Consider the following 57,671-nt stretch of genomic DNA (forward strand, 5'->3'; position numbering starts at 1 on the left):
TGCGGATCGCCATGCCGCTCACATTCGGCCCGACGCATTTTACGCCCATGCTCGCGGAGATGTCGCGACGGCACCCGCAACTCCACATCCACGCTTCCTACAGCGATCGCTTTGTCGATCTCGTCGCGGAAGGCTTCGATTGCGCGATCCGGGTTGGCACCCTCCGGGATTCTAATCTGGTCGCCAGGCGCGTCGGGCCGATCCAAGGAACGCTGGTCGCAAGCCCGGACTATATCAAGGTCCATGGTTCACCTGAGACGCCGGATGATCTCCTTTCCCATCAAGCCCTGATGCAGGGTACCGAAGCCTGGCGGTTCATGGACGGCGACGAGATCGTCGTCGTGCAGCCCAGAGGACATTTCAAGGCCGATAACGGCACGGCGCTCGCCGTCGCCGCGGTGGCAGGACTGGGCATCGCCCGCCTTCCCGACTGCATTATCTACGAGCATGTGGCCTCCGGTGCGCTTGTTCCGGTCATGCCTCGCTACCCGCTGCCACCATCAGGCGCCTACGTCGTGCGCCCACCGGGCCAGCATCCCGAACGGAAGATTCGAGTCCTCACCGAATTGCTGATCGAGTTGCTCGAACACGATCCGCGCTTTGGGGGAGCGCGTCGCTAGCAGGTGAGCCGCGGAGGCCTCGCATCGGTCCTCTGCGTTCCGCTTTTCGCGACACAGCTGGACGCGTTTCGCGGCTAGTCGCGAGAGCGGCGGCTCGCTAGGTCGACCGTCCGTAGAGGCCGCAGCCAGGAGCGACGCGCATGAGTTGGAACCCAGCCATCGAACCGGGCTGCCCCGACGAGGTCGGCATCGACGCGATCGAGACCCTGATCGTTCCGCGCGCCCGGGACCTCGGTGGCTTCGAGGTCCGGCGCGCCTTGCCGGCGCCGAAGCGGCAGATGGTCGGGCCGTTCATCTTCTTCGACCAGGCCGGGCCGGCTGAGCTGTTGACCGGCCAGGGTATCGACGTCCGGCCGCACCCGCATATCGGTCTTGGCACCGTAACCTACCTGTTCCGCGGCGATTTCCATCATCGGGACAGTACCGGGGCCGACCAGATCATCCGCCCCGGCGCGCTGAACTGGATGGTCGCCGGGCGCGGCGTCTCCCATTCGGAGCGTACCTCCGCAGCCAGCCGAAGCGGGCCGAACAGCCTGTTCGGCATCCAGACCTGGGTGGCCTTGCCCGAAAGCCATGAGGACATCGCGCCTACCTTCGAGCATCACGGCAAGGAGGCGTTGCCGGTCATTGAGGACCGCGGCGTCTCCGTCAGGCTCATCCTTGGACACGCCTATGGCGAGCGCGCGCCGGCGACGATGTTCTCGGAGACGTTCTACGCCGATGTCGGGCTCGAAGCGGGAAGCCGGCTGCCGATGCCGGACAATCACGAGGACAGGGGCATCTACATCGTCGAGGGCTCGATCTCGATCGCAGGCCAGGAATACGAGGCTCCCCAGATGATGGTCTTCCGCCCCCGCGACAGGATCACTGTCGCGGCCGGCGCCAGGGGCGCGCGGCTGATGATCCTCGGCGGCGCCACTCTGGGCGGACCACGTTACATCTGGTGGAACTTCGTCGCCTCCTCCAAGGAGCGCATCGAGGAAGCCAAGGCCGAGTGGCGCGCGCAGAACTGGGGCAAGGGACGCTTCGACCTCCCGGTCGACGACCGGGACGAGCACATTCCTCTCCCGGATTGAACCACGTTCTCCTCCCGAATGCGACCCTAGAGGTCTATCCCGGCTGATCGCGCGGGCTCGCCGAGACCGAGATCGAACGTTTCAACGCCGCTGTCCTGGGCTTCATTCGTGCCTGAGTGCGCCTGCATTCCCTGAAAGGAAAAACCATGTCCGCGCTCATCGTGGCGGCCGCAAAACACTATTCGACGAAGCGAACGATGGTTCCTGGCTTCACCATCTGCGCCAATTCCTCGGCGTCCCAATTCGTGAGGCGGATGCAGCCATGCGAGGAGGCCTTACTAATTCGGGATGGCTCTGGCGTGCCATGAATGCCGAAGGTCGGCTTCGAGAGCTCGATCCAGATCGTACCGACCGGATTATTGGGCCCCTTCGGCAGCACCAGCCGGCGCTTGTTCTTGCCCTGCTGGAAATTCTTGACCGGGTCATAGTGGTAAGTGGGGTTTCCCACCACGCGAACGACCTGATGTTCGCCGTCCGGCGAGGGGCTGTCGTCGCTGCCGATGGTGGCAGGATAGCTCGCAATCGTCTTTCCTGTCGCGTCGAGAGCGCGCACCACACCGAGTGTTTTGTCGGCCTCGATCAGCTTCACATCGATGGGCGGACGCGCTTGCCCTAGTGAGATGACATGCAGCGTTTCGCCGCGTTTGCGATAGCGAGCCCCCCGATTGAGTGCCTTCAACAGACCCTCGCTCATATGGAACCGCTCGGCGAACATTTCGCCGGGTGTCTTGTAGCCGAGGCGCTTCATGCGCGCCTGGCGAGCATAGTCGTGAGGTATCCGCCTGGAGAAGACGTATCGGGTATCCTCCCGGGTCAGGCTGTAGTTGGATACGATGTCCGCGCTGGTGCCGCCACCTAACGCTTTCCACGTCGCTGCATCGATGTTCTCACCATCGCCGAGATTTTCGCGGCGGCGGAACTGGCTGACCGCTTTGCGGTAGTTATCGCCGTCCATGCCGTCGATCTCGCCGGGCGAGATACCTTGGCGCGCCAGCAGGACCTGCGTCTTCACAATCGATGCGCTCGGTCGGACCAGCTTGCGCTTCGGTGGGGCGGGAGGGGCGGCATTGTTGACCTCATCAACGGTAAGCGCTTGCGCGTTTCCGATCGCGAACGCCAGGAAACAGCATATCAAGCCAGCCCGGAGTCTGAGAGGTTCAAGCACGAGCACCAGGCCCTTTCGCGGGAAATGTGCATCGCAAACGCGGCGCAGCATCCTGGGGTTCCGCGGCGATTCTTTTGGGATAGGGCAGCTCGCTCGTTGCAGATCTTCCAAGCGAGCAGGGAGCCTGCACTGCTCCCATCAGCAAACAGACGGCAGCGAACTCCTGGAGAATGCCTGCAGCTTCGGTCTTGAAGCCAGCTCACGGCCAGGGCCGCGTATCGCGACCGGACGCATGACCACAAGCTGCGTCACTCCTCGTTCAAGGGACTGCGCGACAAGGCAGACGAGGCGAAGGTTTAGCGGCTCGGCCGATGTCGGCTTCTGACACATTGCGGGCTTAGTGGAAGCCATCTACCGTTGGTTGTGTCATTGCCGGGAGACGTGCCAGTGCGTTCGATCAGAATTGCTGCGGCACTGGTTCTGAGCTTCTTTCCTGGGCATCTGTTGGCGTGCGAAGTTGCGATCCGGGATGCCAAAGCCGCGATTGCTGCAATCACCGCAGTATTCGAACCTTACCGGGAACGATGCCATTACGAAAACGAGGGCATCCAGTGCCTCGTCAAGGATCGGTCTCTATCAACCAGTTCGGTTGCCGTGCCCGGTTATGTGCCTGGATACTTGGCCGTGCTGAGCGCATCCGCCAGCCAAAAGGCGGACAAGGACAGTTTGGCCAGGATCTTCATAGCCCATCTTGCTGATCGTTCCCCGAATAAGGACATCAGATCGCGCTTGGCTCGGGCATTCGAAACAGGGGAAGAGCTGAAATTTTCAGGAGAGGGCTGCTCGATTTGGGCCCGCACACAAGACGGCTTGATGGAGGTTTCCATGGCGGGGCCGATGGTCCGCTAGTGGCCCATTGTGGACATCTGGAGTGTCCGCAACGGGCCATCGCCGCAGTTCAGGACATGCGGATCGGCTGAAGAGCTTCGCCCCCGCGCAAAGAAGGCATGCCTCGAGCTTGCGCCGAGGCATGCGACCTTGGGCTCCGTGGAGCTAGGCCACACCTCGCCTCAGCGGAATAGGGCGAGCGACTTGGACAGGGTGATCCAGACGCCCCAGGCGATGGGAATGGCGACGACGGCCCAAGCCAGCGCGGCCGCAGCGTCGAAGCCGCCCTTGCCGATACCGAAGGATCCGTAATGCGTCGTCGCATTGGCATTGGCGCTCTTGGCCTGCAACGCGGCGATTTCGGCATCCTTCATGAACCAGCGCGTCGCCACCGGACGGACCAGCAGGTTGCAGATGAAGCCGAGCACCAGGAAGCCGGCGAGGATGTACATCGTCCGGTCATAGACCTGCGCCCGCGGCACGCCGGCGGCGATCTGTGCCTCGCGGATATAGTTCACCACGACCGGACCGACGATGCCGGCCGTCGACCAGGCGGTCAGCAGCCTGCCATGGATCGCGCCGACGAACTGGGTGCCGAACATGTCGGCGAGATAGGCGGGCACGGTGGCGAAGCCGCCGCCATACATCGACAGGATGACGCAGAAGAAGGTGACGAACAGCGCCAGCGACCCGGCATGGGCCGCCCAGGGCGAAAGCGCATAAAGCGCAATGCCGAGGACAAAGAAGGTCGCATAGGTCAGCTTGCGGCCGAGCTTGTCCGAGAGCGAGGCCCAGAAGAAGCGACCGCCGATGTTGAACAGCGAGAGCAGGCCGACGAAGGCCGCCGCGATGGTGGCGACCTGCACCTTCTGCTGGGCGTCGAGCGCGGCGAAGCCGATCTCTGGCCTGCCGATCAGCGATCCCGCGAAGATCTCCTGCAGCATCGGCGAAGCCATGCCGAGCACGCCGATGCCGGCGGAGACATTGAGGCAGAGCACCGACCAGATCAGCCAGAACTGCGGGGTCTTGTGCGCATCCTTGAGATGGACGTGGCCTGAGGTGATCATCGCGTTCTGCGTCGCCGACGGGGTCCAGCCTTCCGGGCGCCAGTTGGCCGGCGGGATGCGGTAGCCGAACGTGCCGGCCATCATGAAGACGAAGTAGATGCCGGCCATCACGACGAAGGTTTGCCAGACGCCGACCGAGGTCGGGGTCCTGAAATAGTTCATCAGCATGTCGGCGAGCGGCGAGCCGATCATCGCGCCGCCGCCAAAGCCCATGATCGCCATGCCGGTCGCCATGCCGCGCCGATCCGGGAACCATTTCACCAGGGTCGAGACCGGCGAGATGTAACCAAGACCGAGGCCGATGCCGCCGATGACACCGGAGCCGAGCCACATCAGCCAGAGTTGGTGGGTGTAGATCCCGAAAGCCGAGATCAGCAGGCCGCCGCACCAGCACATCGTCGAGACAAAAGCGGCCTTGCGCGGGCCGACCCGTTCGAGCCAGCCGCCCCAGATGGCCGCGGACGAGCCGAGCAGCACGAAGAACAGCGTGTAGATCCAGCCGAGATCGGCGACCTTCCAGTCACAGCTCGTGGTGAACAACGAGCTGATCAAGCCGACATCGGCCGCGCAGGCGACGGGCTTGCTGATGCCGATAGCCTGGCCGAGTGGCAGCCAGAACACGCTGAAGCCATAGGCCATGCCGATGCACAGATGGATGCAGAGCGCTGCCGGCGGCACCAGCCAGCGGTTGAAGCCTGCTTTCGCGATGGTGCGCTCGCGATCGAGAATCCCGGCAGCCGTGCCGCCCTCGTCAAAGGTCCCTGTCGCAGTGGACATGAATCGTTCCTCCTGGCCGCCGATCCCGGCAGCTCCTCAGTTTCTGGTTCTGGTTGATTGGAATGGCCGCTGCGCTCAGGCGCCGGCCCTGTCACGCACGGCCCGATGGCCCGCATGACGAAACGCCCCCGTTCGGCTCCCCCTATCGCTCGATCGATCTTGCCGATCAGAGCGCAAGGGTCATGCCGAGAGCGTCTGCCTAATATTTTCAAACAGTTATGGTTCTAAACGATATAGGTCTTGGACATTTTGTCCAACCTGCCGGACAAAATGTCCGGGCTAAAGCGACTGCGGCAACCAGATCGCGAAGCGTGTGCCGCCCCCCGGCTCGCTTTCTGCACTGATCGCCCCGCCCTGGCGCAGGATCAGTTTCTGGCTGATCGACAGGCCCAGCCCCGTGCCTTCCCGGCTCTTGGTGGTGAAGAAGGGATCGAAGATGCGCGCCAGCGTCTCGGCGTCCATGCCGATGCCAGTATCGGCGACCTCGATCACGATGCCGGGCGTGCCGTGCCGCTCCTCGTCAAAATCGCGCAGCGTCAGGGTGCCGCCGGACGGCATGGCATGAATCGCGTTGACGATCAGGTTGACCAGCACCTGCAGGAGTTCGGTGCGGTTCATCAGGACGAGGCCGGTGGCGCGATGGTCCTCGACGATGTCGATCTCGGCCCGGTTGAGCAGATGCTGGACCAGCGGCAGGCAATGCTCGATCACCTCGCGCGGTGCGTGGCGCTCGACATAGCCGGCGAATTCCTCCGGCCGTGCGAATTGCAGCAGGCGGGTGACGATGTCCTCGATGCGATGGATCTGCTCGTCGATCAACCGGAACTCTGTGCTGGCGAGCTGCACCTGGCTGCCGAGCACCTGCCGGACCACGTCGAGATTGCCCTGGATCACCGCGACCGGATTGTTGATCTCATGGGCGACGCCGGCGGTGATCTCGCCGATCGCCGCAAGCTTCTCCGACATGATCAGCTGCTTGGTGGTGAGTTCCAGCTCCTTGTTGGCTGCCTCCAGCTCGCTTGTCCGCTCGGCGACGCGCTTGTTCAGCTCCTCGTTCCAGCCGCGCAATTGCCGGTCGCGCGCCTGCAACCGGTCGAGCAGCTCGTCGAGATGGGTCGCGACACGGCCGATCTCGTCGCGCGCCGCGGGCAGGCTGGTGCGGGCGTCGAGATCACCCCCTTCGACCCTCGAGATCGTGTCGGTCATCTGCTCCAGCGGCTTGAAGATCGCCCGGGCCCAGCGCAGGAAAATCGGCACGCTGAGGGCCGTAACGAGCAGGAAGGCGCCGACGATCGTCGCCAGCGTGATCAGCTTCTCCTGCCGGAACGGCGTCTCGAGGAAGCCGACATAGAGCATGCCGACGCGCCTGCCATAACTGTCGCTGATCGGCTCATAGGCCGAGATGTACCAGTCGTTGACGACGAAGGCGGAGTCGAGCCAGGTCCGCCCGTCGCCCAGCACTGTCTGCCGCACGGCGGCCGAAACGCGCGTTCCCAAGGCGCGCCGCCCCTCGAACAGGCGGACATTGGTGCTGATGCGGACATCGTCGAGGAAGAGCGTCGCGGTGCCCTGGCTGCCTTCCGGTAGGCTCGCCTGGCGATAGACGAGGTCGTTGATCGTATCGATGAAGACGAGATTCTGGTTGAGCAGGATGCCGCCGACAAGCACTGCGCGGCGCCCGTCCGCGAGCTGGACCGGGCTCGCCGAATGCACGACCATGCCTCGCGTCTCGGCCGCCTTCTCGGTCGGCACGGCATTGGCTGTCGGGACCAGCTCGACCCTGGCGCGCTCGGCGAGCGCCGGCGAAATCGCGGCAAGCTCAGCGGCGCTGAAGATATCGACCGCCGTTGACGGCGTCCCGGCCATGGCGGAGACGATGACCGGCCAGTCCCTGCGCGAGTGCGCCTCGTTGGTCTGAGGCGCCGTGGCGAGCAGCTTGCCGTCGTCTTCGAGGAGGTTCAGGAAATCAAGGCCGAGTTCCTTGCGACTCGACTCCAGCCAGTCAGCCAGCTTGGTCGTGGCGTTCTCGGCCGCGACGCTCCGGAATGCCGCCGAGTCGCCGAGTGCGCGGACATGGTCGCTGGTGTTCTCAAGGATGCGGGCGAAATACTGATGCGCGATGGTGAGGTCGCCATTGACCTTGGTGATCAGCAGTGCGTCGAACTTGGTGTTGAGGCGCCCGATGACGAGCGCCAGCAGCAGCGGCACGACGACGAGGAACGGCAGCAGCGCGATCGCCAGCAGGCGGTAGCGGACCGAGCGCCCGCGCCGGGCTGGCGCCTGGATGACGGCGTCAGACATTCCAGGCCGCGCACTTCCTGTCGATGGTCTTGCGCGAGACGCCGAGCCGCCTGGCCGCGTCGTTGCGGTCGCCCCCCGTCTCCTGCAGCATAGCGAGGATATGCCGGCGCTCGACCTCGTCGAGGCTTTCCTCTGCACCGGATTGCTGCGTCGCCCGGCCGCCGAAATCCTGCGGGAACTTGCCGAGGATCAGCGTGCGCTCGATCAGGTTGCGCAGCTCGCGCACATTGCCAGGCCACCGGTAGCGCGCCAGCGCAGCGCGTATCCCGGCATCGATCGGCACCTGCGGCATTTTCAGCTGCTGCGACAGCCGGCGCATGAACAGCGTCGCCAGCTCCTGCACGTCGTCGCCGCGGTCGCGGAGCGGCGGGAGCTGCAGCTGCATCACGTTGATCCGGTAGAACAGATCGGCCCGGAAACGCCCACGCCTGACATCGGCTTCGAGCTCTGCATTGGTCGCGAAGACGAAGCGCAGGTCGATCGGCACCTCGCGCTCGGAACCGAGTGGCCGGACGCGCTTGTCCTCCAGCACACGCAGGAGCTTGCTCTGCGTCGCCGGCGGTAGTTCGCCGATCTCATCGAGGAAGAGCGTGCCGCCACGTGCGTGCAGGAAAAGCCCTTCGCGCGAGGCGTTGGCGCCGGTGAAGGCACCCTTCATATGGCCGAACAGCTCGCTCTCGATCATGTCCGCCGGAATCGCGGCGCAGTTCACCGGCACGAAGGGCTTGTCGGCGCGGTCGGACAGGGCATGCAGAGAACGGGCCGCGACCTCCTTTCCGGTGCCGGATTCGCCGGTGATCAGCACCGAGGATGGCAGCGGCGCGACGCGCGCGATGGTCTCGCGGACATGGGCGATGACATTCGAGTTTCCGATCAGCCTGTCGCGCAGCAGGATGTGATCCGAGGTCGAGCGCAATTCGTGCCTGAGCACGATGTTCTCGCGCTGGAGCCGGACCCGGTCGAGACAGCGCGCGACCGCGTTGAGGATCTGGTTCGAGCGGAACGGCTTCAAGACGAAATCGACGACGCCGGCCCTCAGCGCCTGGATCGCCGTATCGAGATCGGCATAGGCGGTGATCAGGATGACATCGGAGAAGAAGCCGGTGGCGCGCTGTTCGGCCAGCCAGTCGACGCCGTTCTTGCGCGGCATGATGTTGTCGAGGATGACGACGTCGAAATGCTGGGCGTCGAGCTTGCGCGCAGCTTCGTCGACATCGGCCGCCTCCTCGATCCGCTTGCAGCGCGGCCCGAGGATACGCAGCAGGAAGTTGCGCATTCCTGGCTCGTCGTCGACGACGAGGATCGAGGCTTGCGCCAGCCATGGGCCGAATTCCGGATCCTGCAAGGCCAGGGCAGGGGCCCTCTCCACGTCAATCGCCACGTTTCCCGACCTGAAGTCCGATTCTTGCTTTCTGGCGCTGTCTGTACAGCGCGGAGCATGGATCATCGAGCCGGATGCGTGGCGATGCAACCAGTTGCATATTCAGCCTGGGAAAGGCGCGCCTGGATGTTTCGAAATTCCGCGTCCTTCCCAACGCATCTCCGAGAGACGTCGCGTCGGCAGGATGGCTTTCCCAGGCCAAACTTGGAGACAATGCAGCGCATCGAAGAGACTGGTCGCGACGTTGGCACCCTCAGTCGGGAGGCTTGTCGGGCAAATCATCTTGGCGATCGACCCTGCGCTCACGCGAAATCTTCAACCTCTCGTCGTGCCGATCTCGAGTAGGACGACTTCGCAGGTCTTCTCCAGAGCCGTCGGGCAACGTTCGACGCCATGCGGCACAATGATGAACTCGCCTTCTGCGATGATCTCGTCGCGGTCGCGGAACTTCATCAGCAAGCGCCCCTTGTGCACGAAGAACACCTCGTCCTCGCGGCTGTTGAAATGCCAGCCAACCTCGCCCTCGAACTTGGCAAGCTTGATCTGGAGATTGTTGACGCCTGCAGCGACCTGAGGGGGCCAGCTATCGGAAAAACGGCCGAAGGCGCTGTTCAGGTTCTCCTTGTGAAACGGCGAGATGTGCCTGTTCAGCGTCGCGACGTCGCGGATGATCGTAGCAAGCTGGCTCGGCACATCCGTGCCGAGGGCCGGATACTTTCCGTCGAGGGCGGCCGTGCCGATCGTGAAGCCAGCCGCCCCTGCCTCCTTCAAAGCCGAGATGCGGCCCGGCGTGTCGATCGATCCGGCCACATAGACAGGCTTCGCCACCGCCGAGCAGACGGCTTCGATGAGCGCCGGAACATTCTCATGGGAACGATAGGCCAGCAGATCGAGCCCGTGCACGCCGTCGCGTGCAGCCAACGCCCTCGCGCTGGCGACGATGTCGTCGATGCTGCCCTCCAGGACACTCGGATGCCCGGAGATCGTGCCGGGGAACGGGCAGTACTGGATCGTCGTGCCCGCGATGATCGGCAGCACGTCGTCGACCCTCGTGCCACCGAGCAGAACGTCGATGCCGATCTCGACCGCGGCCTTCGCCGATGCGATCTCGCTGTCGCGATCGAGCGAAACCACCTCCAGATAAGCGGTCGCGCCACCAGCCTTGATCGCTGTCTTGAGGGCCTTCAGCTCCTCGAGCGGCAGGCCGATATCCTTGAAACCGATATGCCGAACGCCGAGCGCCAGAGCCGTCCGAAGCTGGTCCAGCGCATCGCTGACCGTCCGGTCGTTCCGCGTGAGCATGAAAATGAAGCGAAGGCCCATCAGAACACCTGTTCCGTTCCGTTTGTCCAGGCTGCGCGGCCATGAGCCGTCATGCATCCGCGAGTATGCTGGCTCAGTCTGCGAGTTTAGCAACCGCTGTACGCTTGGCGGGGCTGCAGCCGGCGCTCTTTGAGCGGATCGGAGGCCCGCCCTATCAAGGGGCTGGTCTCCTTTTCGTTCACAGGGCCGGTCCTCGATGAACTCTCACGTTTCCGCTGGCAGCCACACCATGGCCTCGGTTGGCATAGGACAGCCCGTGCCGCGCCAGGAGGATGCGATCCTCGTGCAAGGGCGCGGACGCTATACAGACGACCTGAACCTCGAGAGACAACTCTTCGCGGCTTTTGTCCGCAGTCCTCATGCGCATGGCCATCTGCGGGCCGTGGATACGGCAGAGGCGCGATCGATGAAGGGCGTTGTCGCGATCTACACCGCGGCGGACCTCGACGGCCACGGCTACAACGCGATCGTGACGCCGATCGCTGTGCCAGGCCGCGATGGCGCGGCGATGAGAAGGCCCCAGCGGGCGGCGCTCGCGGCCGACAAGGTCCGCTTCGTCGGCGACCCGGTTGCGATGGTGGTCGCCCGCACCGCCGATCAGGCCCGCAACGCTGCCGAGACGATCAGGCTCGACATCGACGTCCTGCCTGCCGTCACCGATGCCGAGCAGGCGCTAAGGACCGACGCCCCGCTACTTTATGATGATGTCGCCGGCAATCTGATCGTCGATTTCCAGTCCGGCGACGGCGAGAAGGTCGCTGCGGCCTTCGCCGAAGCCGCGCACATCGCCCGGGTGCGGATCGTCAACAACCGTGTCGTGGTCAACCCGATCGAGCCACGCAGCGCCATTGCGAGCTTTGATGGCAAGTCGAAGCGCTACACGCTGCAGGCTCCAAGCCAGGGCGCCTTCGGCATGCGCAACAACCTGGCCGCGGCCATGGGGGTGAAGCCGGCCGAGATGCATCTGGTGACAGGTCATGTCGGCGGCTCGTTCGGCATGAAGGCCTCCGTGTTTCCCGAATACGTCGTTCTCCTCCACGCAGCCCGCATGTTGAAGCGGCCGGTCAAATGGACCGATCAACGATCCGAGAGCTTCGTCTCGGATCATCATGGGCGCGACATGGTTTTCGAGGCCGAGCTGGCCCTCGACGCGCGCGGTCGCTTCCTCGCCACGCGCTTCACCGGCGTCGCCAACATGGGCGCCTATCTCACTCCCGTCGGAGCCATGATGCCGACGGCGAACATCGGGAAGAACTCCGTCGGCATGTATCGGACACCGCTCGTCGAGGTCCGGACGCGTTGTGCGGTGACGAACACCCCGCCGATCGGCGCCTATCGCGGCGCGGGGCGCCCGGAGGGCAACTACTTCATGGAGCGCCTGATCGATACGGCCGCCCGCGATATGGGCGTCGACAGCGCGAGCCTGCGGCGGCGCAACCTGATCCCGCCTGCCAAGCTGCCCTGGGCCACGCCGGTCGGGACGGTCTACGACAGCGGCGATTTCCCGGCGCTGTTCGAGCGAGCCCTCGAGGCATCGGATTGGAAGGGATATGCCGCGCGATTGAGGGCGAGCCGGAAGGCGGGCTTGCTGCGCGGGCGCGGCATCGGCTGCTATCTCGAGGTGACCGCGCCACCGACGAACGAGATGGGCGGGATCCATTTCGAACCGGACGGGAGCGTGAGCATCGTCACCGGCACGCTCGACTACGGTCAGGGACATTGGACACCCTTCGCCCAGCTGCTCACCAGCCAGCTCGGCGTTCCCTTCGAGCGGATCCGGCTCGTCCAGGGTGACAGCGATCGGCTGATTGCCGGCGGCGGCACGGGCGGCTCGAAATCGCTCATGGCGAGCGGCTCGGCGATCATCGAGGCGAGCGAGCTGGTCATCGAAAAGGGCAAGCTGCTCGCCGGTCATTTCCTCGAGACCAATGCCGCCGATATCGAGTTCGCGAACGGCCGGTTCACCATCATCGGTACCGACCGCTCGATCGAGATCATGGACATCGCGGCCAGGCTGCATGGTGGTGCCGCGCTCACGCCGGACCTGCCGCAATCGCTCGACGTCGATCATGTCTTCAAGTCCGCGCCCTCGGCCTATCCCAATGGCTGTCACGTCGCCGAGGTCGAGATTGATCCGGAGACCGGGCATGTCGAGGTCGCGCGGTACGTCATGATCAATGACTTCGGAACCGTCGTGAACCCGATGATCGTCGAGGGCCAACTCCATGGCGGCGTTGTCCAGGGCATCGGGCAAGCGCTGTTCGAGAGGACGGTGTTTGATGACAGCGGGCAGCTCATGACGGGGTCCTATATGGACTACGCCTTGCCTCGGGCGGCGGATGTCCCCTTCTTCTCATTCGCGAACCGGGGCGTGCCGACGCTGAACAATCGCGTCGGCGCCAAAGGATGCGGCGAAGCGGGCTGCGCCGGCTCCCTGCCGTCGGTCATGAACGCAGTCGTCGATGCCCTGGCGCCATATGGCATCACGCATCTGGACATGCCTGCGACACCTCAGGCGGTCTGGCGGGCAATCCGGTCCGGACGGACCGGATCCGACCAGGACAGCTCGTCGGCCACGGCCGCTTGACGCCGTCCCCATGCAAGGCAAGCCCGCCGCTTCGGCTGAACGAGACGGTGGCACGGCTCAGCGCCCTCCCACCAAGCTTGCAGCGGTTACGGTCGGCCGGTCTCAGCTCAGGCCGGCCTTCTGCATGAATGCTCCCAGCCGTGAAGTGGTCGCGCCGCCGGCGAGTTCGGCCGGGCTACCGCGCTCAGCCAGCTTGCCGGCCTCCATGAACCAGATCTCGTCCGCGACCTCGCGGGCAAAGCCGATCTCATGCGTGACGCAGATCATGGTCATGCCGCCGGCCGCGAGCCGCTTCATCGCGGCCAGCACCTCGCCGACCATTTCAGGATCGAGCGCCGAAGTCGGCTCGTCGAACAGCATCACCTGCGGGTCCATCGCCAGCGAGCGGGCGATGGCGACGCGCTGGCGCTGGCCGCCGGAGAGCATGCCGGGCATTTCGTTCGCCTTCTCGGTCAGGCCGACGCGGGCGAGCTCCTCCATGGCGCGTTCACGTGCCGCCGCCTTGGGCATGCCCCGTAACTTGGTCAGGCCAAGCGTGATGTTGCCGATCGCCGTGAGATGCGGGAACAGGTTGTAGGCCTGGAAGACGAAGCCGACGCGCTGGCGCAGCCGGTTGATGTCGAGGCCGCGGGCGGCGATGTCGGCGCCATCGACCAGCACCCGCCCGGCCTGGATGCGCTCCAGACGTGTCACGGTGCGGATCAGGGTCGACTTGCCCGAGCCGGACGGGCCGACCAGCACCTTGACCTCGCCGCGCCGGACCTCGCCGGAGACATCCGCGAGCACCTGCAGCGGCCCGAACCATTTGTCGACGTTCTCGAAGCGGATCATCGCTGCCTCATGCCGCGACCAGGACACCGGGCGCGCCGCCACGGCCAGCTGAGATGCGCCGTTCGATCAGCCGCGCCAGCGAGGTCAGCGCAAAGCAGAGCGCGAAATAGGTCAGCGCCAGGATGCCATAGACCTCGAAAGGCTGGGTCAGCAGGACATTGTTGACCTGGGCTGCCGCGAAGGTCAGCTCATGGGCGCTGATGACGTAGCCGAGCGAGGTCTCCTTGATGGTCGAGACGAACTGGCTGACCATGCTCGGCAGCATGTTGTGCAGCGCCTGCGGCAGCACGATTTTGATCGTCGTCGGCCAGTAGCGCAGGCCGAGCGAGGTCGCCGCCTCAGTCTGGCCCTTGGGCAGGCCCTCGATGCCGGCTCGGATGATCTCGGAGAGATAGGCGGCTTCGTAGACGACGAGCGCGATCACCAGCGTCTCGACCCCGCCGACCGCCCGGCCGATGATCAGCGGCGAGAAGAAATAGGTCCAGAAGATGAACATGATCAGCGGCAGGCCGCGCACCGTGTGCACGATCGCGGTGGCCGGCAGGCGCAGCCAGCGATAGGGGCTGAGGCGGGCAAGCGCCAGGCCGATCGCGAAGGGAAAGCACAGCGCCAGCGAGAGCGCAGCCATGAACAGCGTCATGGCGAGCCCGCCGATCGGCCCGTGCGGATACTGTCCGACCAGGAAGAGCAGCCAGTTGTTTTCGAGGATTTCGAGCATCAGCGCGTCTCGAGCTTGAGGCGCTGGCCGGACCAGCTGCCGAGCGCCATGATGCCGAAGGAGATGGTGAGGTAGATCGCGGTGGCGACCGCGAAGGCCTCGAAGGTCTTGAAGGTGTAGCTCTCGACCTCACGCGTCCGGTAGGTCAGCTCGCCGACGCCGATCGCCATGGCGAGACTGGTGTTCTTGAACAGCAGCAGGGTCTGGTTGATCAGTGGCGGCACGGCGATGCGCATCGCCTGCGGCAGCACGATGTAGCCCATGGCTCCGAGATAGCCGAAGCCGATCGAACGGGCGGCCTCGTACTGCGCCTTCGGGATCGAACGGATGCCGCTGCGGATGTCTTCCGCGACGTAGGCGGCCGCGGCGAGACCGAGCGCGATCGCCGCCAGCAGGAACTCGCCGTGATGGGCGTTGATCCATTGCCGGGCCGGACGCGGCAGCAGCGAGGGCACGCCGAAATACCAGACGAAGATCTGGACCAGCAGCGGCACGTTGCGGTGGTACTCGACATAGAGCGCCACGAACCAGCCGAGCGGCGGGAACGGGATCATCCGGACCAGCGTCAGGATGATCCCCATCGCCATGGCGAGGCACCAGGCGACCGCCGTCAGCGCCAACGTGGTGGCGATGCCGATCAGGAACCAGTCGAGATATTTCCCGCTCAGCACGCTGCCGAGATCGAAGACGTAGCCCATCGACCGGCTCCCCCGGTTCTAAGTCAGGCGATCAGCTCTTGATCTCTTCGACCTTGTAGTCGCGCTTGATGTTGAAGGCGGTGCCTTCGCCCAGCCACTTGTTGAAGATCGTGTCGATCTCGCCAGAGCTGACGAGCTTGGTCAGGACGCCGTTGACCTGCTCCTTGAAGGCAACCTCGCCCTTGCGCAGGCCGAGGCCCCAGGGCTCGACGAAGAGCGACTTCTCGATCACCAGCATCGGCACCTTCGATTGCTTGGCGAGCTTCACCAGGATGAGCTCGGAGCCGCAGAAGGCGTCGACCTTGTCCTGCGCCAGCGCCAGGAAGGCCGAGGAGGTGTCCTGGAAGGTCACGGTCTCCGCCGTCGGGATCAGCCGGCGCACGCCCTGCTCGGAGGACGAGCCCTTGATCGCGGTGACCTTCTTGCCGGCCAGCCCCTCCAGCGTCGTGATGCCGGAGTCCTTGGTCGTCAGCAGCTTCTGCTGGCTGACGAAATAGGAATGGGAGAAGTCGATCTGCTGGGCGCGCTCCGGCGTATAGCCGAGATTGGCGGCGAGGATGTCGACGCGGCCCTGCAGCAGCTCAGGGATGCGCGCCTCGACCGCGATGCCCTTGAGCTCCAGCGAAACGCCGAGCGCGTCGGCGACCTTCTGGCAGATGTCGACGTCGTAGCCGACGATCTGTCGGGTCTGCGGGTGCTGGAAGGAGAACGGCTCGGCGGTGCCGAGCGTGCCGCAGATCAGCTTGCCGCGCGCCTTGATGTCGGCGAGCTGGTCTGCCTGGGCGGTGCCAGAGATGCCGGCGGCGAGGGCGGCCGCAAGGCCGAGAACCGAAAAGAGCTTCATCGTCATCCCCTTTTTATGATCGTTGCAGTGCTTCGCTCGCCCGTCTGATGCGGGCGCAGGCCTCGTCGATAGCTTCCGGTGAGGTCGCGATCGACAGGCGCAGATAGGGCGAGAGCCCGTAGGCCGAACCATCGAGAACGGCGACGCCGGCCTCCTCGAGAAAATAGAGGGCGACGTCGAGGTCGCTCTCGAGCACCCGCCCATCCGGCCGGCGCCTGCCGATCAGCCCGGCGCAGCTCGGATAGACATAGAAGGCGCCGTCGGGCTTGAGGCAGCTCATCCCGTCGATGGCGTCGAGCAATTCGACTGCGCGGTCGCGCCGCTGGCGATAGGCGGTGCGCGCCTCGCCGACGAAACTCTGGTCGCCTTCGAGAGCCGCTGCGGCCGCCGCCATGCACATCGAGGCGGCGCCCGAGGTCGTCTGCGACTGGATGACGTTGATCGCCTTGACCAGCGCCTTCGGTCCGGCGCCATAGCCGATGCGGAAGCCGGTCATCGCATAGGTCTTGGAGACGCCGTTGACGAGCAAGGTGCGCTCACGCAGCTCCGGCGCGAGCGCCATCGGGCAGACCGGCTCGCCACCGTCGAAGCGGATATGCTCGTAGATGTCGTCGGTCATCAGCGCGACCTGCGGATGGCGCTTCAGCACCTCGGTCAGCGCCGTCATCTCCGCGGCGGAATAGAAGGCGCCGGTCGGGTTCGAGGGCGTGTTCAGGATCAGCCAGCGCGTACGCGGCGTGATCGCCGCTTCGAGCGCCTCGGCGGTGAGCTTGAAGCCGGCGTTCTCGCCGCAGGCGACGATGACCGGCGTGCCGTCGCAGGCCAGCACCATGTCGGGATAGGACACCCAATAGGGCGCGGGAACGATGACCTCGTCGCCTTCGCCGACGGTTGCCGCGAGAGCGTTGAAGATTACCTGCTTGGCGCCACTACCGACGACGATCTCGTCGGCGGCATAGGTCACGCCATTCTCGCGCGCGAATTTGGCGATGATCGCCTTGCGCAGGCGCAGCGTGCCGTTGACCGGTGCGTAGCGGGTCTCGCCGGCGGCCATCGCGGCCGTCGTCGCCTGCTGGATGTGCACGGGCGTGTCGAAATCGGGCTCGCCGGTGGTGAGGTCGATGATGTCGCGGCCTTGCGCCTTCAGCTCCTGGGCGCGCAGGCGCGCCATCATGCTGGGCGAGGGCTTGATCCGGCTGACGCGGGCAGAGAGAGGGATTGCGGAGGCGGTCACGACGCAGCCTTTCCGGCGTTCATGTAGAAGCTGTCGACTTTGCCCTCCGCGATCGCGGCGAGCGCATTCGCCTCGCGCTCTTCCTGCTGGCGCACCAACTCGAGGAGCTCGGCAGCGTCGGTGCGGTCGAAGACGACGACGCCGTCGGCATCGCCGACCACGACGTCGCCCGGCATCACCACCATGCCGTCGATCGAGACCGGGACGTTGATCTCGCCCGGCCCGCTCTTGTACGGGCCGCGATGCGTCACGCCGCGGGCATAGCAGGGAAAATTCGCCTGCTGGAACGCATCGACATCGCGGATCGCGCCGTCGATGACGAAGCCGGCGACGCCCATCGCCCGCGCCCGGCTCATCATGATCTCGCCGACCAGCGCCTGGGTCAGGTCGCCACCGCCATCGACGACAAGGACGTCGCCAGGGCGCAGCAGCTCATAGGCACGATGCAGGGTCTGGTTGTCGCCGGGCCTGGTCTTCACCGTCACAGCCGTGCCGATGAGCCGGCCGGAGCGGTGATAGGGCCGCAGCGCCCTTGTCCCGTGCAGCCGGTTCATCACGTCGGAGATGATCGAGACCGGGGCGCTTCGGAAGCCATCGAGGATCGCCACCGGGACAGAGGGGCTGTTCGGATTGGTACGGTGGCCGATCAGCGGCATGAAAGATTCTGTCCCCGAAAGTTTCGTTACGAAAATTATGTGACATGGCATCGATGACAGAAAGCGAATATATTTCTCGCTGGCCATCGCTTTTCTTCATCTCTTTGGGCGATAGCAAACAGGGCAGGGGTGATGCGGTGCCGGCGAGCCTGAGACAGATCGAAGCGTTCTACTGGACTGCCAGGCTGGGCGGTTTCACCGAGGCGTCAAGGCACCTTCACCTGGCGCAATCGACGGTCTCGAAGCGGATCATCGAGCTCGAAACGGTGATCGGCGGGCCGCTCTTCGACCGCACGAGCCACGCCCTGCGCCTGACGCGGGCCGGCGAGGCGAGCCTGCCGATCGCCGCCGAGATGCTCGCGCTGGAACCACGCTTCCGCGAAGCGGCGGGCGGCGCGGCAACCTTCGCGGGTCCATTCCGCTTCGGCGCGACCGAGCTCGTCGCCCTGACCTGGCTGCCCAAGCTGATCGTCGCGATGAAACGCGACTATCCCAATGTCGTGCCGGTGCCGGAGGTCGCGGCCAGCGTCGACCTGTTCGGCAAGCTGGCGGCCAACGAGCTCGACCTCGTCATCGGCCTCGACCCACCGCAACGCTTCGAGTTCGCCAACCTCCCGCTCGACAGCGTTCAGCTCGAATGGGTGTCAGCGCCGGGCTTCGGCCCGGAGGAGAACCTGATCCCACTGGGCGAAATGGCGAAATATCCGATCCTGACCCAGACGCAAGGCTCGGGCCTGCAGAAGCTGGTGCTCGACTGGGCGCTTGCCAACGGGCTCGAGATCAACCGCGTCGTCCAGTGCAACAGTCTGAACGTGCTGGCCGGCCTCGCCGCCGCCGGGCTGGGCGTCACCTTCCTGACCGCAAGCTATTTCGGCCCGGAGCTCGCCCGCGGCTACCTGCGCGTCATCAGGACCGAGCCGCCGATCCCGCCGCTGCGCTACTACGCGGTGCATCGCAAGGGCGACATCTCGCCGCTCGCCGCGCGCGTCGCCGCCATTGCGCAGCAATCCTGCGATTTTACCGCCCGGAGTTTGCCGCGCGATTGAGGGTTGAAGCGGATGCCTTAACGGCTTGCCTGCGACTGGGAAATTTCGGTCCAAGTCGGACACCAACACCACGCAGCTCCTGAACGAATGCCGCTTTCCAGCACCGTGCCAATGTCGGCTTGTGGCGCTACGCCGCCGCGGACTTTGGCTGAAAGGAGCACCTCCAGCTTCATAAAACACCTAATCTCGGTGTCCACGAAACCCGCAGCAGGCCAAGCCCGCGAACTGTTCAGACGAACCGCGCCAGCTCTAGCTGTGGAAGGTGTTTAACCTGAACGTCACCAGCGATGCCGCATAGCACCCCAGAATGATGGGAGCGGTCGAATGAATGGCCATGATGCGCTGGTTGTTCGCGGTCTGGTGAAGCGCTTTGGCAGCTTCACGGCTGTCAACGGCCTTGATCTCAATGTACGGCGCGGCGAGCTCTACGCATTGCTGGGGCCGAACGGGGCGGGCAAGACCACCTCGCTCAGGATTGTCGCGGGGCTGCTCTCTCCGGACGTGGGCGAGATCAGCATTTGCGGGATCAACCGCCTCCGTGATCCGGTTGCGGCAAAACGTGTGGTGGCGTGGCTCCCAGATGAACCGATGGTTTATGACAAGCTCACGCCTGTCGAGTATCTCGATTTTGTCGCCGGCCTTTGGCAAGTTGAGCCAACGGCCGCAAAGCGCCGCCGCGACGCCCTGCTCGAGACCCTCGACCTTACCCGCGTGGCAGATCAGCGCTGCGAGGGCTTTTCCAAGGGTATGCGCCAAAAGGTTGCTCTTGCTGGCGCGTTGATTCACGAACCCGAGTTGCTGATCCTTGACGAGCCGCTGACGGGCCTCGATGCGTCGATGGCGCGCCACGTGAAGGAACTGCTTCAGCAACGTGTCGCAACCGGCGTGGCGGTGATCCTCACCACGCATATCCTCGAAGTCGCTGAACGGCTCAGTGACCGCATTGGCATCATCCGCAATGGCAGGCTGGTCTGCGAGGGCACGATGGCCGAACTGCGCAATGCCGGCGCCTCCCAGGGTTCTACCCTTGAAGATGTTTTCCTCGATGTCGTCGCGCGCGAAGAGGCCGCCTGAGATGAAGGCCCTCGTGTCCGGTGCATCCCGCGCCGTGCTGGCGCTCGAGGCCCGTCTGGCATTGCGCGGCATTGCCGATATGGCAGGCCCGAAAACGGCAATGCGTCCCTGGCGCATCGCGGGCGTGTTGGCTGTGGTCTGCACGATCATTTTCGGCGTGTCGCAACTTCTGCTGATGACGGCCGGCGAACTGGACCCTGCCGATCCACGCTTTCAGATCACATTGACGATCAATCTTGCCTTCCTGTTCGTCCTCATGATCTCAGCCGCGCTCGATTCCGCCGCCTATGCGCTCTACGCGCGCGGCGACTATGAACTGATGTTCTCCGCGCCCCTGCCTCCGCAAACGGTGCTGCTGGTCAGGGCTCTCAACGTCTTTGGTTTCACGCTGACAAAAGCCGGTCTTTATGGCGCTCCGATGCTGATCCTGCTGGCGGTGCAGCGCGGACCTCATTGGTTGGCTGGCCTGCCCCTGATCCTTGCCCTTGCGCTCAGCGCAACGGCCATCGCGATCGGACTGGCAATGGGCCTGGTTCGCCTTATCGGTATCCGCAGCACGCGCGTTGCGGCGCAGGTGGCTGCAGCGCTGGCCGGTCTGCTGGTGCTTGTGATGGTGCAGTGGGACGCGATCTTTGGGCCAGGTCCAAAGGACGCCTTCGTTGCGGACTATGTTGCCAACTCTCAATCTGTTGTCTGGCAATTGGCGATGCTGCCTGCCCGCGCCATGACGGGCGATGTTGTGGCCCTCTTGGCTGTAGTCGCCTGCGCTGCGCTGATGGCCGTTCTGATGTTCATCGGCCTTGCCGAGAGCTTTGTGCGCAATGCGGCCCTCGCAGCAGGATCGACGTCTGCGGTTCCACCCCGCGCCAGGCGTAGTCGCGCATCCTTCGGAACGTCACCAGTGGCGGTACTGATGCTCAAGGAACGGCGCATCATTCTACGCGATCCGTGGCTGTTGTCGCAGATCCTGATGCAATGCATTTTTCTGATCCCGATCGCCGTCGTGACAGTGTATCGGGTCGCGAGCGGAGCTGACGATGCCTCGGCGCTCATGCCGGTCCTGATCGTTCTGTGTGGCCAGATCGCCGGTGGTCTGACCTGGATCGCGATGTCGGCAGACGAAGCTGCCGAACTTGCCTTGACCGCACCGCTGGACCCCCGCTTACGCGAGCGCGCCCGTTTTGGCGCCGTATCCTGGCTTGCAGTCATGTTCGCCGCACCGCCGTTGATGCTCTTGCTGATGTTCGATGCCTGGGCCGGCCTGGTCAGTTTGCTCGGTGTTGCATGCGCCATCGCCTGCGGCTTTTTCATTAACGTCTGGCATCAACCAAGACTGGCGAGGACCGGCATGATCAGGCGGCGCATGAAGAGTCCCATCTCCGTGACGCTCATAGAGCTTCTGGCCTTGACGATGGTTGCGGTCGGACTCTGGCCCTTGCTGGCTGGCAACTACCTGGCGGCGATGCTGGGCTCGCTCCTGGCCGTGGCAACGATGGGCGTGCTGTATGCGGCGCGCCCACGCGCAGCAGCCTAAGCGCGAATGTCCGCTTCCGGGTGAGGCCCCAATGTCAGCTATTGGCGCTCGGCGGCCGTTTGAGTTGGCCTAGCAAACTCAGCAAATTCGTAGCCAGCTGCGACTGCCGGGCGCAAGCAGCCTTCGAAATCACCACTAAGGACGACCCTTCGGCGGCGGTCGCGACGGCGACTGGTTGAAATCGGTCGCAACAATATCAGTTATTGCATTTACAATCCAGAATATGCAAAATGCATCATGCTTCAGTTCACAGCGATAAGTTCAGTCGAGGAGGCAGTCCGAACGGATGCCGCGGGCCTGTTCGGGCCCGACTATCGACGTCTGCCGCACATCTTCCGCATCCTGGTCGAGAATGTCGCGCGAAATGCATCCTCTTCGGTCGAGCGTGATGCGGCCATTGCAGCGATCCGCGACTGGCTGAAGGTCGGCAGCAGCAGCGCCGAGATCGCCTTTCAGCCCTCGCGCGTGCTGATGCACGACACCACTTGTACGCCGGCGCTGGTCGACATTGCCGGAATGCGCGACGCGCTGGCCGAAGCCGGCGGCGATCCGCGGGCTCTCAGTCCCGTCCTGCCGGTCGATGTCTCGGTCGATCATTCGCTCGGTGTCGACGTCTCCGCTGTGCCGGGTGCCGCCGACCTCAACAAGGAGCGTGAATATCGCCGCAACGGCGAGCGCTACCGCTTTCTCAAATGGGCGACGCAGGCGATGCGCGGGGTGCGGGTCAATCCCCCCGGCACCGGCATCATGCACACGATCAACCTTGAGCAGCTCGCGACCGTCGTCGGCACGACTGTGATCGAGGGCCGTACGGTCGCCGCGCCCGATACGCTGATCGGGACCGACAGCCATACGCCCATGATCAACGGGATCGGCGTGCTGGCGTGGGGCGTGGGCGGGCTCGAAGCCGAGAGCGTGATGTTCGGCATGCCAGTGATGATGCGGCTGCCCGAGGTGATCGGCGTGCGCCTGGACGGCCGGCTGCGCGAGGGCGTGCTCGCCACGGATCTGGCGCTCACCGTCACGCAGCTCCTGCGCGAGCGCGGGGTGACCGGCGCCTTCGTCGAGTTCTTCGGACCGGGCGTCTCGACCCTGTCGGCCGGCGAACGCGCGGTTGTCGCGAACATGACGCCCGAATTCGGAGCGTCCACAGCCTTCTTCCCGATCGACGAGCGCACGCTCGTCTTCCTGCGCGAGACCGGCCGCGACGAGCGGGCGGTCGCGCTGGTCGAAGCTTATGCAAGAGCGCAGGGGCTCTGGTTCGAGCCGGCTGCCGAGCCGCGCTTCACCGACATCGTCGTGCTCGATCTACGGACGGTCGAAACGAGCCTTGCCGGCCCCTTCCGCCCACAGGACCGGCTGCCGCTCGCCAGCGTGCCGGCGGCGCTGGCAGCGCTTCCGCAGCCGACGACACTGTCGGAGGCCTTGCCGAGGCACCCGGTCGCGATCGCCGCGATCACCAGCTGCACCAACACCAGCGATCCGCGCCTGCTCGTCGCGGCGGGGCTGGTGGCGCGCAAGGCCCGCGCGCTCGGCCTTGTTCCGCCGCCCTGGGTCAAGACCTCGCTCGCGCCGGGCTCGCCGGCGGCCGAGCATTTCCTGCGCCGCTCCGGTCTCCTCGACGATCTCGAAGCTCTGGGCTTCGGGATTGTCGGCTATGGCTGCACCACCTGCATCGGCAATTCCGGGCCACTGCTGACGGTGATGGAGCAGGCGGTCGCGGCGGGAGAGACGCTTCCGGTCGCGATCCTGTCGGGCAATCGGAACTTTCCCGGCCGCGTCCATGCCCAGGTCGAGGCGGGTTTCCTCGCCTCGCCGCCGCTCGTCGTCGCCTATGCGTTGGCTGGCGATGCGACACGTGACCTCGCACGCGAGCCGATCGGCCGCGCCGGCGATCGTGCGATCCATCTGTCCGAGCTCTGGCCGTCGGGCGAGGAGATCGATGCAGCCCTGGCTGCCGGCTTCGACCGCCGCGACTTCCGCGAAGCCTTCGCGCGCGCCTCGGCCGATGTGAGCTGGGCCGGGCTCGAAGCGCCATCGACGCCGCAATTCCCCTGGGACCCGTCGTCGACCTATCTGCGTCGGCCTCCCTTCGCCCGCGCCGACGCGCCGGTTTCTCTCGGCCGGTTCAGCGCCCACCCGATCCTCGTCCTCGGTGACGACATCACCACCGACCACATCTCGCCCGCCGGGCAGACGCCTGCTGCCAGTGAGGCGGGCCGGTGGCTGACCGGGCATGGCGAGAACCCGCGCGACCTCAACGTCTACGCCTCGCGGCGCGGCAATTGGGAGGTCATGCTGCGCGGCCTGTTCACCAACCGCACTGTGGTCAACCGGCTGGAGCCGGATCTGCCTCCGGGGTCGACCCGGCACGTAGCCAGCGGCGAGGTCCTGCCGCTCTGGGTCGCCGCGGAGCGCTATCATGCGGCTGGCGAAGCCATCGTGATCGTCGCAGGCGAGCGCTATGGCACGGGCTCCTCGCGCGACTGGGCGGCGAAGGGGCTCGGCCTGCTCGGTGTCCGCGCCGTGCTCGCGGCGAGCTTCGAGCGCATCCACCGCTCGAACCTGATCGGCATGGGCATCCTGCCGCTCACCTTCGACGATGCTGCGCAAGGTGTCGGTCTGTCACTCCGGCCCGGAGACCGCATCGAGGTCGCGGTGCCCGAGGAATGGCTCGCGCCGCGCCTCGCCACGCAGGTCACGCTCCTGCGCTCCGGCGGCGAACGCCTGTCGATTCCGATGCATCTCGCGGTCGAGACGGACCTCGAATGCGAGACGCTACGCGCCGGCGGCATGCTGCCGCTGATCCTGCGCCGCTTCCTGCCCGATCACAGAGATCGCCCGCCGGGTGATGACGATGCGGCGGAACGCCGCCGCGCCTGACAGGGCCTCGCGCCGCGACCAAACCAGACCACAAACGGAGGAAACCCCCATGATCGACCGTCGACTTCTGCTCGCCTGCGCCGCTGCCATCATCGCGGTTCCGGCCGTGGCTCAGGCCCCGTCCGAGCTCAAGATCATTGCTCCCGCCGGACCGGGCGGAGGATGGGACACCGCTGCGCGCTCGATCCAGCAGGTCCTGACCGGTACCGGACTCGCCAGGAGCGTCCAGGTGCAGAACGTCACCGGTGCGGGCGGCACCGTCGGCCTCGCCCAGTTCATCAACGGCTCGAAGGGCGATCCCTCGCAGCTGATGGTCAACGGCATCACCATGGTTGGGGCGATCCTGACCAACAAGGCGCCGGTCAGTCTCGACCAGGTCATGCCGCTGGTACGCCTGACTGGCGATCCGCTGGTCATCGTCGTGCCGGAGAACTCGCCGCACAGGACGGTCAAGGATGTGGCTGCGGCTATCAAGGCCGATCCCTCGCGCTTCATCTGGGCTGGCGGATCGGCCGGCGGGGCCGACCACATCCTCGCCGCGCTCGTGACGAAAGCGGCCGGCAGCGATCCCGGCAAGCTCAATTACGTCGCCTTCTCTGGCGGTGGCGAGGCACTCGCCGCCATGCTCGGTGGGCGCGTGACGGCCGGCGTCTCGGGCTATGGCGAGTTCGAGAGCCAGATCAAGGCAGGGAAGCTCCGGGCCATTGCCCTGTCCTCCGGCAAGCGCCTCGACGGCACCGATGTCCCGACACTGAAGGAGCTTGGCATGGACGTCGAGGTCGTCAACTGGCGCGCCGTGATGGCGGCGCCCGGCCTCTCGGCCCAGCAGCGGCAGGACCTCACCGCCGTCTTCGACAAGATGGTCAAGTCGAAGGAATGGCTCGAGGTGCTGAAGGTCCGCGGCTGGGACGATTACTACCTCGCCGGCGAGCCTTTCGCCGCCTTCCTCAAGGAGGAGCAGGTCCGTGTCGCCGACGTCCTGCGCTCGATCGGCCTCGTCAAATAAGCTTCGAATCGCCGCCCGGCTCGGGTAGATGCTCTCGTCGGCGGGCTGCGCAGCAGGCCGACGGGAGCGCATCGTGGCACGGGCGAGCAGGCAGGACCTCGGAGAGACGCTGGCGGCGAAACTGCTCGGAGAGATCCGGGAGTTGCGGCTCGCCGCCGGGACGCATCTGCGCGCCCAGGATCTTGCGACCCGTCTCGGCGTTTCGCGCTTCCCGGTGGGCCAGGCCCTTCAGCTGCTCGCCGGCAAGGGCGTGCTGCGCCATGAGCCCAACCGCGGTTATTTCGTCGGCGAGAGCGAGCCCCCCAGCGCGGAAGATCTGGGGCTTGCGATCACCGACGGCCGCGACGCGATCTATTTCCGGATCGCCGAAGACCGTCTCGGCGGCGCGCTGCCCGACCGGATCACCGAAGCCGAGCTGCGCGAGCGCTACGGGTTGACGCGTGCCGAGCTCACGGCGGTGCTGACGCGCATCAGTTCCGAGGGCTGGGCCGAACGACGCGCCGGCTATGGCTGGACCTTTCTCCCGGTCCTGAACACGCCCGAAAGCCTGGAGCAGAGCTACCGGCTGCGTCTCGTTCTCGAGCCTGCAGCTTTGCTCGAGCCGGGCTACGAGCTCCTGCCCGAGCAGATCGCAGCTTGCCGCCATGCCGAGGAGAGATTGCTCGCGGGCGCCATCGAGACCGACTCCGCCGACGCGCTGCACGAGCGCGGGGTGCGTTTCCACGAAACGATCGTCGGTGCGAGCGGCAACCCGTTCTTCCTCGATACGATCAGGCGGCTCAATCGCGTGCGCCGCCTGCTCTCCTACCGCTCGATGCTGGACCGCGAGCGTTACCGCGCCCAATGCGAGGAGCATCTCGCCATCCTCGACAGCCTCGCGCGCCGCGATCAGGACGAAGCTGCCGCCCGGCTGCGGGCTCATCTGGCGCACACGATCGAGAATCTGGCGCGCATTCGCCCAATCCTGTCGCGCTGAGCAAAGGCGCCCTCATTGCGATCACTGAGAAGTTAGATTGCATTTATTGATATCAATATGCTAATTGACTGATCAGTCAATCGGGAGGATCGGTCATGGTCTTGGATATTGCGCGGCGAGCCGCATTGGGATTGCTGGTGGCTGGAGCCGGCATCCTCGCAAGTGGGCTTGCCCAGGCGCAGGGCTATCCGACCAAGCCGATCCGCCTCATCGTGCCTTTCGCGGCTGGGGGCGGCGTGGACACGGTCGCGCGCATTCTCGGCGAAGCTCTCAAGCAGGAGCTCGGGCAGGGCGTCGTCATCGAGAACCTGCCGGGAGCCAGCGGAACACGCGGCGCCGAAACGGCCGTCAAGGCGGATCCAGACGGCTACACGATCCTGCTGGCTTCGGCCGGCGAGATCGCCGTGGCGCCTCATATCCAGAAGGGGCTGCGCTATGTGCCGGAGCGCGATCTCGCGCCGATCACGCTGGCTGTGCGCGTGCCCAATGTCCTCGTGGTGAAAGGGGATTCCCCGTACAAGAGCGCGGCGCAGCTGATCGCGTTCTCGAAGGCGCAAGCCAAGGACGGTACCTATTCGTCGAGCGGCGTCGGCAATCCGCAGCATCTCGCCGGCGAGCTGATGAACAAGATGGCGGGTTCGCAGCTCCTGCACGTCGCCTATCGCGGCGCGGCGCAGCAGATTCCGGACGTCCTCGCCGGCAGCGTCACCGCGACCTTCGCGAGCTACCTCGCGGTCGCCTCCTTCGTGCAGAGCGGACAGCTCCATGCCGTCGGCGTGACATCGAAGGAGCGGATCCCGAGCCTGCCCAATGTGCCGGCTTTGGCCGAGACGCCCGGGCTGGCGAAGTTCGACGTCGTCAACTGGTTCGGCCTGTTCGCCCCGGCCAAGACGCCGCCGGCGATCCTGGGCGCGCTGCATGCCGCTGCGATCAACGCCCTCGGGAAGCCGGAGATCGCCGCCAAGCTGTCGGAACTCGGCAGCTATCCGAGCCCGATGCCGGCTGCCGCCTTCGGTGCGTTCGTGCGGGATGAGACGGCGAAATTCAAGGACATCGTCGCCGCTGCCGGTATCGAGGCGCAATGAGCCGCGTGGTGGCGCCGGAAACTCATCTTGCCTATGTCGGCTCGCGCACGACGCGCGAGCGCGGCGCCTCGGGCGAAGGCATCTCGATCTTCGCGACCGACGCCAGCGGCCGGCACTGGCGCCACCTCGAGACGGTGGGAGATCTCGTCAATCCGTCGTTCCTGGCGTTCGGCCGGGGAGGGCGGCATCTCTACGCCGTGCATGGCGACGGGGCGGAGGTGAGCGCCTTCGCCATCGACGAGGCGACGGGTGGGCTGAGCCTTGTCAATCGCGTCCCCTGCGGTGGGCACAATCCGGTTCATCTCGTCGCGTCACCAAGCGGCCGGCAGCTCTATGTGGCCAATCACTTGTCGTCGAATGTCGCCGCGATCGAAATCGCGCCCGACGGCGCTCTCGGATCAATCGCACAGATCGTGCTGCTGGCCGGGAAGCCCGGTCCCCATCGGGTCGAGCAGGCTTTTGCCAAGCCGCACCAGCTGATCCTGAGTGCTGACGAGCGCTACCTGATCGTCCCGGACAAGGGGCTCGACGCGACCTTCATCTTCTCGATCGAGCGCGATGGCAGGCTGCGCGCCACAGGCGAGCCGGCGGGGGACCGCGAAGGCAGCGGTGCGCGCCATGCGGTCTGCTCGCCGGGCGGCCGCCATGTCTATGTCGTCAACGAGCTCGATTCGACAATCAGCGCTTTCGCCTTCGATGAGAGCAGGCTTGTCCCCATCCAGCGCGTCAGCGCTCTACCCGACAGCTTCTTCGGCTTCAGCCGCGCGGCCGGCATCGTGCTGACGCCAGACGGACGCCATCTCTTCACGTCCAATCGGGGGCACGACAGCCTCGCGGGTTTCGAGATCGACCCAGACTCAGGGCGCCTGAGTCCGAACGGCATCACACCCTCCTGCGGCCGCACGCCCCGCTTCATCGCGCTTGCGCCGGATGCCTCGGCCGTGGTCTGCGCCAATGAGGAAAGCCACGCATTGACCCGGCTGGAGGTCGGTGAAGTCGGCGCCCTCCAGCCAGCGGCTCAGATCGCGCAAGTGCGCAGCCCCGTCTGCGTGGTATGGAAAGCGCTGCCGGTACAGCTGCGCTTGCGCTGACGTTGATCACTGCGCTCCGCGACGAAGGTGCGCTTTAGGGCTGGGCGCGGTCAGCGCCATTGCTTCGGCAGCCTTGATCCGATCAATCCCTCCGAAGCGCCCGCGCGCGCCACGCCAGGGATAGCGCCCGAGCGTCACGAGCTCCTGCGCCAGCATGCCTGCCACCACCGGCGTCTGCTGTGGGAGATAGGCGACCTTGCGGGCAAAGGCGCGATCACGCCAGTCGCGCAGAGGCATGCCCTCATAATGGATTGCACCCGACGAGACCGGTTGCCGGCGGGCGAGCAGCTCGACCAATGTCGACTTGCCGGAACCGTTGTGGCCGATCAGGCTGATGATGCGTCCCGCCGGCAGCGACAGATCCAGCGGCGCGAGGAGAGGACGCCCGGTGATCGAGAAGCTGACGGCCTCAAGCGCGAACAGCTCGCCGACCCCGGCTGCGGCGTGGCGAGGCGATCCTTTGAAGTCATGATCTTGCGTCAGGCAGCGGGCAGGTCGAGCAATAGCCGAGATCGGGGATGAGATAGCGGATGCAGCAGACCCGCCGCAGCCGCTTCGGGCCGTCCCCCTCGTCGGGATAGCGGACAGGGTCGAACAACGGGTTCGGCCGGCCGTCAGGCAAGCGCCTTGCCGCCATCAGCGCCAGCGCATCCGCAACCGGGGCCGTGCGACCGATCGCTCCCTCGATACGCCTGACGATAAAGTCGAACATGTTGCCGGCATTGCTCCAGAGCACCTTGCGGGAGACACCGCTTGCAGCTGCGACAGCCGCGATCACCGGAGTAAGATGCCCGTCCATCAACGGGAGGAAGCGCTGGAAGGGGTTCGTCGGGATCGCGGGCTTGCCGGCGTCGCGCAGATGGATCGATTGCGTTACGCAGTCGTCGGAAAACGTGCAGCCGATCGCATCGATGCCAACATCGACCTCGTGTTCGGCCAGCAAGGCGATCGCCAGGAATGGCGGCAGCAGCGTCGCGAAATGCTGCTTGGCCCAGAGCGAGGCCACCGCCCGCCGGTCCGCCCCCGGATAGCGCCCGCTGCCGAAACGGGACAGGAGTTCTGCAAGGCGTTCGGCATCGACGAGATCGCTGCCGGGCGAGGATGGCGGCCTTTCGCTCGCCAATGCGAAACGCTCGCCATAGACGGCAAGGTCCCCGCTGAAGAGCGGGGCGAAAGCCGGAATCATCGCTGCCTCCACATCAGCGCGATGAAATAGCTGCCGCCAAGGAAAGTTGCGACCAGTCCGGCCGGGATCTGCCAGGGAAAAGCGACGATGCGGCCAGCGAGATCGGCCAACACCATCAACGCAGCCCCCAGGGTCGCCGCCGCAACGAGCTGCGGCAGCGGCTGACGAAAGCCGAGCAGGCGGACAGCATGGGGCGCCATCAGGCCGACGAAGCTGAGCGGTCCGATGATCAGGGTTCCGGTCGCCGTGGCGAGCGCCGTCGCCAGCAGGACGCTGAGCCGTGAAACCGTCAGCGGCATGCCGACGGAGCGCGAGGTCGTTTCGCCCAATGGCAGGATGGTCAGCCAGCGCGCGATCAGGGGTGAGCTTGCAAGGAGGAATGCGCCGATCGCGCAGGCGATCAACGCCTGTTCGGGCGTGACCCGATAGGTCGACCCCGCCATCCAGCCGAGGACGATGATCATGCGCGGATCGCCGGTCGCCAGCAATGTCGCCGTCAGCGCCGCGACCAGAGTGCTCAGCGCCACGCCGGTCAGCAGAACATGCTCCGGCGAGAGGGCCGAGCGCCGGCCGAGCCAGAGCATCAATGCGAGCACGATCAAGGCGCCCGAGGTCGCGGCCGCCAGGGTCAGAGCCGCAGTCGGCTGCGCCGCGATGAAGAGCACCATGATCAGGCCGAGCGTGGCACCGGATGAGATGCCGAGCAGTTCCGGACTCGCCATGGCGTTGCCGGTCAGGCGCTGCAACAGCGTGCCAGCCAGGCCGAAGAGCGCACCGGCCGCCAATGCGCCGGTCACGCGCGCTCCGCGCCATGGCAGATAGGTCGGCAGTTCGGGCAGGCTGCTCCAGTGCCACCCGTCCGGCACGCGCGCCAGCGACAGCGCCATCCAGATGGTCAGCGCGAGCACTGGTAGCGCACACAGCAGCAACAGCCATGGCCGCCCGAGTCGCGTAGAGGCTGGCTCGCCTCGCGTGCGCGGGTCATGGCCGGTGCGCAGTCGCGGCAGCATCCAGAGCAAGAGGCCGGCGCCGATCAGCGAGGTCATCGTGCCGGCTGGCAGATCGAGTGAGGGCCCCAACACCTGCAAAGCCTGGTCGGCGAGGCTGAGCAGCAGCGCACCGAAGATGGCGCTCCAGACCAGGCGGGAACCCAGTCGCCGCGCACCCGTCAGCCGCGCCAGCAACGGACCGGCGAGGCCGATGAAGCCAACCACTCCGACATGGGCGACGACGAGTGCCGAGAGCACAACGGCGAGAGTTAGGGCGGCGAGGCGGGTTAGCGGCAGCGACAGGCCCATGGCGCGCGCGACGTCGTCCTGCAGCGCCAGAACCGTCAGCGGGCGCACGAGCAGGGCGGCGAGCCCGGCAGCGACCATGGCGGGCGGCAGCAGCGCCCGCACGGCCAGCCAGTTGTTCTGGTTCAGCGATCCGGCCTGCCAGACGAAGAGATCGCGCAGCGCCTCCTGATGGAACAGCGCCAGCATGGCGTTGATACCGCTAAGATAGATGGTGACGACGAGGCCGGCGAGGATCAGCGCAAGTGGATCGAAGCGCTGGCGCCAGGCGAGCAGCATGACCAGCGCCATGGACGCGGCCCCGCCGATGACGGCGATGGCCTCGAAACCATAGTTGAACAGATTGGGCGTCCAGAGCGTCGCTGCGGCCAAGGCGAGCTTGGCCCCGGCGAAGACGCCCAGCGTCCCCGGCTCGGCCAAGGGGTTGCGCAGCACCTGCTGGAGCAGCGCTCCGGCGAGCCCGAGCGCGCCCCCGCAGATGAGCCCGACGATCAGGCGCGGCAGCATGCTGTAGTGCACGAAGAGCTGACGTAGATCGTCTGCTGCGGGTGACCATAGCGCCGTCCAACGCTGTTCCGGCGCGATGGTGCCCGCCAGTGCGAGCCAGAACAGGCCGGCCGCGACGGCAGCCATCGTCGTGGCCAGCAAAGGCGGCCTCGCGGCGCTCATGTCAGCCATGCGACGCCACCGTTCCTGCGAGCACGTCAGCGAGTTGCCGTGCGAAGCGGATCACCGAAACGGTGCCGCCATTCGGATAGATGACGGGCATGCCGAGCACACGCCCGCTCCGCACTGCCGGTAGCGCGTTCCAGATCGGGCTCTCGGCCAGCCGTTTCATCGCGCGCACCGTCTCGGCGCCGCGCTCGAAATGGACGATCAGCGCCTCCGGCGCCTCGACCAGCCGCTCGATCCCGATCGAAGCCGTGCCCCAGATATTGGCGCGCCCGGTGAAGGCGTTGTGCAGGCCGGTCCGGACGAGCACGTCCCCGACCATGCTGGCGGCGCCGAAGATCGCGGTACGCCGGCCGTCCTCGGCGAAGCGAAGCAGATAGATCGGCCGGCCGGCATGAGCACGCAGGCGTTCCGTCGCCGTCGCCAGTGCCGCATCGGCCTCGCGCTGCAGCGCTGCCGCCTGCGCCTCTCGACCGGAGAGCCCGGCGATCCGTGCAAGGAGGTCGCGCGTGAAGTCGAGCGGACCCTGGCCGCGTGCGAAGGTCGGTAGCCAGGTCACAGGCGCGATGCGCTCGAGCGGCTGAAGTGCCGAGGCTTGCCAGGACGCCGCGAGGATGAGGTCGGGTTTCAGATATTGCAGCAATTCGAGGTTCGGCTCGGTCAGCGGGCCGAGGTCGACAGCATCGGCCGGAGCGGTCGGAACACTGACTAGCCGCTGGTAGAGCGGCACATTGGCGATGGCGGCCGGCCGCGCACCCAGCGCGAGCAGGATCTCGGTGAAGGAGAGGTCCATCGAGACGATGCGCGGGCCGCCCTCGCGCCCCAGGGCGGCGGCGGGCATGAATGCCACCGCGCTGCCTGCCAGGAACCTGCGCCGTGACAGCACCCGTGCTTACCAACGATAGCTGAGCGAGGCCGAGACGGTGCGCGGATCGCCATAGCGGCAGCCGGTCGAGCCGGCGCAGGTCATGTACTGCTTGTCGAGCAGGTTCTTGGCCGAGACCTGCAGCACCATGCCCTTCAGCGACGGCGCGAGCTTCTCGAAATCATAGCTCACCATCGCGTCGACGATGGTCCGGCCCGGTACGTCATAGTCGAAGCCGATCAGGTTGGTGCCGCTGAGATAGCGCACGCCGCCACCGAGCCGGAGGCCCGGCAGGCCGATGCCGGAGAGCTCATAGTCGGCCCAGAGCGCGAAGGAGTGATAGGGCACGAGCTCGACCCGCTGTCCGAGCGCAACCGGGTCATTGCTCTTCGTTGTCCGGGCGTCGGTATAGGAGTAGGCGGCGACGAGGTTCAGCCGGTCGAGGCTGGCCTTGGCCTCGAGCTCGACGCCGCGCGAGCGCACCTCGCCGGTCTGGACCGAGAAGGCGAAGGGCGCCACCGGGTCCGGCGTCAGCGCGTTCGTCTGCTTGAGGTCGTAGACCGCCGCGCTGAACAGCAGGTTGGTGCCCGGCGGCTGGTAGCGGATGCCGGCTTCGTATTGCTCGCCCTCGGTCGGTTTGAACGGGTTGCCCAGCCTGTCGGTCTGGATCTGCGGCTCGAAGGACTGGCTGTAGCTGACATAGGGCGCAAAGCCGTTGTCGAAGAGGTAGACGAGGCCGGCGCGGCCGGTGAAGGCGCTGTCGTCGAACTTCGCGATGCTGTTGTTGGCGTAGCGGCGGATGCGGGTGTCCGCCCAGTCATGCCGGCCGCCGAGGACAACCACCCATTTGTCGGCGATCTTGATCTGGTCCTGCAGATAGACGCCGTATTGGTTGCTGAGATTATCGGTGCCGTTGTCGACCGCGCCAAGCGTCGGATAGGTCGTGCCGTAGACCGGTGCGTAGATGTCGAGCAGCGGGCCGACCGTGCCGTTGCGCCGGTGCGTGTCGTAGGTGCGCCGGTAGGTGTCGAGCCCGCCGATCAGCGTGTGCTTGATCGGGCCGGTGTCGAATTTGGCCTCCAGCGAGGTGTCGGTGGTGAAGCCGGTCGACGTCTCGTCGCGTTTGCTGACGCCGCGGTTCAGCGTGCGCCCATTGGCGGCGAGGCTGCCGAAGGTCAGATAGTCCCAGGCCAGATCGGCGTGGAAATAGCGCAGATTGTGCCTGAGCTTCAGAGTGTCGCTGAAGCTGTGCTCGAACAGGTAGCCGAGCGCATATTGATCGCCGTCATAGCGGTCAAAGCTCGGCTCGCCGATGAAGAGGTTTCGCGGGATCTGGTTGAAGCGCGTATTGGCATAGGGCATCGGCGGCGCGAAGCGCGTCCGGACCTGCTGGTAATAGCCGAGCAAGGTCAGCGAGGTCGCTGCGCTCGGCGTCCACGTCAGCGCCGGCGCGATGTAGATCTTGTCATCACGGACATGGTCGACCTGCGTGTCTGATTTCCGCACCAGGCCGGTGAGCCGGTAGGAGAACTGGCCGTCCGCGGTCAGCGGGCCACCTACGTCGGCAGAGAGTTGGCGCCGATTGTAGCTGCCATATTCGAGATTAACCTCGCCGAAGCGCGTCGGCGTCGGGCGCTTGCTGATCGCGTTGATGGCGCCGCCAGGCGTGAGCTGCCCGTAGAGCACCGAGGCCGCGCCCTTCAGCACCTCGATGCGCTCGAGCCCGTAAGGCTCCTGGCTGCCATCGTAGACATTGGACTGCAGCTTCATGCCGTCGCGCAGATTGCCGGAGTTGCCGGTGGCGACGTTGAAGCCGCGGACCATGAAATCGTCGGCGATGCGCGTGAAGATCGAGGATTGCGAGGTGACGCCGGCGGTGTAGCTCAGCGAGTCCGCGATCGACTTCGATCCGGTGTTGCGGATCTGATCGCGGGTGACGATCGAGATCGACTGCGGCGTCTCGAGCAACGGCGTGTCGGTCTTGCTGCCGCTGGCGCTGCGCGTCGCGACATAGCCGTTGACCGGCCCCCAGGCCGTCTCGCCTTGCACCTCGATCGTGTCGAGCGACAGCGCCCCGCCCGCCTGCGAATAGGCGGCAGCGACGCCGGGGCGTTCAATGGTCACGCTGCCCGGCGCCGTGAAACGGTATGTGAGGCCCGTGCCGGCGAGAAGGGTGGCGACCGCCGCCTCCGGCGTGATGTCGCCTGCTACCCCGGACGTGGTCTTGCCCCTGGTCAATGGCGTCGGAAAGACGAGGCGCAGACCCGCCTGGCGGCCGAGCGTGAGCAGCGCCTGTTCAAGCGGGCCGGCCGGCACCGAGATCGCGATCGTCCGGCGCTGCTGCGCAGCAGCGGGAGCGGTGGAAGCAAGCGTCATTGCCGCCAGCGATACGCCCATCGCCGCTGCCCGCAGCATTCTGGTAGCCTTGCGCACTGCGCCACCCGTCACCATTACGACCCTCTTGCATCACCCCGGGCGCGCCGGTCTGCGCGCCGTCCCGATGGGTAAGAGCCTGGCGCTCGCAACCTCCTGACCTCGGCGACGAAGTTTTTCAGCGAGACCGCACGATCACCATCAACCCGGTCAGCCGCGTCACGCTGACCGGCAGGCTGGCCTCCAGCGTCGCCAGGGCCTCGTCGGTGTCGGAGACGTCGAAGACGCCCGAGATGCGCTGGCGGGCGGCGCGCTCGTCGAGGACAAGGATGCGGCCCCTGCGGTAGCGGCCGAGCGTCGCCAGAACCTCGGACAAGGGCCTGTCGGAGAAGACCAGCTTGCCGTCCTTCCAGGCGACCTGCTCCGCGACGTCGGGACGGGAGAGCACAAGCTTGCCATCGCTGCCCAGCGTCGCCTCGTCACCAGCCTTCAATTCGACCTGCGCTTCACGACTGCGCACGGCGACACGTCCCTCTTCGACCGCGACCTCGGGCCCGCGGCCGTCATGCGAGAGCTGCATCGCAAAGCGGGTTCCGAGCGCCGTGGCTTCGAGCGTCTCGCCAGCCGCGACGAACGGGCGGGTCGGCATCGGCGCGACCTCGAAATACGCTTCGCCGCGCAGGAGTTCGACCCGGCGGCGCGAGCTGTCGAAGCGCAGGCGCAGCGCCGTATCGGTGTTCAGGACCGCACGGGACCCGTCCGGCAAGGCGACGCTCCGGATCTCGCCGACGCCCGTGCTGTAATCGGCTTGGAGGCGCTCGACCCATCCGGTCTGCGAAACACCCAGTCCTACTGCCGCCAGCAGCAACACGCCAAGACCTGCCGCGCGGCGTGCACGGCGGGCCGCGCGCAGCTTCCGCAGGCGATCCTTCGGAACGGGAGCCTCCTTGAGCTCGCCCCAGAGCGAGGAGAGATCCCGATAGGCCTCGGCGTTCTTCGGGTCGCGGGCGCACCAGGCGGCGAATCCGTCGCGGTCGGCGGCCGTCGCGTCGCTCGACTGCAGGCGCGCGACCCATCCGGCAGCCTCCTCGCTGCGACGCTCTTCCTGCGAATGATCGTCTCGTTGCGCCATACCTGTTCCTGCCGAGCGATCAACCAGGGCGCGGCCCTCGGCGAACGCCTCTATCCGAGGTAGAGCGCAGAAGCCGCCGGCTCCTGACCTGGCTTCAGGAGAAAATCTCGGCACGGATGTCGCGGCAGCGCAGCAGCGCCTTGATGATGTGCTTCTCGACCATGTTGCGCGAGATGCCCAGGAGCTTGGCAATCTCGCCATTGGCGAGGCCGTGCAGGCGACTCAGGATGAACACCTCCTGGCAGCGGGCCGGAAGTGCCTCGATGGCCCTGGCCATCATCAGGAGCGCTTGCCTGCTCTGGACGACGCGCTCGGGGCCCGGAGCCTCTTCCGCATGATCCTCGACCTGTCCGTCGACGAGGAACAGCGCATTGTCGAGCCGTGCCCGCTGCGCGCTTGCCCGCGCAACCGATTTTGCGATCTGGAAGAGATAGGCCTGCGGATTCTCGATGACCGTGCGCGGCGCGATGTCGAGCAGGCGCACGAAGGTCTCCTGCGTCGCATCAGCGGCGTCCTCTCGATTGCGCAGCCGGCGCATGAAGAAGCGCCGCAGGCGCCCTTGCTCCACGCGGTGCAATCTCTCGAAGGCAGCGGCATTCATCGGCGCGAACCTCACCCTGCTCATGCACTTCGCCGGCATGCACGCGCGAAAACCAACAGTCGAGATCGGGGCGAGGGCCCCAATATCGATCGAGCAAACGCTCACCCAGCGACGCCAATGTGAAACCCGCGCCGCGTGCGGCACGCATAGCGACTTCAAAAAAGAGACGCAATCGCAATGATTTAGAGAGTTTCTAGACTGCTTGGGCGCCTAGGAAACGCGATGAAGCGCTCATCCTGTCTCGCAGCCCAATCGAACTGCCGCGTCATGTCTGCTTTACGAGGCGCCTCAGCGTCGGCGTAAGGGGAGCGGCTTCCAGCGAGCATTCTGCCGAAGTGCCGGCATAGGTGCCGTGGCTATCGTTATACTTTCTCATCGCGAGTGAGCCGCCAGAGAAGATAAATCCCGCCAAGCAATCCGGTCGTCAGGCCGATCGGCAGGTTGAGGCCGGACGGGACGCGCTGGCTGATCAGGTCCGCCGCCAGCAGCAGGACCGCGCCCATCGCCGCGCCGGGCAGCAACGGCACGTCAGGTGAGCGGCACAGCCGGCGGGCGAGCTGCGGCCCCGCCAGGGCGATGAAGGCGATCGGCCCGGCCGCCGCCGTGGCCATGGCGGTCAGGCCGACTCCCGTCATCACCATGGCAAGCCTGGTGCGCTCGACGGCAACGCCGAGCTGGCTGGCGGTGTCGTCGCCCATTTCGAGCAAGGCGAGGCGCCGGGCGTAGAGCAGCGCGATCGGCGCGATCAGCGTCAGGCCAAGCGCAGCCGGCACGGCATGGGACCAGCTACGCGCCGTAAGCGATCCCGCCAGCCAGATCTGGGCGGAGATCGAACGGTCGAGATCGCTTGCCACCAACAGTACAGTGTTGACGCCAGACAGGGTTGCCCCGACGCCGATCCCGACCATTACCAGCCGGTAGCCGCCGGTGACGCGCCCTTTCAGCGCGAGCAGGAGGACGAGCGCTGCGGTCGCCATCCCCGAGAACACCGCCGCCAGCGCGACGGCGAGTGGATCGGCGCCGAACAGGATGATCTGCACGATCGCGCCGGTCGCTGCTCCGGTGGTGAAGCCGATGATGTCGGGCGAGCCCAGCGCATTGCGCGAGATCGACTGGAAGATGGCGCCGGCCATGCCGAGCGCCGCACCGACGCAAGCGGCTGTGACGACCCGCGGTAGCCGCAAGCCCCAGATCACGCGCTCGGCCATCGGGTTTTCGCCGCGGCCGAGCAAGGTGGCGACGACCTCGGCCGGCGCTAAGGCGAGCGTGCCGGTGCCGAGCAGGATGATGGCGAGCGCGAGACCGAGGCCGGTCAAAAGGGCGCAGACCAGCACGGTGCGCGGCCGCCAGTGCAGCGAGAACGAGCCGAGCCTGAGTGGTTCTGCGCGCGTGGTCATGGCCGGCTCACCCGAAAACGGCGCACTGCCAAAATGAAGAAGGGACCACCGAGAAGGGCGACGACAATTCCCACGGCGACCTCCGCAGGCGCCGCGACGACGCGCCCGACCAGATCAGCGCCGAGCAGGAGGAGCGCGGCGAAGAGCGCCGAGCTAGGCAGGATCCAGCGATGGTCAGGACCGGCAAGCGCCCGCGCCAGATGCGGCGCGATCAGGCCGACGAACCCGATCGGCCCGGCAGCGGCCGTGGCGACACCGGCCAGCAGCATCACTGCCAGGCAGGCCAACAGCCAGATCGTACGCGGCGCGGCTCCGAGCGCTTGGCCGAGCTCCTGGCCCAGAGCCAGGGCGTTGAGACCGCCGACGATCGACAAGGCCACGGCAAAGCCCGCCGCAACGCCGACCGCCAGGACGAGTGAGGCTTCGAAGCTTGCTCCCTCGACCGAGCCGGCCGCCCAATGGCGGAAATTGTCGAAGGCAATGGGTGAGGCGTTGATCACCATGATGCCGGTGATCGCGCTAAGCACGATCGAGAGCCCGGCGCCGGCGAGCACGAGCCGGACGGGATTGGTCCCGGTCTCATGCGCCCGCCCGAGCAGGAACACGGCGGCGCCGGCGAGGCCCGCTCCGAGCGCAGCGAGCCAGACATAGTGGGCGGGCCGCGTCAGGCCGAGCAGGGTGACCCCGAGCACGACGGCGACAGCAGCGCCGGCATTGATGCCGAGCAGGCCCGGCTCGGCCAGGGCATTGCGAGTGACCGCCTGCATGATTGCCCCGGCAAGGCCGAGCGCCGCGCCGGCGAGAACCGCCGTGATCAGCCGCGGCACCCGCAACTGCCAGACGACCAGATGCAGATCGTTGCCGGGATCATAAGCCCGCAGAGCGGCGAGAACGGTGGCGGGCGGGATCGGCCGCGACCCGACCGCCAGACTTGCCAGCGCCAGCACGGCGAGCACGATGATGCCGATGGCGAGCCACCACCGGCGCCGGTGTTGCCTCATATGCGCTGTCTCATGGCTTGGCGAAGCTCTCGCGCAAGCGCTCGATGACCTGGCGTCCGGAATAGGGATCGATGCGGAAGGAGGTCAGACCGAGCGGGTAGACCCGCTTGCCGGTGACGGCGGGATGATTGGCCAGCACCGGCTCGGCCAGAAAGGCCTCGACATCCTTCTGCGTCGCGCGCAGGAGGAGGACAGTATCGGCGGCGATCGCGGCCGAGAGGTTCTCGCGCGAGAAGAACTCGAAATCCGAGGGGCGCGCCGAATTCGGCTTCAGCTCCGGCGGCAGGCCGACGACCTCGAAGCCCAGAGCCGAGACGAGCTTGGCGACCGGGCTCGCCGTCCGCGCCACCGAATAGCTGCCGGCAATGTTGTAGCCGACGATGCTGGCCTTCGTGCCCTTCGCGGCGATGGTGGCCGCAGCGGCGGCGAGATCGGCATCGAAGCGGGCGATCGCGGCCGCCACCTCCTTTTCCAGGCCGGTCGCCTTGCCGAGCTCGCTCGCCAGCTCCTGCCAGCTCCTGCTCGAGTAGTCGACGACAAGGGTCGGCACGCCAAGCGCCTCCAGCTCGGTCCGATGCTGGAGGATGCTGTCGGCGCCGGTGGTCGAGGCGATCACCAAATCCGGTTTCCAGCCGAGCACCGCCTCGATGTCGAATTTCAGGTTGGGATAGAGCACCTTGACGCCGCGCTTGTCGGCATCGCCAGCCCATTGCGAGAAGAAGCCCTTGGCGTCGGTGAGCGGGCTTGGCGTCGTCGCCGTGCTTGCCAGCAAGGGCGCCTCGATCGCCAGCAGGATGCCGGTGACGCTCGGCGTGGTCGAGACGATGCGCTGCGGCTTCCTGGCCAGCGTCAATTCGCCGGCGGCGTGCCGGATGGTGCGGGGCCAGCCGGCATTTTGGCTATGGGCCGGCTGACCGTTTCCGCCCAAGGCAGCCGCGAGGGTGATGACAGCGATGAAGAGCTTGATGAGGGGCATCGTCGATGTTTCTGGCCGGTGTCGTCCTGCGGGGCCGGGAGCCGGGCTCTGCCCCCGCGCTGCGCGTCCGAGCGCATGCACGCCATTCCTCATGACGGATCGTATCCCGCCATGCAATATGGACGTAGGATAGGGAGTCAGTTATCGAGCGTAAAGCCGCTGACGGTGACTGCTTTACCACAACAAGAACCGAAAGGGATGCCGTCGAAGGTCACAAATTCGACGATGTCGACTGTAGATTGGAAGAATTGAAAAGTACTTCGCGACCCGACTCCCGCCTCCACGCGGATGCGCTGACGCTCCGCTACGAGGCGCGCACGATCTCGACCGGTCTCTCGCTCGCGATCGCCGACGGCTCGTTCACCGTGATCGTCGGCCCCAATGCCTGCGGCAAGTCGACCCTGCTGCGAGCCCTGTCGCGCTTGCTCACGCCCGCCGCCGGCCAGGTGATCCTCGATGGACGGCGGATCGGCGAGCGCCCGGCCAAGGAGGTCGCGCGGCGCCTCGGCCTCCTGCCGCAGAGCGCGATCGCGCCCGACGGCATCAGCGTCGCCGACCTCGTCGCCCGCGGCCGCTATCCGCATCAGTCCTTCCTGCGGCAATGGTCGAGAGCGGATGAAGCGGCGGTCGACGCCGCGATGCGGTCGACGCGCGTCGACACGCTTTCGACGCGCCCGGTCGACGAGCTCTCCGGCGGCCAGCGCCAGCGCGTCTGGATCGCGATGGTCCTGGCGCAGCAGACGCCGATCCTGCTGCTCGACGAGCCGACGACCTTCCTCGACATCGCCCACCAGATCGAGCTGCTCGACCTGCTCGCCGAGCTCAACGCGCAGGGGCGGACGATCGTCGCGGTGCTGCACGACCTCAACCAGGCCTGCCGCTATGCCTCGCACGTCGTCGCGATGAAGGATGGCGCGATCGTCGCCGAGGGTAGCCCGGCGGGCATCGTCACGGCCGAGCTGATCGAGGCGGTCTTCGGCTTGTCCTGCATCGTCATCGCCGATCCGGTCGCGGGAACCCCGCTGATCGTGCCCAGGGGACAGGGCCGGGCATCCGGTTCCGGCGAACGGTCGAACTGACCATGGCAAAGCAGCTTCACATCGGATTGAGCCTGACGCCGACCTGGCTGAAGGGCAGGACGGCGGATGATCCGGACGCCGTGCCGGCCCGCGATCCCGTCGAGTTCAACCTCGCGCTGACCCGGATGGCGGAACAGGCCAAGCTCGATTTCGTCTTCAAGCCCGACTACCTCATGCTGCATCCGGGCATGAGCAGCGGTTTCGTCGGCCTCGACCCGACTCTGTTGCTGACCGCGATCGCGCGCGAAACGCAGAAGATCGGGATCGTCACCACCGTCTCGACCAGCTTCAACCCGCCCTATGTCGTGGCGCGCCAGATCCAGTCGCTGCACTGGATCAGCAAGGGACGCGCCGGGCTCAACATCGTCACCTCGATCGAGGGCGCGGAGAACTTCGGCGAGGCGCCGATGCCGCCGCCGGAGGTCCGCTACCGCAAGGCAGCCGAGTTCACCGATGTCATGCGTCGGCTCTGGCGGAGCTATCCGCATGAGGCGCTGACGGGCGCGGTGCCGAGCGCCGCGATCGAGCATTGCGGCGAATTCTTCAGCGTGAAGGGGCCGCTCAACGTGCCCGGCCACGCGGCGGGGCCGCCGCCGCTGTTCCAGGCCGGCGCCTCCGATATCGGGCGCGACTTCGCGTCTTCGATCGCCGATGCGACCTTTGCCGCCATGCCCGATCGTGAGGCGGGCATCGAACTGCGCGGCGACCTGCGCCGGCGCGCGCAGGGGCATGGCCGCAGCCCGGATTCGGTGCGGGTGCTGCCGGGCCTGCATTTCTTCCTCGCCGAGACGCGCGAAGAAGCCTGGGCGCTGCATGCGCGGGCGCACGCCCATCTCACCGCCGAGCAGCGCCGCAAGATGGTGACGTCCGTCCTCGGGCTCGACCTCGGCGACCTGCCACCCGAAGCGCGGGTGACGGCTGAGATGCTGCCGCCTCCCGATACGCCGGTGCGCAGCCGCACCCATGCCGACCTGCTCCGGCGCTTCATCGAGACGAACCACCCGACGGTGGCGCAGGTGCTGGCGCGGCCGGAAGTCGTCGGCTCGGCTCACTGGGTCTGCGTCGGGACCGTCGACGACGTCCTCGCCGAGATCACTGCCTGGTTCGAGGCCGGAGCGATCGACGGCTTCATCGCGATCCCAGGCGGCTCGATGCAATCGCTGCGTCTGTTCATGGAGGAGCTGGTGCCGGCGCTGGCGCGGCGAGGCCTGTTCCGCAGCGACTATGAAGGCACGATGCTGCGCCAGCATCTGCGGATCGACGAGGAGCAATAATGCGGCTCAGGCGCCGCCAGAGTCCCGCGTCGCAGCCTGCGCCGCCGCGAACAAGGCGGCGCGGTGGCCCTCGGTCTCGGCCGTCTTCACGAAAGAGACGGTGGTGACGACGCAGGCGATCTCGCCGAGCGCGTTGAAGACCGGCGCCGCCTTGCCGGTCAGCAGCGAGAACAGATGCTCGTTCAGCTCCGCGCCGCCCTCGCGCCTGACGGTGTCGAGCATCTCGCCGGGCGGGCGGTTGCCGCGGAACGAGGCCGGCTGCAGCTTGCGCGCGGCAGCGATCGCCTCCTTCGGCAGATGCGCCTGGAAGACGAAGCCGCAGGCGGTGTTGTCGACCGGCAGGACATCGCCCAGCGTCACCGTGCTGAGCGCGAAATCGGTATTGCGATACCAACGCACGATGGTCGGGCCGCGCTCTGTCCAGATCGCGACGCCGCAGCTGGCGGCGATCTCGGACGCCAGCGCCTTCATCGCCCGCGCCGCGACCTCGACAGCGTCGATGCGCCGGAGCGCACGCACCCCTATGCTCAGCGCCATGGGGCCGAGATCGTAATAGCCAGTCACATCGTCCTGCGCCGCCAGTCCTTCCCGCACCAGGCTCTGCATGTAGCGATGGGCGGTGGACGAGCCGGTGCGTGCCCGCCGGGCGATCTCGCCCAGAACAAGGGGCCCGTCCGCCTTGGCCAGGATGTCGAGGAAGCGGGCGGCGATCGAGACCGACTGGATCGTCGCCGAACGTTTGGTGCTGAGGCTGGTCGTCATGCGAATCGCGGCAGGAAAGCGCGGCAGATGCCGGCCCGCGCTTTGTGACACCGGGAGCCTGCTGGGGACAAGCACCACCCTCATTCGAGGGCTTCCAAACACCACGCCACACCAGGCCTAAGAACTGCGACAGGAAAAGCACAGCGGGGTGGCAATACGGCGATTCTGCGCCTGCTTCGTGTTGACATGCGGAATGCATCCCACACTGTAGGATCATTCAATGTGACCTCGCGAGCCACGGCCCCGTCCCCAGCCAGCGAGACTCGACCGGGTGGTGGGGAATCATGTCGTCCAAGCTTGTCCTGATGCGCAGCGTGAGCTTCATGTCGCTGATCGCCGTCGCGGCGGCGATGCCGGCCTTCGCGCAGAGCACTTCGGCCCCGGCTGCCGGCACGATCGAGCTCGATGCGATCACGGTCACCGGCGAGAAGGTCGAGCGCGATCTGAAGAACACCGCTTCGTCGGTCTCGGTCAAAACCGACAAGGACATCGCCCGCGAGAACACCGGCAACGCCACGGTCTCCGAGATTCTCGTCGGCACGCCCAACGTGACCTACACCGACACGGTCAGCGCCCCGATCATCCGCGGCCAGGACACGCAAGGCCCGCTCACCGGCCAGAACTCGTTCTGGGGCGGCACGGTGCCGCGCGCCACGATCAATGTCGACGGCCACTATCTCAGCTACAACGAGTTCTATTTCGGCGCGACCTCGCCCTGGGACGTCAAGAGCATCGAGGTCTTCCGCGGGCCGCAGACGACATCGCAGGGCGCCAACGCCATCGCCGGCGCGATCATCGTCAACACCAAGGACCCGACCTTCACGCGCGAAGCGGGCTTCCTGACCGAGTTCGGCAGCTATGCGACGCGGCGCGCCGCGCTGATGCTGTCCGGTCCCATCATCAAAGATCAGTTGGCCGGGCGCATCACGCTCGACTATTCCGGCCGCGACACCTTCATCGACTACATCAGCCCGAACTTCCAGACGCGCTATGCCGACCAGGACTTCCGGAACCTGAACCTGCGGGCCAAGTTGCTCTGGCGCCCGAGCGAACTGCCCGGTTTCGAGGCGAAGCTCACCTATTCGCGCAATGAGAGCAACCGGCCGAGCCAGGAGGCGGCGTCGGCCCCGTTCGACCGGCTGAAGCACGTCACCACGACGATGCCGAGCTTCAAGCAGAACAGCAACACCGGCATCCTCGATCTCAGCTATGACTTCGGCAACCGCTTCAAGATCTTCAACCAGACCCAGTACACCGACCTCTCGGTGAGCCGGAAGACGGGCCTGCTCGGCAATGGCGACGCCTATATCAACCAGACCAACATCTCGAACGAGCTCAGGCTGACCTATGGCGACCAGAACGACGTCCTCAGCGGCGTCGCCGGCGTCTACTATGCCCACACCAAGACGGACGAGATCCTCTACCTCACCGGCCAGTCAACCTTCGACGATACCAAGCGCAATCTCGGCGTGTTCGGCGAGATGAGCTACCGTCTGACCGACCGCTGGACCTTCACCGGCTCGCTGCGCTTCCAGCAGGATCAGATCGAGCGCGTCGGCCGCACCGTCTTCGCGGCGCAGGGCGTCGATTTCGACAAGACCTTCCAGGCCGTCCTGCCGAAGGCCTCGATCGCCTATGCGGTGACGCCGGACTGGACTGTCGGCGCATTGGTCAATCGCGGTTACAATCCCGGCGGCGTCTCGCTCAACCTCACCGCTGGCCAGTGGCAGCCGTTCAAGGAGGAGACGCTCTGGAACTATGAGCTGTTCACCCGCGCCAGCCTGCTCAACAACCGGCTGAATGTCAGCGGCAACCTGTTCTACACCGATTTCCAGAACGCCCAGTACTTCATCCCGGTCGTGCTCACGACGGGCGTGGTCCAGTCCTATGCGATCAATGCCGAGAAGGCCCATGCCTATGGCCTCGAGGTCAGTGCCGACTATCGCCTGCTCGACAATCTGACGCTGAAGGCCGGCGGCGGCCTGCTGCGCACCGAGATCGACAAGATCTCCGCCAATACCGGCTACAAGGGCAACGAGTTCGCGAAATCGCCTGGCTATATGCTGAGCTTCGGCGTGAGTTGGGACGTCACCAGCAAGCTCAACCTCACCGCCCAGCTCCGGCACACCGACGGCTACTATTCAGACGTCGCCAATACGCGTCTCTACCTGATCAAGCCCTATACGATCGCCGACTTCCGGGCGAGCTACCAGGTCACCGACAACCTGCAGGTCTACGGCTACGTGAAGAACATCTTCGACGAGCGCGCGCCGACCTACATGCAGCAGAACCGCGGCATCGGCGGCACCGAGGCGAGCATGACCGAGCCGCGCATGTTCGGCGCCGGCATCAAGGGCACGTTCTGAACGAAGGCGCCCTCCGCGCCTCACAATCCTGGGCCGGCGGAGCGATTGTGCCCGCTGCGCTCCTGTCGACCTCGTCCCGCCGTCCTGCAAGGAGGTTCGCATGAACGACCTGTCGCGCCCGGCCGCGCCGCCGCCCGGCCCACCCCTGCGCCTGCTCCAGCAGATCGCCGCCTATCGCACCTCCCATTGCATCCGCACCGCCGTCGAGCTCGGCATCCCCGCTTTGCTGCAGGAGGGGCCACAGACCGCAGGTGAACTCGCCGAACGCATCGGCGGCAAGGCAGAGCTGCTCGCGCGGCTGCTCGGCCACCTCGTCAATGAAGAGATCATCGGTCGCGATGATGCAGGCCGCTATATCGCCCTGCCGACGACGCGCGCCCTCGTTCCCGGCCATCCCCATTCGCTGGTGCCCTGGGTCCGCTTCGAGCTCGATCCGCTGCACGGGCGCGCCTGGGAGCGGCTCGGCGAACAGATCCGGCGCGGCACGCCTGCCTTCGAGCTCGCCCATGGCAGCCCGTTCTTCAGCTGGCTCGGCCAGGACGAGGCGGCGCAGGAGCGCTTCGACATCCAGATGCGCGCGATCGCGACGGCGCTGATCGGCGTCGCGGTGCGTCACATCCAGTTCGCGGCCGGCGAGACGATCGTCGACGTCGGCGGTGGCGACGGCTCGCTGCTGGCTGAGTTGCTGGGCCGCAATCCCGGCACCACCGGTGTGCTGTTCGAGCTGCCGCGGGCAACCGAAGCGCTCAATCCGCGCTTCGCCGAGCTGGTGCGGGCGGGGCGCGCCCGGGTGCAGCACGGCTCGTTCTTCGACGAGATCCCGCCCGGTGGCGACGCCTACGTCTTCAGCCGGATCCTGCACGACTTCGACGACGCAGCCGCCGGCCGGATCCTCGCCAATGCGAAAGCCGCGACCAAGGGGCCTGAGCGTTTCGTCGTGGTCGACATCATGGTCGATCCCGCCCGCGCTAGGCCAAACGAGACCTCGCAGGATCTGCTGATGATGGTGCTGATGGGTGGGCAGGAGCGCAGCGCCGGCGAGTTCTCTGAGCTGCTGGCCGCGAGCGGCTTCGAGACCGCCGCGGTGACGCCGACCGCGTCGCCTTTCCATATCCTGGAGTTCCGCCACCCGCGGTGACGCGGGCGGCGCGAAGCCGGCCCGTCAGTCGAGGATGAGCACGCGCGTCAGCAACAGGTCGCCGAGCCGCGCGAAGCGGGCATCGATTTCTCGCCCGGTCAGGAAGTCCGGCGACAGGTCCTCGGCGAGGCGTAGCCGCACCCGTCCATGCGCGTCCCAGTGCGTCAGTTCGGAGGCGTGGAAAGACATCGGGCGGCGCAGCAGCGGATGCAGCGTCTTGAACAGGCTCTCCTTGGCCGAGAAGGCCAGGGTCGCCAGGAAGGAGTGGATACCGACATGGCGGCGCTCCCATGGCGTCATCGCCTCGAGCGCGATCTCCGCTACGGCCTGCCGGTCGAGCATTCGCTCGACATCGACCCCGACCCCGCGGCAGCGCCCTGGCCTGGCAACCATCGCAACGGCGATGTCGGCGCTATGCGATATCGAGCCGATGATGTCTGCCGGCCAGATCGGCGCGCGATCAGGCGCAATGCCCGGGCTGCCACCCCGCCCAGTCAGCAAGCGCATCGCCTCGCTTGCGCAGCTGCGGCCGGCGAGCCATTCGGCGCGCCGCCGGGGCGCGGCGCGCGCTACCTGCTCCGGTAGGGCAATGTCGACGCCTGTAGGGCCGGCCTCCCGAGTGAAACGCATCGCTACGCAGCGATAATCTATGGGTTCGTCACCCCACGGGCGGATCGGCTGAGGAAGGCCCTCACGCACCGAGCGTCGCACCACCGTCCACGACGATGTCCTGCAGCGTCACGTGGCCGGCCTGGTCCGAAGCGAGGTAGAGGACCACATCGGCGACGTCGTCGGGCGTCGCGATCTTGCCCAAGGGTATGCCGAGTTTGAACTGCTCGGGCAGGCCGGCGACGAGCCTGTCTTTGCCTGCGGGATCCTTCAGCATGCCGCCCAGCATCGGCGTGTCGGTCGAACCCGGCGAGACGACATTGCAGCGCACGCCAAAAGGCGCGAGTTCCAGTCCGACGCAGTGGCTCAGAGCCGTCAGTGCCGCTTTGGAGGCGCAATAGGCGGTCATGCCAGTGCGCGGCACATGGGCGGCGTTGGAGGCGATGTTGACGATCGCACCCCGGCGCTGACGCTGGAAGACGGGGATCCATTGCTGCAGCAGGTAGAATGGGCCGCCGGCGTTGATGTCGATACAGGCGCGCCAGTCCTCCGCCGTCAAAGTCTCGGCCGCACCGAGTCGCAGCACGCCGGCGGCATTGACCAGGATGTCGAGATGGTCGGCTTCCGCCTTGAGGCCGTCGCTCACCGCCTTGATCTGTGCAGGATCGGCCAGATCGACTGCGAGCATCCTGAACGGCGCCTGCTCTCCCGACTGTCGGTCCAGGCCGACCACCTCGGCGCCCGCCTCGACAAAGCGTTCGGCGATGCGCCGGCCGATGCCCTGGGCCGCGCCCGTGACCAGCACGCGCCTACCTTCGAATTGCCGTTCCATGGCCGATGCGAGCTCAAGCGGCCAGACGGCGCTGCTCGATCAGCGACCACCAGCCGTTCAGCGTCGGCACGCGGGCGAGGTCGTCGAAGCTGACGGTGACGCCGCGTTCCTTCAATTCGCCGGCGAGCACCATGACCTGCACGGAATCGAGCCCGTAGAAGATCAGATTCTCCTCGGGATCGAGCTCGGTCTCGTCCTCGACCAGCTCGAGCAGGCGCGCCTGCAACCATTCGCGCGTTGCCTTCGGGCGTTCTGCGGCTCCTGCCAGGCTCTCGGTCGCGACCAGCGCGCCGCAGCGCGTCGCGACATAGCGCAGCGCCATGCGGTGCTCGGCCTCGGAGAAATCGGCGACGGCATCACCGACGAGGAAGGGTTGGATGTCGCTCATGAAGGCGTCGACCGCTGTCACCATGCAGCCGATATGGGCATAGACGCCGCCGATCACGAGTTGGTCGCGGCCGAGAACCCGCATCCGTTCCAGCAGGTCCGAGCGCTTGAAGGCGCTGTAGCGCCATTTGGTCAGGACGATGTCCTCCGGTCCGGGCGCCAGCTCGGCCACGACCTCCTGGAGATCGGGCGCAGCGACAGTGAGGCCGGGCCCCCACATGTCGTTGAGCAGGGCGCGATCGCCGGCTGGCTGCTCATGCGGCTGGGCGGTGTAGACGACCGGCACGCCATTGGCCCGCGCCCAGTCGCGCAGGCGCACGAGATTGCCGATCAGCTGCGGCAGCAGCCGGCCCTTCGCATCGTAGAAGCGTAGGAAATAGCGCTGCATATCGTGGATCAGCAGGACGGCGCGCTTCGGATCGGGCCGCCATTGCGTGCGATTGGCCGGGAAGGCGCTCGGCTCCGGCATCGGATAGTCGGTGATCTGCGGAATGGCCATGGGATCTCTCAAGACATGGGGAAGGGGTCAGGCGAGCTCGGCGCGCAGGCGCTTCTTGTCGATCTTGCCGACGGGGGTGAGCGGCATTGTCTCGATGAAACGGACGCGGTCCGGCAGCTTGTATTCGGCGACGCCGAGCTCCAGCAGGTGACGCCTCAATGCTGGCCCGCGCAGGGCCGCGTCGCGCGCGACGATGAAGGCGCAGCTCTTCTCGCCGAGCAGGGCGTCCTGCATGGCGACGAGCGCCGCATGCGTCACTTCGGGATGGCGCAGCAGCAGGTTCTCGATCTCCTCGGCCGCGACCTTCTCGCCGCCGCGGTTGATCTGGTCCTTGACGCGGCCGACCACGCGCAGATAGCCGCCGCGGACACGCTGGACGACATCGCCGGAGTAGTAGAACCCGTCCGCGTCGAAGACCTTCGCGCTGTGCTCGGGCGCGCGGTAATAGCCGCGAAAGGTGTAGGGGCCACGCGTCGCCAGCTCGCCGCTGGCTCCCTCCGGAACGGGGTCGCCGTCCTCGTCGACGATCTTGATCTCGTCATCGGGGCTGATCGGCCGACCCTGGGTGGTGAAGACGAGTTCATCGTCGTCACCGAAACGGGTGTAGTTCACCAGCCCCTCGGCCATGCCGAAGACCTGCTGCAGCCCGCAGCCGAACACGTCAGGCACCTGCCGCGCCAGCGCCTCGGCGAAGCTGGCGCCGCCGACCTGCATCAGCTTGAGCGAGCCGATAGCCGGCTTCTGCCGGCCTGCCGCCTCGAGCCAGAGCGCCACGGCCGTCGGCACCAGTGCGACCATGTCGACCCGGTGCTTCTCGATCAGGGAGAAGCAGGCGAGCGGCTCGGGGCTCGCCGCCAGCACGACACAGCCGCCGGCATGGAAGACGCCGAGCGCGCCGGGCGATGACAGCAGGAAATTGTGCCCCGCCGGCAGCGCGCAGAGGAAGCGCGTGTGTGGCGAAAGCCCGCAGATCTCGGCGCTCGCCCGGACGCTGTAGTCGTAGTCGTTATGGGTGCGCGGGATTAGCTTCGGCGTACCCGTGCTGCCGCCCGAGAGCTGGAAGAAGGCGACCTCATCGGCGGGCGATGGCAAGCCGGCAGGCGCGGCGCTGGTCTCGGACGCCAGCCAGCGTTCGAGATCGTTGTAGGCGCGGTTGCCGCCGAGCAGGAGCACGAGCGACAGGCGCGGCGACAGCGTCCTGAGCTCGGCAGTGAAGCTGTCATCGGCGAACAGCTCGTGCGCCCGGGCCCCCACCACCAGACTTGGCTCGATCTGTTGCGCATAGGAGGCCATCTCCAGCTTGCGATGGCTGAAGAGCGCGTTGACCGGAGCGACGCCGATCTTCAGCAGCGCGAAGAAGACAATGTAGAACTCGGCGCAGTTCGGCAGCTGCACCAGCGCCGTATCGCCCTGTCCGAGCCCGGCTTCGCTCAATCGGAAGGCAAGATTGGATGCGCGCCGGTCGAGCTCGGCATAGCTGATCTGCCTGTCGCCGCAGATGATCGCCACTGCGTCGGGGCGTTCCCGGCGCTGCGTGTCGAGGATGCGGGTCAGGGGCTGGTCGAGCCAGTAACCGCGCTCGCGATAGCGCGAGGCGAGCTCCGCCGGCCAGCGCTGGAATTCGATCGTCATCTCGGCTCTCCGAAGGCTCAGGCAGCAAGGCCGCAGGCGCTGAGCATGGTGCCGAGCTTGGCCTGGACTTCCTCCCATTCGGAGGCTGGATTCGAGGCTTCGACGATGCCCGCGCCGGCGAAGAGCCGCAGTGTGTCGTGCCGGGCGATGCCGCAGCGGATCGTGATCGCCCATTCGCCATTGCCCTGGGCGTCGCACCAGCCGACCAGGCCGGTGAACAGCCCGCGCTCGAACGGCTCGACATAGCGGATCAGCTTGTGGGCGCTCTCGGTGGGGAAACCGCAGACCGCGGGGGTCGGATGGATGATGCAGGCGAGCTGGAGCGCGGTCATCTCCGGATCCGTCAGGACGCCCTCGATCCGGGTCGAGAGATGCCACATCGCCGCCGTGCTCATCAGCGATGGCGCATCGGGAACGTCGAGCTCTGCGCAAAGCGGCGCGAGAATCGCCTGGATGTTCTCGATCACCAGCCGATGCTCGTACTGGTCCTTCTCGGAGCGTTCCAGGCCGTCGGCCGCGGCCCTGTCGGCATCCGGATCGCGTTGGCGCTTGGCCGAGCCGGCAAGCGGGTTCGAGACGATCCGGCCGCCTTCCTTGCGGATCAGCAATTCCGGACTCACACCGACCAGCTCGCCTTCGTCGGGCAGGGGGATCCTGAACAGATAACCCTGGCTGTTCTGGGCGCGCAGGCTGGCCAGCAGCCGGCCGACATCCATGCTGTCGGCGAAGCGCAGCTCGCGGACCACCGACAGCACAGCCTTGCGGACATCGCTGTGGCGGAAATTGACGATGGCGTGCTCGACCGCCTTCTTGAAGCCGTCCTCGTCCGGAAGGCTACGCTGGTCGAGCAGGTCGGGAACGCCTGATGGTTCGCTTGGCGCCTGCGCAAGAGCGGCCTGCTCGCGCCACTCATACGCTGCCGGGACATAGAGACAGGAGGGCTCCCGCACATCGAAGGGAATGGCGCCGATCAGGATCGGATTGTCCTGACCCGTCCGCCGTGCCCGCTCGAAAGCGGCCTCAACTGCCACGTGCAGGCCTTGCCCGCGCTGCTGCCCGCCTCGGGCTGGCACTGAGACACATTCGTGAACGCCGGAGGAAAGTAATTCTTTTCCATTTGATGCGAATAAAGCACCAAATTTGAAATTAATGCTCTGTTGCAAGGCTAAATTTTCCAGCATTGAAGTTACTCTACTTCTAAAGAGGCTTCATTCGCAATGCTGATCGCAAGCGTTGACAGCTTCTTGCTTTCGTAAGAAGCAATGTCAACCAAAATCGACTTGCGATCATTCATTATAAATTCTCAAAATAAACATCATGAGCTCACGAGAACTAACACTTATGCAAGCGGCTTACTGGGTTGGCCGTCGCTCTTCCGCGCCGCTCGGCGGGGTTGCTGCACATCTTTATGGCGAGTTCGATGGCCGCGATCTCGAGCCGGGTCGGCTGCGCGATGCTGTCCGCAGGCTCTGCCGGCTGCACCCGATGCTGCAATTGCGGGTCGACGCCGAGGGCGCCCAGCATCTCGATCCGGCGGCCGATCTGCTGCCACTCGAGGTCGAGGACATGCGGGGGCTTTCGCCGGAGGTGCTGGAGAAGCGCCTCCTCGCCAAGCGCCGGCTCTGGGCCCATCGCCAGCTCGACCTTGCGGACGGCCAGGCGGCGGCATTCGGGTTGAGCCTCCTGCCGGGCGGCGCTTTCCGTTTGCATGTCGACACCGACATGATCGCAATCGACCCCAACAGTTTCCGGCTCGTCGTCGAGGATCTCGCCCGCCTCTACGACCATCCCGATCAACCCGCGGAGCCGGCCTCGCGCGGCTTCTTCGACTGGTTGGACCGGACGGCCGCGGATGCCGACCTCATGGCGCGGCGCGATCGCGACAGAAGTTGGTGGCGCGCCCGTCTCGCTGACGTCCCCCCGGCGCCCGACCTGCCCACAGCACCTCATGCTCTGGCAGAGCCGACAAGCGGGCGCTTGGCAGCCCGACTTTCGCCCGACGAGCGCCGCGCCCTGGAAAGGCGCGCCCGCGATTTGCGGGTGACGCCGTCCGTGCTGGCGCTCGGCCTCTTCGCCGTCGTGCTCGGCCGTGCGACCGGCCAGACCCGCTTCCGTCTCAACGTGCCGAGCTTCTGGCGCGTTCCGCTCGTCCCCAACGTCGAGCGGATCGTCGGCGAGTTCTCGAACGTGCTCATCCTCGGCGTCGACCTTGCCACTCCACCGACGTTGGCGGAGCTGTGCCGCGACATCGGCCGCCAGATGGTCGAACTCATCGCCCGTGATGGCTATCCAGGCGTCAGCGTGATGCGCGACCTGTCGCGGCTGCACGGCTCGGTGCAGACCGCGCCGGTCGTCTTCACCGCCGGCCTCGGGCTCTCCGGCGGCGAGCTCTTCAGCGAGAGCGTCGGGCGCGTTTTCGGGCCGATGAACTGGGTGATCTCGCAGGGGCCGCAGGTGGCGATCGATGCCCAGGTTGCGGCCTGCGACGGCGGCATCCTGATCAACTGGGATGTCCGCCTCGATGCTCTGCCGGAGGCCTGGGTCCGCGAGGCTTTCGAGGCCTATGCCGCGCTGCTGCGCAAGGTCGCCGCGCAGCCGGAGGCGCTCGACGCCGCGCCGACCGCGGCAAATGCACGGCCGAGCCGTGAGCCCGCCAACCCGACCGAAGACATGCTGATCGGCCTGCTCAGGCGCTTGTCGCCGGGAGAAGCGGTACACGGGGGCAGCGTGATTATCGAGGCCGCCCAAGCCGAGATCACCCGCTTCCTTGACCGCTACTGCCCCACTGGCACGCCGACGCATGCGGATTTCGGCGAGGCCGTGTCGCCTCGCAGCCTCGCCCGTCTCGTCCGCGCCCGCTCCGACGGCGCCTCGGACGAGATCGCGCGCATCTTCCTGGAGACGATCGATGCGGGATGATTTTTCCGATGCCGTGCAGGGCGGCGCCTTCGACCCCAACGAACTGCCGCTGGCCGACCTGCAGCAGGCCTATCTGCTCGGCCGCGAGCGGCATTTGCCGCTGGGCGGCGTCGCCATGCAGGAATTTCGCGAGTACCGCGGCGCGATCGACATCGAGGCGCTGCCGCAGCGCCTGCTTGCCATGGTCGCGCGGCATCCGGCCCTGCGCACGCATATCGACGCGCAGCGCCGGGTTTCGTGGGTCTCGCCCGAGCCGGGCGTCAACTATGACGAGATCGACCTGCGCGGTCTGTCACAGGCAGAAGCGTTTGTCTGGATCGACGGGCAGCGCGAGGACTATGCGCACCGCCTCTTCGATCTCGCACGCTCGCCCTGGAACGTGACGGTGTTTCGCCTGCCGGAGCCGGAAGCGGATGATCCCGACCGGACGACCTGCGTGCTGTTCGCCCGCTTCGATGCCTTGATTCTCGATGGCCGCGCCATCGCTTCGCTGCTGGTCGAGCTGCTGGGCGGCGAAGCACCGAGCTTCGAGGCTGCCGCCCTGCCGCCGCCTGCCGACGAGGCGAAGCGGCGCGAGGACACCGCCTACTGGGTCCGGAAGCTCCAACCGGTCGAAGGCCCGCCGCAACTGCCCTGGACCAAGCCGCTGGAGGCGATTCCCGCCTCGCGTTACGAACGCGAGAGCCTGACGATCTCCCGCGAGAGCTTCACCCCGCTCTGCCGCTTCGCCGCCAGGGAGCGCCTGTTCAAGAACACGGCTGTGACGGCCGTCATCCTCGAAACCTTGTCGCATTGGCTGAGCGAGGGCGCACTCTGCGTCGGTATCCCCGTCGCCCCTGCCGCTTCCGCGGAGCTCGCAAACCGGTCGAGCTTCATCGCAGTCAACTGGGATGCCCGGCAGGGTAGCTTCCGCGAGCGCGCGCAGGCCTTGCAGGGCGATGTGCTGGAGGGACTGGAGCATCTCTCGCAATCCGGCGTCCAGATCAGCCGGTTGCTGATGAACGCCCATCCGGGTGGCCCCGCTCTGCCGGTCGTCGTCACCAATTGCCTGTCCTGGCCGAAGCTGGCGAGGGACTCGGGCATCCGCCGCCATGGCGGCCTGACCCAGACTCCGCAGGTCGCCATCGACATCCGCTTCTCGGATGATGCCGAGGGCAATCTCGTCATCGGCATCGATCGCGCCCGCGAGGCGATCGACCGCGGAATCGTGCGCGACATCCTCGCCGCACTCGACCGGCAGATCGCGGCGATCTGCGCGTACGGCGCCTTCGAGAGTGCGCGGGGCGAGATGCTCGACCTAGCCCACTACCGGCTCAACGGCTCCGAAAACGACTTCACCTGCAGCCGTTTCCTGCAGCGGATCGCCGATAATCTCTTCACCGGCGATCCCGACAAGATCGCCTTGATCTCGAGCGCCCGCCGGATCTCCTATGGCGAGCTCGGCATGAGCGTCGGCAAGGCGATCCAGGCGCTGCGCGAACGCGGTGTAGGCAAGGGCGATGTCGTCGCGATCTGCCTGCCGCGCGGCCCGGAGCACACCGCGATCACGCTCGCCTGCGCGCTCGTAGGGGCGATCTGGGTTCCGATCGACGCGGCCTCGCCGGCGGAGCGGCTCGACTATCTCCTGGCCAATTGCCAGCCCGCCCTTGTCGTCGCGGCGACCGCCGTTGCGGGCCACGAGGCGGCGACGCCCGAAGCCCTGCTGGCGGGCGAGCCGCCGGACGATCCGCTCGCGCTCCTGCCGGCACTCGACGCGCTCTCGGCGAGCAACGAGCCCGCCTATTACCTCTACACCTCCGGCACCACCGGCCGGCCGAAATGCGTGGTGCTCTCGAACCGGGCGACCTCGAACGTCATCGGCCGCACGCTGGAGAACTGGCAGGCGACGGCGAGCGATGTCTTCATCTCGGTGACACCGCTACATCACGACATGTCGGTCTTCGATGTGCTCGGCTGCCTGACGGCGGGTGCGACCCTGGTCCAGCCAGCGCCGGGGGAGGAGAAGGACGCGATCGCCTGGAACCGGCTCGTCGCCGAGCACAAGGTCAGCCTCTGGTGCTCGGTGCCGGCGATCCTGGAGATGCTGCTCTCCTGCCGGCGCGGCGACGAACTGCGTTCGCTCAGGCTGATCGCCCAGGGCGGCGACTACATCAAGCCGGCGGTGATCGCCGAGCTGCGCCGTCTCGATCCGGCGCTGCGGCTCATCTCGCTCGGCGGACCGACCGAGACGACGATCTGGAGCATCTGGCACGAGATCGCTCCCGAGGACACCGGGCAGATCCCCTATGGCCGGCCACTGCCGGGCAATCGCTACTTCATCCTGAATGAGCGCGGCGAGCATTGCCCGCTCGAGGTCGTCGGGCGCATCCACACCGCCGGCGTCAATGTCGCGCTCGGTTATCTCCAGGACGGCGTGCTCGGACAAAGCGACTTCGTCACCGTCGCCGATGAATCCGGCAAGCCGGTGCGCGCCTTCCGCACCGGCGACCGTGGCCGCTATCGCCATGACGGCAACATCCTCTTCGCCAGCCGGGTCGACGGCTATGTCAAGGTCCGCGGCGTGCGCGTCTCCTTGCCGGATATCGAGGCGGAGCTCGGCGCCCATCCCGAGATCCGCCAGTTGCTGGTGGTCGATTGCGGCAGCGAGCAGCGCGGCGAGGCCGAGATCGGCGTCATCTACGTGCTGGCGCAAGCGGGCAAGCTCAGCGCTGCCGACTTGCGCGCCCATGCGAGGCGCGTGCTGCCGGATTCGCATGTCCCGACCCGTTTCGTCGAGGTCGATGCATTGCCGCTTTCGGCGAACGGCAAGCCCGATCGCCGCAAGGCCCGCGAGCTGCTGGCTGCTGCCACTGAACGCCGCGAGCCGCAGGCGGCAAGGGCAGCGCCGCCAGCCAACTCGCGCAGCCGCAGGATCCTCGATCTCTACCTCGCCGTGCTCGGCCAAGCGGCCTCACCGGACATCGACGACACCACCGACTTCATCCGCCTCGGCCTGCTGCCCTCCCACCTCAAATCCGTGGCGAGCCGAATCCGCAACGAGCTCAACGCCGATCTGACGCCGCATCAACTGCTGCGCTGCCGCAATGCCGGGCAGGTCGCGCTGCTGCTCCGCGACCAGGAGCGGTGAGGCAACTCGCCGCCGCCCGCATAGTCTGAACAGGAGATTCCCATGTCGCAGGCCGATTCGCGCCGCGCCCTCATGCCGCTGACCCTGCCGCAGCTCGATTTCTGGGAGGAGTTCACTTTCCATCCTGACGAGCCGATCGCGACCGTCGCGCATTGCCTCGACATCGACGGCGTGACGGACGAGTCGGCGTTGGTCGCGGCCATCGTCCAGACCATCGCCGAATCCGACGTGCTCTGCGTGCGCTTCCATGTCGAAGAGGGCCGCGAGAGGCCGCGTCAGAGCTGTGATCCGCAACTGTGGCCCGCTCTGCAGCAGATCGACCTGAGGGGGGGCGCCGACCCTTTGCAGGACGCGCGGTCGCGGATGGAAGCAGACGTCGCGGCGCCGCTCGACCTGCGTGGCGACGGCCTTGCTGCGACCTGGCTCCTGCGCCTCAGTGAGCACCGTTATCTCTGGTACATCCGCGCTCACCACATCGTCCTCGACGGCTATGGCTTCACGCTGATCGAGCAGCGCTGCGGCCAGCTCTATTCGCAGCGCCTCACGGGGTCTGAGGCCGGCCCGGCCTTCCACCCCTTTGCCAGTTTCATCGCGGAAGAGGAGGCCTATCGCGCCGGCCGCCGCCACGAGAGCGACGGCGCCTTCTGGCGGGACGAGTTCGCCGCGCACGCACCGCTGCCGATATTGCATCGTGGCGACAAGCAGGCCGGTGAAACACCGCACGAGGTCTATGGCACGCTGTCAGCAG

At 66.4% G+C, this 57,671-nt stretch carries 46 protein-coding genes (2 of these 46 cut by a window edge); 19 read left to right on the plus strand and 27 right to left on the minus strand.

Annotation, left to right across the window (positions count from 1 at the left end):
* Both AC07O0_RS25220 and AC07O0_RS25225 read left to right on the plus strand, forming a co-directional pair.
* Window positions 1-620, plus strand: partial view of a LysR family transcriptional regulator gene (locus AC07O0_RS25220; protein ID WP_494626800.1) — the 3' portion only. 274 nt of this gene lie to the left of the window's left edge; only the last 620 of its 894 coding nucleotides appear in the window; its start codon lies beyond the left edge, outside the window; the stop codon is at window positions 618-620.
* 140 nt (window positions 621-760) lie between these two features.
* Complete coding sequence (locus AC07O0_RS25225) at window positions 761-1,696, plus strand: pirin family protein (RefSeq protein WP_494626802.1); 936 nt, start codon at window positions 761-763, stop codon at window positions 1,694-1,696.
* A gap of 178 nt (window positions 1,697-1,874) precedes the next feature.
* Here AC07O0_RS25225 and AC07O0_RS25230 read toward each other — a convergent pair whose 3' ends face one another.
* Window positions 1,875-2,912, minus strand: coding sequence for a L,D-transpeptidase family protein (locus AC07O0_RS25230; protein WP_494626804.1), 1,038 nt, complete (start codon window positions 2,910-2,912; stop codon window positions 1,875-1,877).
* Window positions 2,913-3,248: 336 nt separating this feature from the next.
* Between AC07O0_RS25230 and AC07O0_RS25235 the strand changes: the two genes are divergently transcribed.
* A complete protein-coding gene (locus AC07O0_RS25235; protein WP_494626806.1) occupies window positions 3,249-3,710 on the plus strand; it encodes a hypothetical protein in 462 nt (153 codons plus the stop codon).
* Between the two features lie 161 nt (window positions 3,711-3,871).
* Here AC07O0_RS25235 and AC07O0_RS25240 read toward each other — a convergent pair whose 3' ends face one another.
* The 4 genes from AC07O0_RS25240 to AC07O0_RS25255 form a co-directional block, all read right to left on the minus strand.
* Entirely contained in the window at window positions 3,872-5,533 is a 1,662-nt protein-coding gene (locus AC07O0_RS25240; RefSeq protein ID WP_494626808.1) for an OFA family MFS transporter, read from the minus strand.
* 279 nt (window positions 5,534-5,812) lie between these two features.
* Window positions 5,813-7,834 (minus strand): sensor histidine kinase, encoded by a 2,022-nt coding sequence (locus AC07O0_RS25245; protein WP_494626810.1) that lies wholly within the window; start codon window positions 7,832-7,834, stop codon window positions 5,813-5,815.
* Window positions 7,827-9,203: a sigma-54-dependent transcriptional regulator gene (locus tag AC07O0_RS25250; protein WP_494626812.1), complete on the minus strand. Its 1,377-nt coding sequence runs from the start codon at window positions 9,201-9,203 to the stop codon at window positions 7,827-7,829. Before AC07O0_RS25250 ends, AC07O0_RS25245 begins: the two co-directional genes overlap by 8 nt.
* Window positions 9,204-9,530: 327 nt before the next feature.
* Window positions 9,531-10,517: a cupin domain-containing protein gene (locus tag AC07O0_RS25255; protein ID WP_494626814.1), complete on the minus strand. Its 987-nt coding sequence runs from the start codon at window positions 10,515-10,517 to the stop codon at window positions 9,531-9,533.
* A gap of 217 nt (window positions 10,518-10,734) precedes the next feature.
* Between AC07O0_RS25255 and AC07O0_RS25260 the strand changes: the two genes are divergently transcribed.
* Entirely contained in the window at window positions 10,735-13,125 is a 2,391-nt protein-coding gene (locus AC07O0_RS25260) for a xanthine dehydrogenase family protein molybdopterin-binding subunit (protein WP_494626816.1), read from the plus strand.
* A 102-nt stretch (window positions 13,126-13,227) separates the two neighbouring features.
* Here AC07O0_RS25260 and AC07O0_RS25265 read toward each other — a convergent pair whose 3' ends face one another.
* Genes AC07O0_RS25265 through AC07O0_RS25290 form a run of 6 tightly spaced genes read right to left on the minus strand, consistent with a single transcriptional unit; the run spans window position 13,228 to window position 18,106 of the window.
* On the minus strand, window positions 13,228-13,956 hold the full coding sequence (locus AC07O0_RS25265; protein ID WP_494626818.1) for an amino acid ABC transporter ATP-binding protein: 729 nt from the start codon (window positions 13,954-13,956) through the stop codon (window positions 13,228-13,230).
* Between the two features lie 7 nt (window positions 13,957-13,963).
* A complete protein-coding gene (locus tag AC07O0_RS25270; protein WP_494626820.1) occupies window positions 13,964-14,674 on the minus strand; it encodes an amino acid ABC transporter permease in 711 nt (236 codons plus the stop codon).
* Complete coding sequence (locus AC07O0_RS25275) at window positions 14,674-15,372, minus strand: amino acid ABC transporter permease (RefSeq protein WP_494626822.1); 699 nt, start codon at window positions 15,370-15,372, stop codon at window positions 14,674-14,676. Before AC07O0_RS25275 ends, AC07O0_RS25270 begins: the two co-directional genes overlap by 1 nt.
* A 31-nt stretch (window positions 15,373-15,403) precedes the next feature.
* Window positions 15,404-16,216: an ABC transporter substrate-binding protein gene (locus AC07O0_RS25280; RefSeq protein ID WP_494626823.1), complete on the minus strand. Its 813-nt coding sequence runs from the start codon at window positions 16,214-16,216 to the stop codon at window positions 15,404-15,406.
* Between the two features lie 13 nt (window positions 16,217-16,229).
* Window positions 16,230-17,450: an aspartate transaminase gene (locus AC07O0_RS25285; RefSeq protein ID WP_494626825.1), complete on the minus strand. Its 1,221-nt coding sequence runs from the start codon at window positions 17,448-17,450 to the stop codon at window positions 16,230-16,232.
* Window positions 17,447-18,106 (minus strand): RraA family protein, encoded by a 660-nt coding sequence (locus AC07O0_RS25290; protein ID WP_494626826.1) that lies wholly within the window; start codon window positions 18,104-18,106, stop codon window positions 17,447-17,449. The genes AC07O0_RS25285 and AC07O0_RS25290 overlap by 4 nt, the downstream gene beginning before the upstream one ends.
* A 137-nt stretch (window positions 18,107-18,243) precedes the next feature.
* Between AC07O0_RS25290 and AC07O0_RS25295 the strand changes: the two genes are divergently transcribed.
* The 8 genes from AC07O0_RS25295 (at window position 18,244) to AC07O0_RS25330 (ending at window position 28,801) form a co-directional block, all read left to right on the plus strand.
* Window positions 18,244-19,152: a LysR family transcriptional regulator gene (locus AC07O0_RS25295; RefSeq protein ID WP_494626828.1), complete on the plus strand. Its 909-nt coding sequence runs from the start codon at window positions 18,244-18,246 to the stop codon at window positions 19,150-19,152.
* A gap of 324 nt (window positions 19,153-19,476) precedes the next feature.
* On the plus strand, window positions 19,477-20,226 hold the full coding sequence (locus AC07O0_RS25300; protein ID WP_494626829.1) for an ABC transporter ATP-binding protein: 750 nt from the start codon (window positions 19,477-19,479) through the stop codon (window positions 20,224-20,226).
* 1 nt (window position 20,227) lies between these two features.
* Window positions 20,228-21,760 (plus strand): hypothetical protein, encoded by a 1,533-nt coding sequence (locus AC07O0_RS25305; RefSeq protein WP_494626831.1) that lies wholly within the window; start codon window positions 20,228-20,230, stop codon window positions 21,758-21,760.
* Between the two features lie 237 nt (window positions 21,761-21,997).
* Entirely contained in the window at window positions 21,998-24,643 is a 2,646-nt protein-coding gene (gene acnA / locus AC07O0_RS25310) for an aconitate hydratase AcnA (RefSeq protein ID WP_494626833.1), read from the plus strand.
* 49 nt (window positions 24,644-24,692) lie between these two features.
* Window positions 24,693-25,649 (plus strand): Bug family tripartite tricarboxylate transporter substrate binding protein, encoded by a 957-nt coding sequence (locus AC07O0_RS25315; RefSeq protein WP_494626834.1) that lies wholly within the window; start codon window positions 24,693-24,695, stop codon window positions 25,647-25,649.
* A 73-nt stretch (window positions 25,650-25,722) separates the two neighbouring features.
* Window positions 25,723-26,625, plus strand: coding sequence for a GntR family transcriptional regulator (locus tag AC07O0_RS25320; RefSeq protein ID WP_494626836.1), 903 nt, complete (start codon window positions 25,723-25,725; stop codon window positions 26,623-26,625).
* 95 nt (window positions 26,626-26,720) lie between these two features.
* A complete protein-coding gene (locus tag AC07O0_RS25325) occupies window positions 26,721-27,710 on the plus strand; it encodes a Bug family tripartite tricarboxylate transporter substrate binding protein (RefSeq protein ID WP_494626838.1) in 990 nt (329 codons plus the stop codon).
* Window positions 27,707-28,801, plus strand: a complete 1,095-nt coding sequence (locus tag AC07O0_RS25330; RefSeq protein ID WP_494626840.1) for a lactonase family protein — start codon at window positions 27,707-27,709, stop codon at window positions 28,799-28,801. Before AC07O0_RS25325 ends, AC07O0_RS25330 begins: the two co-directional genes overlap by 4 nt.
* 6 nt (window positions 28,802-28,807) lie before the next feature.
* Here AC07O0_RS25330 and AC07O0_RS25335 read toward each other — a convergent pair whose 3' ends face one another.
* From AC07O0_RS25335 to fepB, 10 genes are all read right to left on the minus strand, one after another.
* Entirely contained in the window at window positions 28,808-29,380 is a 573-nt protein-coding gene (locus AC07O0_RS25335; RefSeq protein ID WP_494626921.1) for an ATP-binding cassette domain-containing protein, read from the minus strand.
* Complete coding sequence (gene fhuF / locus AC07O0_RS25340; protein ID WP_494626842.1) at window positions 29,268-29,987, minus strand: siderophore-iron reductase FhuF; 720 nt, start codon at window positions 29,985-29,987, stop codon at window positions 29,268-29,270. Before fhuF ends, AC07O0_RS25335 begins: the two co-directional genes overlap by 113 nt.
* Window positions 29,984-31,960 carry a Fe(3+)-hydroxamate ABC transporter permease FhuB gene (gene fhuB / locus AC07O0_RS25345; RefSeq protein WP_494626844.1) on the minus strand — a complete coding sequence of 659 codons (1,977 nt, stop codon included), beginning with the start codon at window positions 31,958-31,960 and terminating at the stop codon, window positions 29,984-29,986. The genes fhuF and fhuB overlap by 4 nt, the downstream gene beginning before the upstream one ends.
* Window positions 31,953-32,795: an ABC transporter substrate-binding protein gene (locus tag AC07O0_RS25350; RefSeq protein WP_494626846.1), complete on the minus strand. Its 843-nt coding sequence runs from the start codon at window positions 32,793-32,795 to the stop codon at window positions 31,953-31,955. The genes fhuB and AC07O0_RS25350 overlap by 8 nt, the downstream gene beginning before the upstream one ends.
* A 51-nt stretch (window positions 32,796-32,846) precedes the next feature.
* Window positions 32,847-35,234 carry a TonB-dependent siderophore receptor gene (locus AC07O0_RS25355; RefSeq protein WP_494626847.1) on the minus strand — a complete coding sequence of 796 codons (2,388 nt, stop codon included), beginning with the start codon at window positions 35,232-35,234 and terminating at the stop codon, window positions 32,847-32,849.
* A gap of 136 nt (window positions 35,235-35,370) precedes the next feature.
* Window positions 35,371-36,324, minus strand: coding sequence for a FecR family protein (locus AC07O0_RS25360; protein ID WP_494626849.1), 954 nt, complete (start codon window positions 36,322-36,324; stop codon window positions 35,371-35,373).
* A 94-nt stretch (window positions 36,325-36,418) separates the two neighbouring features.
* Window positions 36,419-36,925, minus strand: a complete 507-nt coding sequence (locus tag AC07O0_RS25365; RefSeq protein ID WP_494626923.1) for an RNA polymerase sigma factor — start codon at window positions 36,923-36,925, stop codon at window positions 36,419-36,421.
* A 362-nt stretch (window positions 36,926-37,287) separates the two neighbouring features.
* Window positions 37,288-38,322, minus strand: coding sequence for a FecCD family ABC transporter permease (locus AC07O0_RS25370; protein ID WP_494626850.1), 1,035 nt, complete (start codon window positions 38,320-38,322; stop codon window positions 37,288-37,290).
* Window positions 38,319-39,323, minus strand: coding sequence for a FecCD family ABC transporter permease (locus AC07O0_RS25375; RefSeq protein WP_494626852.1), 1,005 nt, complete (start codon window positions 39,321-39,323; stop codon window positions 38,319-38,321). Before AC07O0_RS25375 ends, AC07O0_RS25370 begins: the two co-directional genes overlap by 4 nt.
* 10 nt (window positions 39,324-39,333) lie before the next feature.
* Window positions 39,334-40,299, minus strand: coding sequence for a Fe2+-enterobactin ABC transporter substrate-binding protein (fepB, locus tag AC07O0_RS25380; protein WP_494626854.1), 966 nt, complete (start codon window positions 40,297-40,299; stop codon window positions 39,334-39,336).
* Window positions 40,300-40,538: 239 nt separating this feature from the next.
* Between fepB and AC07O0_RS25385 the strand changes: the two genes are divergently transcribed.
* Both AC07O0_RS25385 and AC07O0_RS25390 read left to right on the plus strand, forming a co-directional pair.
* Window positions 40,539-41,378: an ABC transporter ATP-binding protein gene (locus tag AC07O0_RS25385; RefSeq protein ID WP_494626856.1), complete on the plus strand. Its 840-nt coding sequence runs from the start codon at window positions 40,539-40,541 to the stop codon at window positions 41,376-41,378.
* Window positions 41,375-42,652 carry an NtaA/DmoA family FMN-dependent monooxygenase gene (locus AC07O0_RS25390; RefSeq protein WP_494626925.1) on the plus strand — a complete coding sequence of 426 codons (1,278 nt, stop codon included), beginning with the start codon at window positions 41,375-41,377 and terminating at the stop codon, window positions 42,650-42,652. Before AC07O0_RS25385 ends, AC07O0_RS25390 begins: the two co-directional genes overlap by 4 nt.
* Before the next feature lie 6 nt (window positions 42,653-42,658).
* On the opposite strand, the gene AC07O0_RS25395 is transcribed toward AC07O0_RS25390, so the two are convergent.
* Complete coding sequence (locus AC07O0_RS25395; RefSeq protein ID WP_494626858.1) at window positions 42,659-43,414, minus strand: IclR family transcriptional regulator; 756 nt, start codon at window positions 43,412-43,414, stop codon at window positions 42,659-42,661.
* Window positions 43,415-43,698: 284 nt separating this feature from the next.
* On the opposite strand from AC07O0_RS25395, the gene AC07O0_RS25400 reads away from it, so the two are divergent.
* Both AC07O0_RS25400 and AC07O0_RS25405 read left to right on the plus strand, forming a co-directional pair.
* Window positions 43,699-45,780 (plus strand): TonB-dependent receptor, encoded by a 2,082-nt coding sequence (locus tag AC07O0_RS25400; protein WP_494626860.1) that lies wholly within the window; start codon window positions 43,699-43,701, stop codon window positions 45,778-45,780.
* A gap of 100 nt (window positions 45,781-45,880) precedes the next feature.
* Window positions 45,881-46,918: a methyltransferase gene (locus tag AC07O0_RS25405; RefSeq protein WP_494626862.1), complete on the plus strand. Its 1,038-nt coding sequence runs from the start codon at window positions 45,881-45,883 to the stop codon at window positions 46,916-46,918.
* Window positions 46,919-46,942: 24 nt separating this feature from the next.
* On the opposite strand, the gene AC07O0_RS25410 is transcribed toward AC07O0_RS25405, so the two are convergent.
* From AC07O0_RS25410 to AC07O0_RS25430, 5 genes are all read right to left on the minus strand, one after another.
* Window positions 46,943-47,548 carry a 4'-phosphopantetheinyl transferase family protein gene (locus tag AC07O0_RS25410; RefSeq protein WP_494626927.1) on the minus strand — a complete coding sequence of 202 codons (606 nt, stop codon included), beginning with the start codon at window positions 47,546-47,548 and terminating at the stop codon, window positions 46,943-46,945.
* A 61-nt stretch (window positions 47,549-47,609) separates the two neighbouring features.
* Entirely contained in the window at window positions 47,610-48,359 is a 750-nt protein-coding gene (dhbA, locus tag AC07O0_RS25415) for a 2,3-dihydro-2,3-dihydroxybenzoate dehydrogenase (protein ID WP_494626864.1), read from the minus strand.
* Between the two features lie 13 nt (window positions 48,360-48,372).
* Entirely contained in the window at window positions 48,373-49,245 is an 873-nt protein-coding gene (locus AC07O0_RS25420; protein WP_494626865.1) for an isochorismatase, read from the minus strand.
* A 27-nt stretch (window positions 49,246-49,272) separates the two neighbouring features.
* On the minus strand, window positions 49,273-50,877 hold the full coding sequence (locus tag AC07O0_RS25425; RefSeq protein WP_494626867.1) for a (2,3-dihydroxybenzoyl)adenylate synthase: 1,605 nt from the start codon (window positions 50,875-50,877) through the stop codon (window positions 49,273-49,275).
* A 17-nt stretch (window positions 50,878-50,894) separates the two neighbouring features.
* Window positions 50,895-52,058: an isochorismate synthase gene (locus tag AC07O0_RS25430; protein WP_494626868.1), complete on the minus strand. Its 1,164-nt coding sequence runs from the start codon at window positions 52,056-52,058 to the stop codon at window positions 50,895-50,897.
* 160 nt (window positions 52,059-52,218) lie between these two features.
* Here AC07O0_RS25430 and AC07O0_RS25435 point away from each other — a divergent pair, with 160 nt between their 5' ends.
* The 3 genes in view from AC07O0_RS25435 to AC07O0_RS25445 are tightly spaced (at most 42 nt apart) and all read left to right on the plus strand, a layout consistent with a single transcriptional unit that may run on beyond the window.
* The gene (locus AC07O0_RS25435) at window positions 52,219-53,796 is read left to right on the plus strand and encodes a condensation domain-containing protein (RefSeq protein ID WP_494626870.1); all 1,578 of its coding nucleotides are present in this window, start codon (window positions 52,219-52,221) and stop codon (window positions 53,794-53,796) included.
* Entirely contained in the window at window positions 53,786-56,923 is a 3,138-nt protein-coding gene (locus tag AC07O0_RS25440; RefSeq protein WP_494626871.1) for an amino acid adenylation domain-containing protein, read from the plus strand. The genes AC07O0_RS25435 and AC07O0_RS25440 overlap by 11 nt, the downstream gene beginning before the upstream one ends.
* 42 nt (window positions 56,924-56,965) lie before the next feature.
* Window positions 56,966-57,671: the 5' portion of a condensation domain-containing protein gene (locus tag AC07O0_RS25445; RefSeq protein WP_494626873.1), read on the plus strand. Its footprint extends 662 nt past the window's final position; 706 of the gene's 1,368 nt are visible here — the first part of the coding sequence; the start codon lies at window positions 56,966-56,968; its stop codon lies beyond the right edge, outside the window.

Source organism: Allobosea sp. GW821-FHT10B12 (assembly GCF_059415545.1).

Coding starts and splice junctions, on each gene's coding strand:
- AC07O0_RS25225 (WP_494626802.1), top strand. CDS start 761: ATGAGTTGGAACCCAGCCATCGAACCGGGCTGCCCCGACGAGGTCGGC.
- AC07O0_RS25230 (WP_494626804.1), bottom strand. CDS start 2,912: ATGCTGCGCCGCGTTTGCGATGCACATTTCCCGCGAAAGGGCCTGGTG.
- AC07O0_RS25240 (WP_494626808.1), bottom strand. CDS start 5,533: ATGTCCACTGCGACAGGGACCTTTGACGAGGGCGGCACGGCTGCCGGG.
- AC07O0_RS25245 (WP_494626810.1), bottom strand. CDS start 7,834: ATGTCTGACGCCGTCATCCAGGCGCCAGCCCGGCGCGGGCGCTCGGTC.
- AC07O0_RS25255 (WP_494626814.1), bottom strand. CDS start 10,517: ATGCTCACGCGGAACGACCGGACGGTCAGCGATGCGCTGGACCAGCTT.
- AC07O0_RS25260 (WP_494626816.1), top strand. CDS start 10,735: ATGAACTCTCACGTTTCCGCTGGCAGCCACACCATGGCCTCGGTTGGC.
- AC07O0_RS25265 (WP_494626818.1), bottom strand. CDS start 13,956: ATGATCCGCTTCGAGAACGTCGACAAATGGTTCGGGCCGCTGCAGGTG.
- AC07O0_RS25270 (WP_494626820.1), bottom strand. CDS start 14,674: ATGCTCGAAATCCTCGAAAACAACTGGCTGCTCTTCCTGGTCGGACAG.
- AC07O0_RS25275 (WP_494626822.1), bottom strand. CDS start 15,372: ATGGGCTACGTCTTCGATCTCGGCAGCGTGCTGAGCGGGAAATATCTC.
- AC07O0_RS25280 (WP_494626823.1), bottom strand. CDS start 16,216: ATGAAGCTCTTTTCGGTTCTCGGCCTTGCGGCCGCCCTCGCCGCCGGC.
- AC07O0_RS25290 (WP_494626826.1), bottom strand. CDS start 18,106: ATGCCGCTGATCGGCCACCGTACCAATCCGAACAGCCCCTCTGTCCCG.
- AC07O0_RS25300 (WP_494626829.1), top strand. CDS start 19,477: ATGAATGGCCATGATGCGCTGGTTGTTCGCGGTCTGGTGAAGCGCTTT.
- AC07O0_RS25305 (WP_494626831.1), top strand. CDS start 20,228: ATGAAGGCCCTCGTGTCCGGTGCATCCCGCGCCGTGCTGGCGCTCGAG.
- acnA (WP_494626833.1), top strand. CDS start 21,998: ATGCTTCAGTTCACAGCGATAAGTTCAGTCGAGGAGGCAGTCCGAACG.
- AC07O0_RS25315 (WP_494626834.1), top strand. CDS start 24,693: ATGATCGACCGTCGACTTCTGCTCGCCTGCGCCGCTGCCATCATCGCG.
- AC07O0_RS25325 (WP_494626838.1), top strand. CDS start 26,721: ATGGTCTTGGATATTGCGCGGCGAGCCGCATTGGGATTGCTGGTGGCT.
- AC07O0_RS25330 (WP_494626840.1), top strand. CDS start 27,707: ATGAGCCGCGTGGTGGCGCCGGAAACTCATCTTGCCTATGTCGGCTCG.
- fhuF (WP_494626842.1), bottom strand. CDS start 29,987: ATGATTCCGGCTTTCGCCCCGCTCTTCAGCGGGGACCTTGCCGTCTAT.
- fhuB (WP_494626844.1), bottom strand. CDS start 31,960: ATGGCTGACATGAGCGCCGCGAGGCCGCCTTTGCTGGCCACGACGATG.
- AC07O0_RS25350 (WP_494626846.1), bottom strand. CDS start 32,795: ATGCCCGCCGCCGCCCTGGGGCGCGAGGGCGGCCCGCGCATCGTCTCG.
- AC07O0_RS25355 (WP_494626847.1), bottom strand. CDS start 35,234: ATGCTGCGGGCAGCGGCGATGGGCGTATCGCTGGCGGCAATGACGCTT.
- AC07O0_RS25360 (WP_494626849.1), bottom strand. CDS start 36,324: ATGGCGCAACGAGACGATCATTCGCAGGAAGAGCGTCGCAGCGAGGAG.
- AC07O0_RS25365 (WP_494626923.1), bottom strand. CDS start 36,925: ATGAATGCCGCTGCCTTCGAGAGATTGCACCGCGTGGAGCAAGGGCGC.
- AC07O0_RS25370 (WP_494626850.1), bottom strand. CDS start 38,322: ATGACCACGCGCGCAGAACCACTCAGGCTCGGCTCGTTCTCGCTGCAC.
- AC07O0_RS25375 (WP_494626852.1), bottom strand. CDS start 39,323: ATGAGGCAACACCGGCGCCGGTGGTGGCTCGCCATCGGCATCATCGTG.
- fepB (WP_494626854.1), bottom strand. CDS start 40,299: ATGCCCCTCATCAAGCTCTTCATCGCTGTCATCACCCTCGCGGCTGCC.
- AC07O0_RS25395 (WP_494626858.1), bottom strand. CDS start 43,414: ATGACGACCAGCCTCAGCACCAAACGTTCGGCGACGATCCAGTCGGTC.
- AC07O0_RS25400 (WP_494626860.1), top strand. CDS start 43,699: ATGTCGTCCAAGCTTGTCCTGATGCGCAGCGTGAGCTTCATGTCGCTG.
- AC07O0_RS25405 (WP_494626862.1), top strand. CDS start 45,881: ATGAACGACCTGTCGCGCCCGGCCGCGCCGCCGCCCGGCCCACCCCTG.
- AC07O0_RS25410 (WP_494626927.1), bottom strand. CDS start 47,548: ATGCGTTTCACTCGGGAGGCCGGCCCTACAGGCGTCGACATTGCCCTA.
- dhbA (WP_494626864.1), bottom strand. CDS start 48,359: ATGGAACGGCAATTCGAAGGTAGGCGCGTGCTGGTCACGGGCGCGGCC.
- AC07O0_RS25420 (WP_494626865.1), bottom strand. CDS start 49,245: ATGGCCATTCCGCAGATCACCGACTATCCGATGCCGGAGCCGAGCGCC.
- AC07O0_RS25425 (WP_494626867.1), bottom strand. CDS start 50,877: ATGACGATCGAATTCCAGCGCTGGCCGGCGGAGCTCGCCTCGCGCTAT.
- AC07O0_RS25430 (WP_494626868.1), bottom strand. CDS start 52,058: ATGCTGGAAAATTTAGCCTTGCAACAGAGCATTAATTTCAAATTTGGT.
- AC07O0_RS25435 (WP_494626870.1), top strand. CDS start 52,219: ATGCAAGCGGCTTACTGGGTTGGCCGTCGCTCTTCCGCGCCGCTCGGC.
- AC07O0_RS25440 (WP_494626871.1), top strand. CDS start 53,786: ATGCGGGATGATTTTTCCGATGCCGTGCAGGGCGGCGCCTTCGACCCC.